The sequence below is a fragment of the Akkermansia sp. GGCC_0220 genome, assembly GCF_017566105.1.
Classification (GTDB): domain Bacteria; phylum Verrucomicrobiota; class Verrucomicrobiia; order Verrucomicrobiales; family Akkermansiaceae; genus Akkermansia; species Akkermansia massiliensis.
This window is the reverse complement of the sequence record NZ_JABFCI010000006.1, coordinates 115344-171838: the sequence shown is the minus strand read 5'-3', so window position 1 is coordinate 171838 and position 56495 is coordinate 115344. Positions and strand designations below refer to the sequence as shown.

Sequence of the window (56495 nt, the reverse complement as noted above, 5' to 3'; positions counted from 1 at the left end):
AAGTATCTGCCCCTGTAATGCGGGTTGGCAAAGAGGACGTACCGGGAAGTGTTTTCCACCAGGTTCCAGCCTTTGGTTTCCGGGAGCTGCTGGCGCGGGTTGACGAGAAGGTGGGAAATGCCTGCCTTGGCGGCGGCTTCCGGATGGGTCAGGATGTCCTGAAGGGCATGGAGACGTTTGGGCCTGACGGTTTCATAGCCTTCCGCCTGTTTGATGCCGAAGCTGGAAAGGTGGTTGTCGTGGAAATAGTCCTTATCCCTGTGTGAAGTGTAGCACAGGACGGAACCGTCCCCCACCTGCTGTTTCAGGCGCGGCAGCCATTCGGGTTCCCTGTACAGGCCTGCGGATTCGGGCTTGTCCGCATAGTGGACCCAGGTGGCCTGAACGAGAAGCTGTTCCCCCAGGGAGCACAGAATGACCGCGGAGGCCAGCAGCAGCTTGTGCCGTGCGCGGACATGGATGCGGGAGGCGGCCCACAGGCCTCCCCACAGCAGTGCAAGCAGGGCCAGCGTGCGGGGATACCAGATGCACGTTTGTTCCAGCAGGCGTTCCGTCCTCAGCATGTACCAGGCTTCCCTGCCCGTTTCAGCGGGTGAGAGGCGGGAAACAAGGTTTCTCTGGAGGGTGGAGAGAATGTCCTGGTGGAAGATTTGAATCAGGATGGAGCACAGAAGCCATCCCAGCGTTAGGATGCCCAGCGCGATGAAGATTTTCTTCCAGACCGTTCTTGCGGGTTCCTGAGTAAAGGCATGGAGCTGCCACGCGGCCAGCCAGGAGGCGCCCAGGGCATAGACCGTGGTGGAACGGGAATAAAAATAGGTGATGAGGGGGGTGAAAGCCAGAATCAGGCTGATGACCATCAGGAATTTTGCCGTCAGGGGGGCTTTTCTGTTAAAGAGGCCCAGCACGGCAAGGACGAAGATGACGCCTCCGGTGAATTTCAGGTCAAACAGGTCCTGGCCCATGAGTTTGAACAGGTCAATCGTTTCCGGAACGCCCAGGAGCGTGGGGAACAGGACGGTGACCAGGGAGGGAAGATGAGTGATTCCGGTCAGGAAGGGAATGGGCCTGCAACCTTCCATCAGGGGTGGAATGGTCTGGGCCAGCACGTCTATGGAGAGAAGGCCCCCGGCGATGCCGGACACCAGGTAGGGCAGGGAGACGCGCCAGAGGGTTTTAAACTTCCAGCGTGAGGGGGACGTCCACCAGTCCGCCAGCCAAACGCACCCCGTGAGCAGTACGATGAACAGGCACGCCTGAAGGTGGCCGCCCCGGAACCCGAGGGCGATGAAGAGGATGGAAGGAAGGTCGATGATTCTTTTTTCCCTGTTGCGCATCAGCGCCCATAATATCCACGGGGCCCAGCACATGGTTCCCAGCACCCACCGGTGGTAAATCCACAGGACGAATTGGGAGTAGAAGCCGTAGCCTATCGCCCCCAGCAGGCAGTAGGGAGCCGGAACCTGGCGGCTCCGCAGGAAGACGATCATGCCCAGACCCGCAAGGAAGAATTGCAGGATGATGCCCGTGTCCCAGGCCGTCCAGAAGGGCAGGAAGAAGTAGAGGACGTGGTGCCAGTCACCGGGGCACAGCATCGTGTTTTCCGCAATGGCCGTTCCGTTGTGGGTGTACGGATTCCAGCCCATGTAACCGTCCTGCCGGAAGCTTTGCGCTACGGAGTAGTTGTAGGGCAGGTATTGGGAGATGGCGTCCACGGTAAAGTGGTTGTGGACGTTTTCCATGGGCTGCGTGGCATACGGGGAGATGAGGCAGTCCATGATGTCCATGGGCGCCAGCACTTTGCCCCCGAAGATGGCCGGGGCAAAGCAGGCCCCAACGAGGACGGCCCAGAGGAGGCAGCAGAGCCAGAAAGAGCGCCGGGAGAGGGAGTCAGTGTTTTTCATGCTTAAGATTGCGTTCCTCCCAATGCATGAGGGAGAGGACATGGTCGTACCGCTGGGCGGACCGGAGGCCGTGAAGTATGAAGGCGATGGTCAGCGCGAGGGCCGATACGGTGAAAAGGCCCATAGACAGGACGGCCAGCGGAAGGTGGAAGACATAGTCGTACCGGAAGTAGTCCAGAACGGCAGGGATGCCGGCCAGAATGGCGAGGATGAGCAGAACCGCGCTGATGATAGAGAAGAAGAACAGGGGGCGGTGGTTCATCAGGACGGCGAAGATGGTTTTGATGACCTTCACCCCGTCAGATACGGTAGAGAGCTTGGATACGGAGCCTTCCGGGCGGTCCATGTAATTAGTGGGGATTTCCACGACGGAATAGCCGTTGTCCAGGGCGTGGATGCTGATTTCCGTTTCCAGTTCAAAGCCCGTGGAGAGAATGGGGAAGTTTTTGACGAACCGCTTGGAAAAGACGCGGTAGCCCGTCAGGATGTCATGCAGGTTGCCCTGGAACAGTTTGTTGATGAGCATGCGGACGGCCTTGTTTCCCGTATTATGCATGGGGCGCTTGTTTTCCCGGCTGTAAATGCCGGCGTCATGGCGGTCTCCGCATACCATGTCCGCATCTCCCTGGAGAACCGGTTCCAGCAGGCGGGGGAGGTCGGCGGCGGGATAGGTCAGGTCTGCATCCACCATTACGTAAACGTCCGCATCTATTTCCCGGAACGCCTTTTTAATGGCCATGGCCTTACCCTTCCGTTTTTCTTGAAGCAGCGTGCCGGAACAGCCTAATTCTTCATAAGTTTTCCTGGCTATTTCCGCAGTTTTATCGGAAGAATTATTATCAACTACATAAATGGCCGCTTCCGGGCAGTGGGAATGAAAATCCTGCATCACTTCCCGAATGGTCAATTCTTCATTGTAGGCGGGGATAATGATGGCGATGGAAATCATGTGATGACCTTTTGAAAATTGAGTATCTTGCCAGAGATTACGGATTGCGAATTCGAAGTCAACATGTTTTTCTGAAACCGAATTAGTTAATAGAAAAGACCGGTTGTTGGAAAAGAAATTTTTCTTTAATTTGAAGGTGTGGATTCCTGATAAAATTCTGCCTTGCAAAAGATTTCAGGTTTGCATCAACCGCCGTTCTTTTGGCCGGATTCGCAATCCGCTGGTTTTTCCATTATGAATGAAGATGGTCCCTGTCAATCGCGGGACCGTTTCTCCGGGAGAATGCCTCCCGGCAAATAAAACCGTGCTTCATTCCGGAGGCTTTTATCAAGGAAGCGAAAGGAGGAGGAAAGGGCAAGCCGCATTTTTCTCCGTTTTCCCTCCGCAGGCGAAGGAAAAGGAAAGGGACACGGTTTCCCCCGGATGAAGAACGGTTCAGGAGAGGACGATTTCCTCTACAGCGGCGCGGAGGGTTTCATCACTGAATTGGTCCAGCGCATGTTTCAGAAAGCCCTGGGCGATCATCCTGCGCGCCGTGTGCTCCGGAATGCCGCGTGAAAGCAGGTAGAAAATTTCTTCCGGAGAGATGGAAGAGGTGGCGGAACCGTGCGAGCACTGCACCCTGTCCGCCAGGATTTCCAGGCCGGGAATGGAGTTTGCTTCCGCCCGGGGGCTGAGGCTGAGGTTGCGGTTGCTCTGGTAGGCGCTGGTATCGTGAGCACCTTCCGCCACCAGGATCATGCCGCTGAAAATGCTGCTGGCCTCGTCATCCAGCACATTGACGTAAAGCAGGTTGCTGGAGGCTCCGCGATAGAGGTGCTTCTGGTAGGTTCTCTGGTCCAGCTCCTTGTTTTCCTTCAGGTGGCTGGCGGAAAGCAGGCGTACGTTGGCGCTGTCTCCGTTCAGGAGGCAGACCGTCTCCTGTCTGGCCCATGCCGCGCCGGGATGGCTGACGAGGTGCTCCATTTCCGCGGAATCGTCCGCCATAATGTGGCAGAGCTCCACGGCCCGGGAACGGCTGTTGAGCTCCTGGACCAAAGCGTATTTGACGGAGGAAGCGGAGGAAAGATGGTGCTGCTGGAGCGCTCCGCAGAATTGGCTGCCGTGGTCCGCGCTGACGTGGCGTTCCAGGATGTGCAGGCGGCTTCCGGTCTCCGCAATGACCAGCGTGGCGGGGAAGACGGCCACGTTGTCCCCGGAGATGAAGTGGAAGATTTCCAGGGGGCAGGAGATTTCCCGGTCCGCCATGATGACCAGACCGTTGTGCTGGAGAGCCGTGTTCAGGGCGGCCAGTTTTTCGGAACCGAGCGTTTCCGGCGCTGTTTCCAGGTGTTTCCGGGCCGCGTCCGGGTATTGGAGCACAAAGTCTTCCAGATCCATCACGGCGAGGCCTTCCGGCAGTTCTTCCGGGATGGAGACGGGGAGGCCGTTGGCGTAAACGATGCGGATGGCGTCCGGCATGGAGGCATGCTCCCTGATGATGGAGGCCAGGGCTTCCGGTGCCACGGGAGGGGCGGCTTCAAAGTTTTCCAGGGATTCGTTGCCGGGAGTTCCGAAACGCCAGGATTCCATGCGGCGGGAGGGTTCCGGAAGCTGGCCCGCCTGTTCCAGGGCCTGGCGGTGCCTGGCTTCAAACCATGCGGGAAGGAAGCCTGCGGGGAATTGTTCTTCGTTGAGCAAGTGGTTCATCATTTCCCTCCTTATCCGATGCTGTCTTCCATTTCCAGGTCAATGAGCCTGCGCAGTTCCACGGAATATTCCATGGGGAATTCCTGAACGAGGTCGTTAATGAATCCGTTGACGGCCAGGGACATGGCCGCCGCCTTCGGGATGCCCCGCTGCTGCATGTAAAAGAGCATTTCTTCAGAGACCTGGGAGACGGAAGCTTCATGCTGCACCGTGTTCCTGTCCCCCTTCACCGTGATGGCGGGGTAGGTGTCCGTGCGGCTGTTGGCCGCCAGCAGGAGGGCGTCGCATTCCGTGTTGTTCTTGCAGCCCTTGAGGCCTTTGCCCATGACCACCTGGCCCCGGTAGCTGGCGCGCCCTTCACCGATGCTGATGGATTTGGAAACGATGTTGGACGTGGTGTCGTCCGCCGCGTGGATCATTTTGGCACCCGTGTCCTGGTGCTGGCCCGTATTCGCCAGGGCGATGGAGATGACTTCCCCGCGTGCACGCCTGCCCTTGAGCACCACAGCCGGGTATTTCATGGTGAGTCCGGAGCCTATGTTGCAGTCTATCCAGCGGATTTCCGCGTCTTCCATGGCCAGTCCGCGCTTGGTGACCATGTTGAAGACGTTGGAGGACCAGTTCTGCACAGTGACGTACTGGATTTTCGCTCCTTTGAGGGCCACCAGCTCCACGACGGCGGAGTGGAGGGTGGTGGTTTCAAACTGGGGGGCCGTGCACCCTTCCATGTACATGAGCTCCGCCCCTTCATCCGCAATGATGAGGGTGCGTTCAAACTGCCCGAAGTTTTCCGAATTGATGCGGAAGTACGCCTGGAGCGGGTGCTTGAGCTTCACGCCCTTGGGCACGTAAATGAAGGAACCGCCGGAAAATACCGCGCTGTTCAGGGCGGAGAATTTGTTGTCTCCCGTGGGGATGACTTTGCCGAACCAGGGGCGGAAGACGTCTTCATGGTATTTCAGGCCTTCCGTGGAGTTGACGAAGATGACGCCCTGGCTGCGGAGTTCCTCCTTCATGTTGGAGTAGGCGGACTCGGAGTCATACTGGGCTTCCACGCCCGCCAGGAACTGGCGTTCCTGTTCAGGGACGCCCAGGCGTTCAAAGGTGCGCTTTACGTCTTCCGGCACGTCGTCCCAGCTTCGCTTGGGCCGTTCGCCGTCGGAAAGATAGTAGCGGATCTGGGAAAAGTCTATTTTTTCAATGTCCGGGGACGCCCAGTGGGTGGGCATGGGCTTGCTTTCAAAGACGGCAAGCGCATTTTTGCGGAACTGGCGCACCCATTCCGGATCGTCCTTGACGTCGCAGATGTAGTCGATGGTGGCCTCCGTCAGGCCGTAGCCGGCGTTGAATTTATGGCGTTCCGGGAAGGAGAAGTTCCCCTTGCTCCGGTCGAAGTCAAACAGGTTCTGTTTGTTCCCGTCCTCTGACATGTCAGGTGTGTCGCTCATGATTGACTGCCGGATTGGCGGCGTTACGCCTTTTCCGCTCCTTCCGCCTCTTTCAGGAATTCATATCCCCTGCTTTCCAGTTCGTCCACCAGCTCTCCGCCGCCGGTACGGACAATCCGTCCGTCGGCCAGCACGTGGACCACGTCCGGCTTGATGTAATCCAGCAGGCGCTTGTAGTGGGTGATGACGAGGAAGCTGCGGAAGGGAGAGCGCATGGAGTTGACTCCTTCCGAAACGATGCGGAGGGCGTCTATGTCCAGGCCGGAGTCCGTTTCGTCCAGAATGGCGTAAAGGGGATCCAGAAGAAGCATCTGCAGCACTTCATTGCGCTTCTTTTCACCGCCGGAAAAGCCTTCGTTGACGGCGCGGGAGGTGAATTTGCGGGACATGCCGAGCTGGTCCATTTTTGCATACAGCGTCTTGTAGAAGGTAACCGCATCCAGTTCCTCCCCCTGGGGCATGCGGGCCTGCATGGCGGCGCGCAGGAAGTTGGCGTTGGACACGCCGGGAACTTCCATGGGATACTGGAACGCCAGGAAGAGGCCCGCGCGGCTGCGCTCGTCAATGCTCATGTCCAGCAGGTTCTGTCCGTCCAGCCAGACCTCCCCTTCCGTCACCTCATAGTCCGGGTGGCCGCAGAGGACTTTGGAGAGGGTGCTTTTTCCGGAACCGTTGGGTCCCATGATCGCATGCACTTCTCCCTTGGGAATTTCAAGATTGATGCCTTTAAGTATTTCCGTGCCTTGCACTTTGGCGTGCAAATTTTTAATGACCAGACTCATGATGATGAAAGGGATTTAGCCCTGCGGCGTGATGATGGAGCCCCTGAGGGTGATCTGGGCTTCTTCTATGCACACGTCGTCGGGCAGGTTGATGAATTCCTTCAGATCCACGCCCTCCTTGATGGTGATGTCGTAAATGCAGCCGGTCCGGGTGTCCTGGAAGTGCCCATGATCAACGAGATTGGGACAGAAGCGGGAAGAGCTGCGTTCAAAGTTGACCTGATTGACCAGACCGTGATTCACCAGGGCTTCCAGGCAGTTGTAAACGGTGGCCAGGGAGATGCTGGGGAGCTTTTTGCGCACCCGCTGGTAAACTTCATTCGCGGTGGGATGGTCTCTCTGTTCCAGGAGAACCTGGTAGACTTCCTGTCGCTGCTTGGTGAGTCTCAAACCGGAAATAACCGGGAGGGTAGAGGCGGTGCGGGCGGCTTGTTTGGAATCTGTTTTGGGATTCATATCTTATTTTTCATGCTCTGCGTGGATAGTGGGGGAGGGTCAATTGTTTTGCAAGAACAATTCCTGTTATTTATTCGGGCGCGGGGAGGGGTAAAAAAGGGGCGGTCATCCCTGTGGATGGCCGCCCCTGCAGGGAGATAGAGTTATCTGTAATTTAGTTGGCAGCCTCGGAGCTTTCCGGGGCCACATTGACGCGGCGGCCTTCGCGGTCAAAGAACACGCGGCCGTCCACGAGGGAGAAAATGGTGTAGTCACGGCCCATGCCCACGCCCTTGCCGGGGTGCCACTTGGTGCCGCGCTGGCGGATGATGATGTTGCCCGCGATCACTTCCTGCCCGCCGAATTTTTTAACGCCGAGGCGCTTGCTGCGGGAGTCGCGACCGTTCTTGACAGAACCTTGACCTTTCTTGTGAGCCATAAGATTAGGATAAAATTAAGGGTTGAAATTAGGCGTTGATACCGGTGATTTCCAGCTTCGTCATGGCGCGGCGGGAACCTTTTTTCTTGTGGAAGCCCTTGCGGCGCTTGAATTTGAAGGCGATGATCTTCTTGTCGCGGAACTGGCTGACGACCTTGGCGGAGACCGTAGCTCCTGCCACCGTCGGGGTGCCGAGGGTCACGTTTCCGTCATTTTCCACCATAAGCACCTGATCGAAGCTTGCTTCAGCACCCTCTTCAAGGGTATTGATGCACTCAACGTCGATCACGTCGCCCGCCTGAACGCGGTACTGCTTGCCACCTGTTTTGAAAATTGCGTATGCCATTGCTATCACTGTTAAGGTTCACCCGCGGATGCGGGAGCCGCAATAAACCATATCACCTTCTTTTAGACAAGCAAAATTTCATGAAAAAATGAGCGAATGGTATAAAATTTTTAAAAACGGCCCCGTTTTAACTCATTCTCCGGAGGAAATGAGGGAGCTGGGACGGCAAATAGGTAAAATTTTAATGCCCGGTGAAGTGTTGGGCGTGGTGGGGGAGCTGGGCGCCGGAAAGACGCACCTGACTCAAGGGATTATGGAAGGGCTGGGGAGTTCCGATGCGGCGGCCAGCCCGACGTTTTCCCTGGTGCACGAGCATGCGGACGGGCGCCTGCGGGCGTGCCATTTTGATTTTTACCGGCTGAAGGATGAGTCCGAATTGCTCGGCATAGGCTGGGACGAGTATCTGGACGGGGACGCGGTGCTCATTGTGGAATGGGCCAACCTGTTTCCGGACGCGCTGCCGGAGGGAACTTCCTGGCTGCTGCTGGAGCACGAGGGGGAATGCCTGCGCCGGGTGTCTCTGGCCCCTGTGGAATGAAGCGGCTCAGTAGCTGATGCTCCTGGAGAACGCCTTGTCAAAGCCGGGGCTGAGCCAGATGGTGTTATGCATGGCGCCGGGGAATTCCTGGTAGTTGACCGGCGTGGAGAAGCAGTCCCGGAGCCGCTTGGCGTGGTCAGGCGGGATGACTTCGTCCGATCCTGCCGCCAGGATGCTGACGGGGCAGCCTACTTTGGGCGCTGCCAGGTCTGACCGGAAGTGGTCCGGCAGGAGAAGCTTGACGGGAAGGTAGGGGAAGAGGCCGCGGGCGGTTTCCAGAAGACTGTCAAAGGGAACCAGCAGGACCAGCTTTTTCACGTTCCTGACGGAGGCTATCTGCGTGGCGACTCCGGAGCCGAGGCTTTGCCCGACCAGGATGACGTCGTCCGGCGTTCTTCCGGTTTCCTTCAGCACGGAGTCGAGAATCGCCAGGGAATCCCCCATGATGTTCTGCTCCGTGGGCGTGCCGGTGCTGAGACCGTATCCCCGGTAGTTGACCAGGAGCTTGGCATGGGGGAACCGGTCCAGGTAGGGAAGCATCATGGAGATGTCCATGGCATTCCCTCCATAATACACCAGCAGGGGCTGTCCCTTCTTTTCAATAAGCCAGCCGCTGAGCTGGGCCCCGTTATGGTGGAAAGTGCGCCGGTGGGGCTCCCAGGCGGCGCGTTTTTCCAGATACACGGTTTTGTCCTTGGGCTGGGGCGGCAGGTACACCAGGGAACGGACGGAACACTGGACGCACGCCAGGGCCAGCGCTCCGGCCAGCAGGGCGCTCGGGATTTTCCATTTTCCCGGTTTCAGCATCCGCATGAGGTTCATTGTCCAGAATTTTCCGTGGTCATGGTCCCGGCCGTGCCGGTGCGGGGTAGGGCTGTCCCCCGTTCCTGGCAGCTCCAGCCGGTCAGGGAGGACGTTTTGCCTTCCGCGTCCAGGCGGCACACCCCGCTGAGGAGTATTTCCCGGGAGGAGGTCTTAAAGTGCAGGACGGCGGGTGATGTTCCCTGCCGGTACGTAACCGTTGCCGTTTCCGGAAGCGCTCCGTTGACTCCCAGGGCGCCTCTGCCGTCACCCAGGGAGTTGTATAAGAGAGTCATGCCGGAGTTTGCGCGCTGGATTTCCCGTGCTGGGGCAGGTTCCGTTTCACCATCCAGGACAATGGCCGTGCGGCTCCCGTTGGGGAACCATTCCGCCTGGACGTTATCCGTTTCAAGCGTGGCGCCGCCGCGCCCGCAGGCGCAAAGCGTCAGCAGCATGCCGGGCAGGAGGAGGAAAGCTGGTCGCATGGAAAGAGTGTCCCCGAATTTGAGGAGGAAGGCAATCTCTCTTTTCTCTCCATGGGCGGCTTTTGCAGGAATTGGAATTTTTCTGATAGAAGAAAACCGGGGAAAAGGTATAATAAAGGATATGTTTAACCGGATGTTTTCATGGAGTTTTGTGGCCGCAGCGTGCGTTGCGGGATCATTCCCGGCACTATCCCGGGGGCAGGAAGGCGCGGCGCAATCCGGTTCCGCAGCCGTGAAAGTGCCTGCCGCCAGTCTGCTGATGGCCCGCCAGGAGGTGGGGGAAACGCGGTTGGACCGGTCTTTCAAGAATGGTGAATTGAGCATCGGGGGTAAAAAATACGCTGCGGGCATCGGCACTCACGCCACATCCATGATTCCGCTCCCCGTGCCGGAGGGCAGCGGCTCAAGAGTGTGGAAGCTGGAAGGGGCCTGCGGCATTGACGACGGTACGGACGGCGACGGCAGCGTGGAATTCCGTGTAATGAGCGGTTCCGAAGTTTTATGGAGTTCCGGCGTGATGAAGAGGGGAATGCCTGCGAAAAAGTTTTCCGTTCCAGTAGCGGAAAACGGCATACGGCATCTTTACCTGATGGCTGACCGGGTGGAAAATAATTCCTATGACCACGCAGACTGGGTGGACCTGGTCTGGAAAACGGGCGGTGAGCCGCAGGGCATGAAGGGAGCCGTGGTGAATGCCGCCAAATTCGGCATGGTTCCCGGCGTCAGGAAAGATCAGGGTCCGGCCCTGCGGTCCGCGATTTCCGCTCTGCGGAAGCAGGGAGGGGGCGTGCTGAACATCCCCAGGGGAGTCTATCATTTTTATCCGGAGGGAGCCTTGAACATGAGCTTCAATATCTCCAACCATGACCAGCCCCTGGTTCATCCGGTGTGCGTGACCCTGACCGATTTGCGGAATGTCCGCGTGGAGGGCAATGGCTCCCTGTTCCTGTTTCACGGCAAGGTGGTTCCCCTGCTGGTCATGGACAGCGAAAACGTCAGCATCAACCGTCTGTCCGTGGATTATGAACGGTCCTATTGTACGGAAGCGCGCGTCTTGAATGCGGACGACAGGTCCACGGAGGTGGAAATAGACAAAAAAGCCTACCCCTATGAAATCAGGAACAACAGGTTCGTTTTCCTGGGTGAAGGCTGGGAGGAAGGAATGGGGAGCTGCATGGCCTTTGAGAAGGGGACCGGGCACATCATTGCCAATACGTCGGACATGGGCTGGAACGGCCGGGTGGAACCCCTCGGAGGGAACCGCCTCCGGCTGGACTGGAACCTCAAGCAGAAGGGAATCAAGCCGGGGGATACGCTGGTGCTGCGGAATTATAACCGCCCCCATCCGGGATGCGTGGTTTACCGGGCGCGGAAGACGGTCCTGAATGATGTGGCTCTGCACCAGAGCACGGGCATGGCTTTGCTGGTCCAGCGGTCGGAGGATTTCCACATGAAGGGTGGCGGCGTCATGGTCAGGAAAGGGACGGGGCGCGTGCACACCGCCGGGGCGGACGCCACCCATTTTTCCAACACCCGGGGCGAGATCGTGGTGGAGAAAGCCTTGTTCGAGGGAATGATGGATGACGCCATCAACGTTCATTCCACCTGCCTGGGCGTGACGGAGGTAGTGGACGGCCATACGCTGAAATGCAAGTACATGCACCGCCAGGCGGTGGGGTTTGAAGTGTTCCTGCCCGGTGAAAAAATCCGTTTTATCAACGGGCCTACGCTTGAACCGGGAAGCACCGCTACCGTAAAAACCGCCGTGAAGAAGAGTTCTACGGAACTGGTGATCACGCTGGAAGAACCGCTGCCTCCGTCCGTCAAGGCCGGGGACGCCGTGGAAAATGCGGATTTTTACCCTTCCGTAGTATTCCGCAACAACATCGTCCGCAACAACCGCGCCCGCGGTTCTCTTTTCACGACGCCTGAGAAGGTTCTGGTGGAGGGCAATTTGTTTGACCATTCCTCCGGCGCGGCCATTCTGCTGGCCGGGGACGCCCAGGGCTGGTATGAAAGCGGCGCCTGCCATGAAGTGGTGATCCGCAGGAATACCTTCATCAACAACCTGACCTCCCGCTACCAGTTCACGAACGCCATCATTTCCATTTACCCGGAAGTCAAGCAGTTGAACAAGCAGAAGGATTATTATCACCGCAATGTCCTGATAGAAAACAATGTGTTCAAGACGTTCGACGTGCCGCTGCTGTTTGCCATTTCCACGGATAACCTTAAATTCGTCAACAACAAAATCATTTACAACAATGATTTCAGGGGCTGGGGGCAGAAGCCCTTCCAGTTCAGGAGGTGCGCCAACATCCTGATTAAAAATAACAAGGTTCAGCCTCCCCGCACATGGTCCATTGAGGACTGCAAGCTGGAAAATACTCCCGCGGACCAGGTGCGCATAGAGAATTGACGTTTCCCTGCGCCATTCCGCCTTTGCTGCGGAAAGCCGGCTTTTGCGGATTTTTCATGCTGCAGGGGCCGGACGGCCGTCCGGGAGGAAGGCGGAGTTTTTTACGGTTATTTCAACGTCTTGACGCAGAACGGTGTCATTACCGGAATGATAGATATTCCTTCCCGTCTGGTCAAACGCTGCAAAAAGTTCATTGAGCCGTACCGGGTGACGGACGGCAAGGGGTTCAAGTTATCCCACTATGATCCGGGCGATCTGGGCAAGCTGGACAAGGACAGCAAGAAGGAAGCCGTGGACAAGCTGGAGAAGGGCATTGAGCTGCTGGAACAGCTTCAGGAGGTGCTTTATGCCAGCGAATCCTATGCGCTGCTGGTGGTGCTGCAGGCGATGGACAGTGCGGGCAAGGACGGCATTGTGAAGCATGTGATGGGCGGAGTCAATCCGCAGGGGTGCGTGGTCAGCAGCTTCAAGCCGCCCTCCACGCTGGAACGGAGCCATGATTTCCTGTGGCGGTGCGTGGCCCGTCTTCCCCGGCGGGGAATGATCGGCATTTTCAACCGTTCCTACTATGAAGAAGTGCTGAGCGTGCGCGTGCATCCGGAATTTCTGGCGGGGGAGGGGTTTGATCCCGCCCATGCCAAGGGAGCCTTCTGGAAGGAGAGGTACAGATCCATCAATAATCTGGAACGCCATCTGCTCGCCAACAAGACGCGCATCGTGAAGATATTCCTTAACCTTTCCAGTGAGGAACAGAGAAAGCGCCTTCTGGCGCGGCTGGACACCCCGCACAAGAACTGGAAGTTTTCAGAGGGGGACATCCACGAACGCGAGTTCTGGGACCAGTACCAGAAGGCGTATGAGGAAATGATACGTCATACTTCTTCCCGGGACGCGCCGTGGTATGTGGTGCCGGCGGACAACAAGTGGTATTCCAGGCTTGTCTGCATGTGCGCCATTGTGGAGGCACTGGCGGAAATGAAACTGGAATACCCTAAGGTGTCCGGGGAATTGAAGGCGTTCTTCCCTGAATTCCGGGAGGAACTGGAACGCCCCCTGTCCGGGGACAGGGATTGAACGAAGAGTCCGGGAACGGAAGGGAAAGAAAAAAGGCCGCGAAAGAATGGCAAAAAGAAAAACGGCGCATCATGCGGAAGCTTCCCTCCGTCTGCTGCGCCGCCGCATTCCATCCCGTGCGGGCCTGCCGGTTCTTTAATCAGCGCCTGCGTTCCCAGGATTTCACCTTGCCGTTGATGAACAGCACGTAGCCGGTATCCACCGGGACGTAGGTGACGTCATTGTAATACGGGTAATAGGGACGGTAGAACCCCGGTCCCCAATAGGGGCCTCCCCAGTAGGGCCCGGCCCAGAAGGAGGGCGGCGGGGTGTAAACCGGCTGGAGGGAAGAGTAAATCCAGCGGGTGGCGGATTTTCCGTTAAGGTTGCCTTCCGCGACGGCGGAGGGGTCTCCCCAGGCCAGGAAGACGGCGGGCGGCGACATGCCTTCCGCAATCTGTCCGGCTTCCACCAGCGTTTTCTGGCTGGGCGGAAGGGAATTGAAAAGGGCTGGATTTTTCTGGATGCGGGATGCCGGGGTGGACACGCAGGAAGCAAGGCTCAGAGCGGCGGCCAGGGTAGTGAAAAGTAACTTCCAGTTCATGATGTACATACGGATAACACTCACTTTGACTCTTGCCAAGGGTGTTTTGTTGAGTAAAATGTACGAACACGTTATGAAAGCGCTCCGCAATCTGGCTTTAACACTGATGGTCCCCGTTCTGGTTTCTTCCCTGTCCGCAGCAGAAAAGCCGGAAATAATCGATGAATATCTCCCGGTCGGCAAAATGGCGGAAGCTTCCGCCGTCAGCGTTGTGCTTGATGAAAGCCTTCAGCCATTCATGGAAAAGATTGACGGCGTTTTTGCCTCCCTGCCCGACAAGGACAAGAAGGAACTCGTCAGCCAGATCGTTCCCGGTCAGCCCGTTCCGTATGACGAACGTCTGGGCTGGACCAAGGATGAGTATGCCAAGTATCTGGAATGCTGGAAGCTGAAGCAGGTGCAGGAAGTGGCCCCCGTAGCTGTGGGCATTTTCGCCTCCGGGGAACGCGGCATCTGGACTCTGGCCGCGGTGGCCCAGCAGGGACCGCTGCCGATGAGCACCCTGAAGTATGACTCCAATACCAAATCCTGGATTTCCCCCAACGGCGCCCTGGCCCTGAAAGGGGACGTTTCCTATGACGATCTGAACGTGTACGGCGCATGGAGCGGCAAGGAATGGACCATGGAAAAGAAGACCATTCTTTCCACCCTGACGGAGACCATTATCGCGGGCAAGACCAAGGACGGCAAATATACCTATTTCGTTTACAACATGTCCGAGAAGAATCCGGATAATATTGCCATTGCCAACCAGTCCATCGTGCTGCGCATCCCCATCACCCGCATTACGGGAGATCCCCTGCTGGAAAAGGCCAAGGCCAAGGCGCGCCAGTAGGGACAACAAGACGTTCCTTTCATTCCGGTAAAAACATGCGTATCATCAGCGGAAAGGCCGGCGGCATAGCACTGTCTGTTCCCAAAGGGGAAGTGCGGCCCACGACCGACCGGGTCAGGGAGGCCCTTTTTTCCATCCTGAACCCGCTGATTGGCCATGCCGACGTGCTGGATTTGTTCACCGGCTCCGGAGCCTTCGGCCTGGAAGCCCTCAGCCGCGGGGCAGGGAGCTCCCGCATGGTGGATTTTTCCCGGCTTTCCTGCGCGACGGCCAAGGCCAATCTTGCCAAAACCGGCCTGGAGGGCGGCGCCGTCATCCAGGGAGACGCCGTGCAGTTTGTGAAAAGGGAGCTGCTGGCCGGCAGGAAGTACGACATTGTTTTTGCAGATCCCCCCTACTGCAAGGGCCCGGCGGACCGGGATTTTATTGTGGAGCTGGCGGAGGCCGGAATTGCCGGACTGCTGAAGGACGGCGGCGTGTTTATTGCGGAAGTGCAGGAAGGCTGGGGAACCGGCATGGAAGGCGCCGCGGAGTTTGACGGCCTGGACCTGGTGGATACCCGCCGGTACGGGAAAAATATGCTGTTGTTCTATCGATTGCCTGAGAAGTAAGATGAAAGCCTTCCTGTTCTCTTTCTGTTACAATGTCCTGTACACCCTCGGGTGGCTGGTGACGCTGCCTTCCTACCTGCTCAAGCAGAAGAGGCGCGGCGGCTTCGGCACGGGGTTGATGGAGCGCTTCGGCCTGTACCGGGTTTCCTACAACCGGGAGCCGAAGGGGGTGCTGTACGTGCATGCCGTGAGTGTGGGTGAAGTGGTGCTGGCCCTCAAATTTCTCCGGGCGTGGCTCCGGGAGCGCGGCGGTTCCGCGGTGCTGGCCACCAGCACGGCTACGGGGCATGATACGGCGGTGAATGCCCAGGTGCCCGGCGTGCGCGTAATTTATGCCCCCTTTGACCTGCTGGGCCTGCCGGGGAGGTGCTTTGACCGTTTTGAACCGGAAGCCATTGTGCTGGTAGAGGCGGAATTATGGCCGAACTTTGCCCGCGCCGCCAAGGTGCGGGGCATTCCCATGGCGATGATCAATGCCCGCATGTCCGCCAGGTCCGAGAGCCGCTACCGCGCTTTTAAATGGGTGTCACGATATTATTTTTCCACGCTGGACGCCATGGGCGTGCAGGACAAGGGGGACGTCCGGAGGTTTGAATCCGTGGGGGTGCGCCCCTCCATCATTCATGTGACGGGCAGCATCAAGTTTGACCAGCAGATGGCGGAGCGCAAGGAAACCAATGCGGAGTTTGCCGCCATTCTGGACAAGCTGAAGCGCGGCAAGCCCGTGGTGCTGGCCGCCAGCACGCATGACGGGGAGGAAGTGCTGATTGCGGAGGCCGTGCGCAAGGCGGGAGGCTTCCCCTTGATAGTTCCCCGGCATGCGGAACGCCGCCATACGGTGGTGCGTGAGTTGGAGGCCCGCGGCTGGCAGTGCGTGCTGCGGACGGATGGCGAGCTTCCGGAAACCCTGAAGGACAATGTCTGCTACATTGCGGATACGACCGGAGAATTGAGGGATTGGACCGCGCTGGCGGATGTGGCCGTGATCGGCAAGAGCTTTCTGGCGGACGGCGGCCAGAATCCGGCGGAGGCCGTTGCCTGCGGCGTGCCCGTGCTGACGGGGCCGCACATGGAGAATTTCGATGCGCTGGTCCAGCTGCTTGAGGGCGTGGACGGCATTACCCGGTGCGATGAGGAGCGTCTGGCGGACGTGCTCAAGGAGATGCTGGACAATCCGCTGCTGGCCCATGCCCAGTCCTCCCGCGCGCAGGTGGCGTTGAAAGCCCATTTCGGCGCTACGGCCCGCACCATCCGCATGATCTGCATCATGCTCAAGATTCCCGTTTAACGGCGGGAGCCTTTTGTCCGCGGGCCTCCGGCTTGGAATGGAGCGGCAGGGCGAAGACTTCCCCCTGCGGCGCGTCAATGATGATGTCAAAGTGCTGGAGGGTGTCCACGCCTATCTGGCATCTGCCGCCTGTTCCCGTCACGGCGAAGGAAAGGCCGTCCATCTGGAAGTCCGGCCCCATGCGGAGGGTGGAGGGTATGCCCAGCTTCATGACGTTGCGGTCCCCGCTGTGTCCGTTGATGTCGGAGGCCTTGGCCGTGAGCTGGTTTCCATTTGGGTCCGCGGGCCACTGTTCCAGCGGGGCCAGGGAAAGGGAAGAACCGGAATCAAGGGCCAGCAGGAAGGCGTCTCCTCCCCGGGAGCAGCGGACATAGAAAATTCCGGATGGGTGGCGTTCCACTTCCAGCGGCTTCATGTTCTGGGAGGGAAAGCGGGAGCGTTCCAGAAATTGGAGGGAAGCATCCCTGACGGACAGCAGGAACGGGGAGAAGCCCAGGTAGTTGATTCCCAGAATGCCGTCCACCCTGACCTGCATATCTTTTTGAAGGGGGGTGAGGTCCATGGCGAGTCCGAAGAAGTTTTTAATGTGAAGCCCTCCGATGGAGAAGGTCTTCATGGCGAAAAGCTGGGGAACGGTGTTGACGTTGGAGCCGGGGGCGATCTGCGCGTTTTCAAGCGGCAGGCCGGGGAAATTCTTCTTGATGAATTTGATGTCAAACGTGGTGTGGGAGGCCGCCGTGTCCACAATGAGATTGCATGGAACGCCGTTAATGGTGCATTGCGCCACAAGAAGTTTGCTGTGGGCGTCTCTCGTCAGCCGGACGGGGTTCAGGTCCGTGATGGAAACGACGGGCCTGGCCTGGGCGGGGTCCGGCTGTTCCGCTGCGGAGAGAGGAAGCGCGCCCAATGCCAGAAGGGCCGCGGAAGCGCGAAAAAGGCTGCATGGGAAGAGCATCCCTTACTGGTAAGCGCGCCTCTGCGGTTTGACAAGCCAATTTGACGGAGAATCAGTCATGGCTGCGGTGGTTGGGCTTGTGGCGGCGTTCCAGTTCCACGCGGTCCTCATAATTCCGGGCCTGTACCTTCCGGTCTCTCTTCCCGGCCCGTTCCACGTTCATTTGCCTTTTTTTCTGACGTTTGGCAAGCCGGGCGATTTCATTTTCCAAATTCAGGAAATTCAAGTACCGCTCCCTGTCCAACGTTCCTTCCTCCACGGCTTTCCTGATGGCGCAGCCGGAATCCGTGCCGTGGCTGCAATCCGCAAATTTGCATTCCTGGGCCAGCTCCGTCAAATCCGCAAAGCTTTCCCGCAGGGTATGTTCATCCGTCCACATCTGGATTTCACGGATTCCGGGATTGTCAATCAGCAGGCCGCCGTGTTTGAGGAGCACCAGTTCGCGCGCCACGGTCGTATGGCGTCCCTTGCCGGTCACCTCATTCACTTCCCCCGTCCAGAGCCATTCGTCCCCCAGCAGGGTATTGACCAGCGTGGATTTTCCCACTCCGGAGGAACCGACGATGCAGATGGTTTTTCCCCTGGAAAGGCATTTGCGGAATTCCTTGATTCCCTTGTTGTGCAGGGCGCTGATGCCGATGATGGAGCATTCCGGGGAGAGTTCCCGCAGGGCCTGCACGGCTTCGTCCACTTCCTCCCTGGAGAAAAGGTCCGTTTTATTGAGCAGGATGAGAGGTGCGGCGCCGCTGCGGCGGATGAGCGTAAAGTAGCGCTCCATGCGCCTGGGGTTGAAGTCCGTTCCCGGCTCCGTCACCACGGCTACGGTGTCCACATTGGTTCCCAGAACCTGTTCCGCGCTGCTTTTTCCCGGAGCTTTGCGGGAAAAACAGGTCTGGCGGGGGAGAATGGCGCGTATGACGGCTTCGTCTCCCGCTTCCCCCGGGTCAATCGCCACCCAGTCTCCTACGGCGGGCAGTTCCGCATCCGTGGCGGCGTCATGCCAGAGCTTGCCGCTGACGACCGCGTCCACGTCTTCCCCGCCGTCCAGCAGGGCGGTGAAGTTGATTTTCGTTTCCCGGATGAGGCGTCCCGGAACCCAGCCGGGTTTGGCGACGGCGTTGAAAGCGCGTTGAAAGTGGTCGTTCCAGCCTAAATCCTGAAGAGTGACGGGCATGAAAATGGAAAATGTAGTTTTGGGAAAGGCCGCCGGCATTTACATGCCGACATCGGATCGTGGGGCAAACCTTCTTCCGGTTCAAGCGTGGAACGGGTCTGCCGTGCGCCATGACGGAGCTTTTCCCTGTGCGAGACGGCATGCGCGCTCAATGATTTGAAAGGCAATTTGCGTTTTAGGCGCTTTTTCCAAAAGCTCCGTCCGGTCCGGGTAAACGAGCAGCACTTCATTTTCAGAGGAGTTAAAACCAATGTCACTGCGGGAAACGTCGTTGGCCACAATCATGTCGCACCGCTTGCGTTCCAGTTTGCCGCGCGCGTAATTTTCCACGTCATGGGTTTCCGCCGCGAAGCCTACCAGAATGCCTCTGAAGCCGAATTCCGCGCGCATGGAGCCAAGAATATCCGCAGTACGTTCCAGTTCCAAAATCATGCGCTCCCCCGTTTTCTTGATTTTGCGGTCCGGAACGGAAACGGGGCGATAATCCGCTACGGCGGCGCTGAGGATGGCGGCGTCGGCGTAGGGAGCCTGGTTTTTGACAGCATCATACATTTCCCGTGCACATTCAACCGGCAGGAAGTCCACGCCGTGCGGGATGTCCAGGGAAGTGGGGCCGGAGATGAGAAGGACGCTGTGGCCTTCGTGAACAGCCGCTTCCGCCAGGCAATACCCCATTTTTCCGGAGGAGTGGTTGGTGAGGTATCTGACGGGGTCAATAGCTTCTCTGGTGGGGCCTGCCGTGATAAGAAAACGCATGAGAGGCATTATGCGGAATCACGGGTAAAAGTGAAGAGTGATCTTGTGCAGCTGCGCATTATGTTCCGGCTTGACTCCTTCCCGCGATTGGGGGAGTTATGAAGGCGTGATTTATTGGGATAATAACGCTACCACACCGCTGGCCCCGGAGGTTTACGAGGCCATGGAGCCGTTTTTAAAAGAACGGTTTTTCAACCCGTCCGCCGGTTACGGCTGCGCCAGGAGCGTGCGCGAGGCGGTGGAGGAAGCCCGTGCGGCCGTTGCCGCCCTGTTGGGCGCATTTCCTTCGGAAATTGTATTTACTTCCGGCGGAACGGAGGCGTCTAATATGGCTTTCCGCCAGATGGCCGGGGAGCGGGAGGGAGGGATAGGCGTTTTGTCCACGGACCATGACGCCTCCTTGAAGACGGCCCTGGCCCTGGGCAGCGGCTGTGTCTGCCCCGTGGACAGGGAAGGGCGAGCGGTTCCGGAAAAATGGGAGTCCATGTGCGCAGGGGGCGTGTCCGGCGTTTCTTTTGCCTGGGCCAATAATGAGACAGGCGCATTGCAGGATGCGGCGGTTTTGTGTTCCTCCGCCGGGAAACATGGAGTTCCCGTGCATTTGGATATAGTGCAGTGCGCCGGAAAAATTCCCGTGGATTTGCATGGAATGGAAGTGGATTATGCTTCCGTATCCGCACACAAATTCCATGGCCCCAAAGGGATTGGATGTCTGTACAGGAGAGCGGGGGCTCCTTTTTCCCCTTTGCTGTTCGGGGGGGGGCAGGAGTACGGTTTGAGGTCCGGCACGGAGAATGTTCCGGGAATCATTGGTTTTGGTGCGGCGGCGCGGGCGGCATTGAGGCACTTGGAGGAGGACGCCGGACGGCTGTCCCGGATGCGGGATTCTTTTGAGTCTCTCCTGCGGGCACAGGTGGGCGGCGTGACGGTGCATTCCGGCGGAACGGAACGTATTCCCAATACTTCCAATCTGGCGTTTGACGGATGTACGGCGGAAGCGCTGATGCTGTTGCTGGAACCTGCCGGCCTGCTGTGTTCGGCTGGGTCTGCCTGCCATACGCTGCAGCCGATGCCTTCCCACGTGCTGACGGCCATGGGATTGTCTGATGAGGCGGTACGTTCCTCCCTGCGTTTTTCCCTGTCTTTCATGACGACGCAGGAGGAGGTGGAACAGGCTGCCGCCCTGGTGGGCTCCGCCGTTCGGAAGGTGCGCGGCGTTCAGTCTTCGCGTACCGGCCCGGTGCTCGTGTACAGGCCAGAATGGAAGGGCTGAGAGGCTGGGGCGCTTTTACAGAAAGCCGTTTGTGTTCCATGACACCGGAGCTCAGTAACAGCGGCTCCCTCCCTATCAATGCTTTTACAGATGTTTATGAGGCGATTCTATTGCGGCAGAAATATATTGCAGATTTTTTGCTCATTCGCGAATCGACTTAAAATTTAAACGTGACGCCCATATTGACGTTGTGGCGCACTTTGTCCGAAACGTCCGCGGCATAGTCGGCATAGACGCTCCACTGTTCCGTGATGCTGTATCCGATGCCTGCGCCGAATACGCCAGCGTCCCTGTCCATTTTCCAGCCCCTTACCCTTATGAAGGAAGAGCCGAGCATGGCATTTACTCCGTAGCGGTCGTCGCAAAATTCGTGCGTGTAGAACATTCTGCCCGTAAAGTAGAAGCCGTTTGAAAACGCGTAAGTGCCCTCAATTCCCACAAGCGACTTCACGCTTGTATAGTTTTCTGATTCCGCGCTCATGCGTTCTTCCCCGCTTTTTTCCGTGAACGACGGGTTCATCAGGAAGTCCGCGTTTACGCCGATTGTGGGTTTCAGGTAAAATCCGGTGTCGGCAAAAGGCTTCCACGCGTATCGAACGCCCGTGAAGACACCGATGAGGTTTGAATTCCAATCGGCTTTGCTTTTGTTCAGGATGTTCATCCTTTCGGCTTTGTTCATGCCGAAAGCATAGGTTGCACCGAAGTACCAGTCAAAGTTGCCGAAGAACCGCCAGTCGGTGTAGGCGTTGACCGCAAGGCTTTGGGTTTCCGCCTTGCCGCAGTTGCCCTTGCCTGACGATTTTGCCTGAAAACCGCCGAAGCCGAAGCCCGCAAGAAACGTGTTACCCGCCGTGTATTCAAAATTCACCAAGCCGCCCGAAATATAGTCGCTCGACCCATCCATGTTTTCATCGCCGCCGTAGGTGGCAAACCTGTTTATGTTGCGGACGGTAATGCCTGAAAAACGCCCCCCCGAAACTTCCGTGCCGCTGCTTTTTGCGCCGAGGCCGTCGATTGCCGCGCTCGTGCGGTTGAGCGTGTCGAGGTGGATTATGTCGGCAAGATCCATGTTCATGCGCACGCTGTGCACTACCGACTGCGGAAGTATCGCACCCAGTGTGCCGCTTTTTACCATTGCGGCGAAATTACGTTTTTTGGTAACTGCCGCCTCGTTCGCCGCGTCGTCGCCGTCGATGTATTCAAGATCGTCGTAGGTTTTTGCCAACGCCTTTTCGAATTCGTTTGTCGCAACTGCTTCGGCAAGATAGGTGTTCTTCTTGATTTCGTAGCCGACATTGCTGCCGACGTTGACGTACTTCACGGTGATGTAGGTGTTTTCAAAAGGATCCAAGTCGCCGTCGATCATGCCCGAAATGTTGTTCGAGACGACGTCGTGCGTGCCTTTCAAGGCGGTTGCGGCGGTGAGGCTTCCCGAAGAGTCGTCGGTTGCGGAGAAACCGAAGATGTTGTCGTAGTGGTTGTTGATGGTGCCGCGCAAGCCCGCGCCCCCGAGTGTCCCCGCGCTGATTACGGTCGCGGCTGAAGAGTTTATGCCGAAGACACTGTTTATCGTAAGTCTGTTCCCGCCCGCCGAAACTGAACCCGTGAGTGTTGCCGAACCTTCGTTTGACAGTATGAGGTCTGTCGTCGAAACGATGTCGCCGCTCACAGTTTTGCCGTCAAGCACATTGACATTCGTACCGCTTACGCGGATGTTGCCGACATCGCCGACGTTCAGTCCGTTAGTGACATTTGTTGCTGAGATGTCGCCAACGGCGTTGTTTACCGTCGCCGAATTAACCGAGTTGAACGAGACGTTGCCGTTTGCGTTTTCGATTGTCACCAAAACGGCGTTTGAAATGTTTGCTGATGTCTCGACTGTGTTGACTTTAATATACCCCGAATCCTCGCCCGACGTACCGATTTCGAGCGAACCCACTGATGCGGTAATGTTCAGGCCGGCAACCGAGTCGAATTTCATTTTGCCTGAAACCGTGCCGATTGTTGATTCTGCGGCAAGATGTTTACCCTCGATATTGCCGTTGACGACTACATTGCCTCCGTTGTTTAGCTCCATGCCGGCGTCCGCCATGAGGTCGCCATTTATCGTCGCGCTGCCGTCGAATGTCAGATAGAGGTTTTTCGAGCGGATTGCCTGGGCGCTGGAGTTTTCGTTTGCAGCGATTGCCGAGATTTCCGAACCATCGAGCATTTTTAAGAAAAGGTCGTTTTCCGTCCAAATTCCGTAGGCGTTGGAGTTTTCGCTTGAGGATAGGATTTTGCCGCCGAGGGTGATGTCAGCGTTGTCGGCGAAAATACCGTTTGCCAATCCGTTTTCAGACGAAACCGTAATGTTGCCTATGATGTTTTCATTTTGGCCCGATTTTGTAATGGAGTTTGCAAAGATACCCGTGGCATCTGCGCCGCCTGAAACCTCCAAATTATCTATCCTGATGTTTTCGAGGTTTCCGGCTGTGGAAACAGGGTTATCTCTGCCTGGCGCGGCGATTATGCCTGCTGCGTTGCCGCTGATTCCCGCGCTTACTTGCATATCGGATATGGTGAGGTTGCGGCCGCCTTCCGTCAGATGGATACCGGTTGCATTGGTGTACCCCTTTACTGTGATTGCATTTGCTGTCAAATCGCGCTTGACGCTTTTTGCGTATATACCCGTTGCTTCACCCTGCGTGCTGCCCGAAGTGATTGTGCTTTCGATGTCGAGTTCGCCCACGGAAAGCGAGTAGATGTCGCCCGCAGCAGAGGGGTCCTTGGCCGCGTTTTTACCAACTTTTACACCGAAGGCGTCTTTTGCTGTCACGTAAATTTGGCCCGAATAGTTATTTTTGAGCGAAACGTCGTCGCTGCCGAGCTGGTTGGCCAGTATACCTATCCCCGTGCCTTGTTTTGCATTGATTGTAAGTGAACCCGAAATCGTCATCGCCTGCCCGTCAGAACTGCTCGACGTGTTCACACCCACGATGTAGGAGTCGTCGTCGATTGTTTTTGCGGAATTCCCGTCCACAGTGTAAATTCCCGAAATTTCGAGGTCTGTAATTTGACCGCTGGTCTTGATGAGTCCGAAATCTTTATTAGTCTCGATAGAGGAAACGTTCCCGAAGCTATAATATCCACTTCCGCCCAGAACGCCTGAAGAACCTGTGGTTGTCTTGTTGTCCCACAAATACGAGCTTGCACTTACAGTGCCGTTTGTGCATCTTATGTTGCCTTGGTTTTCGATTCTGATTGTGTTGGTGAGCCGGTTCCCGTATAGTTCAAGACTGGATTGGGAATCCAAAATAAGGATTAACCCCGTGCCGCCTTTATCAAAGTCCCCCGATGCGCCCAAACGCGAATTTTCTAATTTCAGCGTCGTGTTGTTTCCCTCAGAAGTCGGCTCCACATATTTAATGCGGATCGAATCGGGAGATGTCCAAACGTCTTTTAAGATAATTTCTTTTGTGTCTCCGAATATTTCCGAAGTCCCAGGGACTGTGCTCCCGGGGGTTATTGGTCCTTCCAGAGTAATGCGGTCGGCAACCGTATTGCCCTTGCCTGTTATCACAAGCGTTTCAGAGGAGGAATCGTAGTTGTATGTTTGGGCGCAGGCAATACCAGCTGTCGCCAACAGGGAAGCAGCAATCTTTTCCATGTTTATTGCAGAAAATCTATGGTGTTTTTCGTTTATTTATACAATTCTGAAACAAGCCTACCTTTACTCATTTCCAAATACTAAATAAGCGATTTTTCTTTTCAGATAAATTCAGGGGATGGTCAAGTATAAACTGTTATCAGCTCAAAAATGGTGTGACCGGCCATAAATCACGGTAAGGGTGCATCCCTAAGTAATCGTAAGGGTCATGGATGTGCAGGGACGGCGGCCGTGTTGTCGGGTTTGCCTGCCTGGTGGGGGAAGGGGAAGAAGCCGCTCTGTTTGTGGCGCCGGAGCGTCAGTGCGAGGGAATAGGCACGGCTCTGCTGGACTGGGTGAAGGAGCACAGCAAGGGGATGCTGACGGTGGGCGTTTACGAGGAGAACGCCCGTGCCCGCGCGTTCTACAGGCGTGGAGGATTTGAGGAGATCGGCTCCAGGGATGACGAGCTGACAGGAAGCCGGGAGTACTGGACGGAATGGAAAGGAGAGAGTATATGATCATCATAAAAAAGGCGGAAGTTCCGAAGAACTTCCGCCCCCTGTAAAGCAGGCCGGCGTCAGGCGAGCTCCACCTTGACGCCGCTCTTTTCAATCTGGTCAGCCATTTCAGGAGAAAGGGCTTCATCAGTGATGAGCATGGAGATCTGTGAGGGCGCAACGGTATAGAATGCCGGGTTGTTCGCTACGCTGGTGGAAGGCATGGCGATGATCACCTTGGCATCCGGGGGAATGACGCTCTTGATGAATTCGGATTGAAGCATGTTCTTGTATCCGGCGCCATGCTTGGGGGAGTAGCAGTCCGGCGTCAGTACAACCATGTCAATGCTCAGGGAACCTGCGGCCTTGGCGGCTTCCTGTCCCACATAGACCAGGGCTTCGCGGTCGAAGCGTCCGCCCGTGCAGTAGAAGCTCAGGTTCGGAATGCCTTCAAGCCGGGTCAGCAGCGTGGGGTTGTTGGAAACCACGTGCGTATCCCTGGAATTAATGTGGTTGCAGATCTGGTAGCCCATGGTGCTGCTGTCAATGAACATGACCACGGAAGCGGGGATGTTCTGGACGGCTTTTTTTGCAATCCTTATGGAAACATCGTCTTGAGTGACAATGTCTTCATGGAGGGATTTATGGGTAAGGGCCAGAGCGCCGCCATGGACGCGCTTGAGAAAGCCGCGTTTCTCAAGGTTAATCAAATCATTACGGACCGTTTCATCCGTGACCTTCATCTGTTTGGCCAGAGCAATGGTTCTTGCGGCTCCATGTTCGGCCAGCGTTTTCAGAATGAACTCTTTACGTTGGGATGCTAAATACATTGGGTTCTGTTTTTCTATATAGAATGTTTACACGTTCTAGGTGTTAAGTTGTTTTCTAACAATTTTTCACTGTCCCAGTCAAGCGTTAGAAATTCTAAGTTTTGATTGTTATTGTGAATAATGCAGATTTTGTAATAATGGGACAATTGAATACCGAGAAATGTACAAAAATAATTTTATGATGCACAAACTAGTTATCGGTATGACAGAGTTTATCAATCTGGAATGATAATGGACGCCGGATCGAAGTTGGGAGTGGGGAACGTGAGCTGGAGATGGCGCAGTTTTTCCACCATCAGGCGGGCGACGACGAGGTTCCTGTACCATTTCCGGTCTGCCGGAATGATGTACCAGGGAGCATCCGGAGTGGACGTTTTTTCAATGAGATCCTGATAGGCCGTCTGGAATTCGTCCCAGCGGTTCCGGTCATCCAGGTCGTCCATGCAGAACTTCCAAAGTTTGTCCGGATCCTGGAGCCTGGATTCCAGCCGTCTTTTCTGTTCCGCCTTGGAAATATTCAGGAACAGCTTGATGATGACGGTGCCTTCTTCCGCAAGCATGGATTCAAAATCCAGAACGTGCTTGTAACGTCGCTTCCAGACGGGGTCCGGGAAGATTTTTTTCACGCGGACGGCGATGATGTCCTCGTAATGGGAACGGTTGAAGATGGCGATCTGCCCCTTGGCGGGCACTTCCTTGTGTACGCGCCACAGGAAGTCGTGGTCCAGTTCTTCAATAGTAGGTTTTTTAAAGGGAACCACGTGCAGCCCCTGCGGGTCCACCCGGGAAAAGACGTGCTTGACGCATCCGTCCTTGCCGCCTGCGTCCATGGCCTGCAGAATGACGAGAACCCTGTGCTTGTGCTGGGCGAAGAGTTTTTTCTGCAGTTCCTGCAGTTCTTCCCTCAGCTTGTCGAATTCAACCAGGGATTCTTCCTTGGTTCCGGAGAAGAGAGATTTGTCATCCGGAGAGTAATCCTTTAAACGCAGTTTTTTGCCCGGAGGCACCAGGTAACGGTTCATTGTATGCGAAGTTAACGTTGAAGAAGCGGGAGAGGAGGTGGAAGAGGTTTTCATGGCGGCGGGTTTGGCCGGAAAATCCGGCCCGAAGAATTGCTGAAGGGCGTCCTTGATGACTTTCCTTTTGAATTTGGGGAACATCTCCAGCTTGAGGTCCTGGAGGGGTATCCATTTCGTTTTTGAGAATTCAGGGCTGCGGTGCAGGTCCGTCTTGGGGCGCCTGGCCTTGCAGCGCACCAGGAAGTAGGTTTGCTCCTGGCCTATCCAGCGCGTGACTTTGCGGTTGCCGGAGGGGTATTTGTACCGCAGGCCGGGGAGGCGGCTGACAATGGTGTATTCCGTGGGACGCAGGCCCACTTCCTCCCATACCTCCCGCGCGAGCGCCCGTTCAATGCTTTCATTTTTAATGACGCCCCCCTGCGGGAAGTGCCAGTACGGGTTGCGGCCGTTGTCCTTGCCCAGCAGCACGTAGCCGTCGGCGTCCATGATGACGGCTGCTGCGTTGAGTCTCCAGTTTTTGGCTGTAGATGGAGTGTCCATGACGGGAGGGGGCGGCTTAACTGGCGGTTTGAGCCGGCGTTTCCGGCTTTCCGGTTTCCGGAGCGGCATTTTCCGGTTCATCCTGCCAGATGAAGTGTTCCAGCTGGATGCGGCGCGCGTAGGCCGCCGCTTCCCTGGCTCTGGGACCGGAGGTCTGCGCCAGTTTTTTAGCCAGAGCCAGGGCGCCGTCCCAGTCCTGGAGCTGGCCCAGCAGGCGGATGGAGGCGAAACCGGCATTGTAGAACCAGTGCCAGTCCCGGCGCTTGTTGGCGGAACTGCCGCTGGGCGTATGGGCCAGGATGGAGGCGTAGTCATCCAGCGCCTTTTTCTGGTCGTTCATCCGTTCGTAGAATTGGGCCCGCTGGGTGAGGGCCTTGAATTTCCAGGCCAGGCCCAGGTTGGGGGTGTCCAGAATTTCCGTGCACAGGTTGATGGCCTTGCGGAGGGTGTCCGAATGGGTGTCTTCCTTCGTCACCCAGGCGTCCGCCTGGATGGAGAGGGCCAGCAGGCGCATGTAGCGCGGAAGGGGGGAGGAAAGCAGGTTTTCCAGAGCGGCGATGCATTGGTCCGCTTCTCCCATGCGCAGCAGGACGGAGGCTTCTTCTATCCTGGCGGGCTGCGCAAAGGGGGTGTCCCCCGCGCCCAGGGTTTTGAAGATGTTCAGGGCGGCTTTCAGCGTATTGCCGGTGTTGCTTTGCTGGGCGGCTTTTCCGGCCAGGAAGAGGGCCGCCGCCTGGAGGGGGCTGCCAGGGTATTTGGAGGGGAAGGGCTGGAGGACAAGCTGCGCTTCATGGAAATCCCCGTTCTTGTACAGGAGTTCCCCCAGCTTGAGATAGAGCATGTCCGCCTGTTTGCCTTCCGAATCCAGGGCGATGGCCTGGCGGCAGGCTTGGATGGCGCTGGGCCATTCCTGCCGGCTTTCCGCCTCCAGGATGTTCAGCCGCGCAAGCTGCATGGTCTGTTCCGGAGTCAGCTGTTCTTTTTCCAGCGGCGGAAGAATGGCCTGCACGGTTTCAAGGTCCGGCGGGTTGAGGTTCAGGGCCACTTCCGCCTGGTCCAGCCGGGCCTGGGTTTTCAGGGCCGGGTCTGTCGCCAGTGCCACGAAGGACGCCAGCAGTTCGGGAGCCTGGGGGTTCATTCTTTTGGCGGCGTAATGGGCCTGTTCAAAGAGGATGTGTTCCCGGAGCTGGGCAGAGCCGGCGGCTTCCTTGACCAGGGCGGCGGCTCCAGCGGCGTCATTGGCGTTCAGCGCAGCCAGATTTTCATTGAACAGGGCGCTTTCCGCCGTTTTTTCAGAGGCGCGCCGGGCTGCTTCCCGGAAGAGGCTCTGCGCCAGAGGGTAGTCTCCCTTGCGGAAGGCCAGGGCTCCCTGCTGGAAGACGAGGCCGGGGGACGTTCCGGGATATTTGGAGATAAGGCGTTCCGCGTCTTCCACGCGGTTTTTGTCCAGCAGAGTGGTGATGGTATTCAGGGAAAGGGTCTGGACGGGAAGGCTCTGAGGATATTTGGAGAGGCCGTCCTCCGCCATTTTGACAGCTCCCGCCAGGTCGTCCTTTGCCAGAAGCAGGCTTCCCATGGCATACATGGCTGCCGGCTGGCGGCCCGCATCCCTGGCATTCACCCAGCCGGTGAGTTTTTCCAGCGCCTGGGGATTGGTGCGGAAGATGTCCTCCTCCAGCAGGATGTTGAAGGCGTCCATCAGCAGGGAGGATTCCGATTTGCCGCCAATGAACGCCAGCAGGCGTTCTTCCGCCGTTCCGGCAGTGTGTGGGGCTTCCTCTTCCTGAGGCTGGGCGCGCGTTTCCTCTTCCGCCTGTTCCGGGTTGTTTTTCTCCCGGACGATTTCCGCCCTGGCGAGGGCCAGACGGCCCAGATCCCGGATTTTCCCCGGATAGGCCTTGTTGTCCATGACGGCGGCGAAGATTTTTATGGCCTGGTCCAGGTTCCCCTGTTTGTCGGCCAGTTTGCCTTCCACGAGTTCGGCATAAGAGCGCATGGGCAGGTCCCTGGCCGTGCCGTCGTCCATTCCCGTCTTGAATTGTTCAAGAATGGCGGCGGCCTCCGCATAGCGCCCCAGGTTCACCAGAACGTCCGCCAGAAGGACGTGCGCGGTCCGGGAGATGGCGGGGGATTCCGCCTGCCCCAGCCTGGTGAGGGCGTCCAGTAAAAGCTGCCGGTCCTGAAGCTGGCGCGCGAGCTGGGCTTTCAGCTGGAAGCCGTAGAGGGAGAGCGGGTCCGTTTCAGGAATGGAGGAGAGTTTTTCCAGGGCCCTGGTAAAGGAGCCTTTGTTAAAGAGACCAGCCGCCATCCAGTATGATTTCATGGAGGAGTCCGGAAGTTGTTCCCAGGCAGTCAGTCCTTCTTCCGTTTTTCTGGCGCGGATCAGGGCTTCCGCCAGGAAGGGGCGGATGATGGCTTTCTGGGATTCCGGAAGATTTTTGGAGTTCAGGCATTCCTGAAAATGCTTGCTGGCTTCCAGGGGCAGGCGGTCTTCCAGGGCTTTCAGACCCTGCTGGTATTTTTTATTTTTCAGGAGGGCCTGCCTGTCCTGCGAGAGGGGAGCCTCCGGAGGAGGTGTTGCCGCGGCTGCAGGGGGAGTGCCCCCCATGGTGAGCAGAAAAGCCGCGCAGGACGTAAGAACGGCAAGGGAAAAACGGGGACTGAAGAAGGTGTGCATCATCGTAGGATTATGATTCAGGCCCCATGAAGATGAGCCGGATGTAGCGTTTGCCGGAGGCGGTCAGCTTCGGATCCTTGCTGGAGCCGGAAACGCGGTTGCAGGTCCTGTACAGTTGGGAGAAGGGATGGGGAACAGCCCGGATGACGGAGGGTTCCGTGCAGGGCTGGTCGGAGGGAGTCACGGAAACGGGAACTCCCGTTCCCGTAAAGCTGATTTCCCAGGACTTGGGATTGGCCGGTCCCGGTTTCAGCAGGAAGGGGTAGCGTTTGACAAGATTGGGCAGGCTTCCGGTAGATGGAGCGCGTACGACGTACTGAACGGGCAGGGAGGAGATATGGCGGGAGAGGGAGAATTCCGCGCCGTCCTTGCACTGCATGAGGGCGGGAGCCGGGTCAAAACCGGCCAGGTTCAGGCCGTTGTAGGCGCCATGGCGGTTGGGGGTACCCAGTTTCAGGCTGGAATACCAGTTTTCAAAGTCGTCCTGGAGCTTGAGGCAAAGTTCCAGATGCACATGGGCGCGTGTTTTGTTCAGGCCCACTCCGGAGTAGCCCAGTTTTCCGATGACGTTTCCGGTGCCTACCCGGTCCCCCTCCTTGCAGGAGACGGAAGCCAGATGGGCGTACAGGCTGTAAAGCGGGCCGTCCGCCAATTGGTGTTCGATGACCACATAGCGGCCGTAGTTGCTGTGGGTGGGGTTGGCGGAAGCGTGGACCACGGTGCCTCCGGCTACGGGATGCACGTCGTCCAGCGGAGTGCCGGAGGCGTCGCGCCTGAGCGGCTTGATATCGATTCCTTCATGGAATTTGACGGCTACGGGGCCTGCCTGGGTTCTGACGAGGGTCCGGGTAAAGCCGTAGGCTCCCGCCTCCCAGGGCTGGGATTTCTTCCCTTCAAAGTTCCGGTCCACGTACATGTAGAAGTCCTGCGGACGGTTGTCCAGCAGGGCCGTGTTTTCCGTGGGGAAGCGCACGACAATATCCGCCATCAGGAATGGCATGCTCCAGAAGAACAAGAGGATGCCGATCAGGGAAGGGAAGAACTTGCCGTGCATGCTCATACAAGGGGTGCTGGATCAGATCCGCCCCCGGCGGGTGCTGACCACGGTGCGGTCCTTATGTTCTTCGGGCTCCTTGGCTTCCTTCTTTTCCTGGGTGGGGTCCTTGATGGGAAGAAGGGGCTTGGTGACGGCGGCCAGCTTGTTGATGGGCTCTTCCCTCTTGGGGTCCGCCGGAGGAATGAATTCCGCCATGGCGGCAAGGTCCGCCGGGGAGAAGCCGCCCATGACGGCCAGTTTGCCGGAGGTAACGGGTTTGTTGTAAAGGCGCAGAGGCTGCATGGCATGACCGTTGACGACCGGCAGTATCTGCTTGCCGAGGTTGGCGGCGGTTACTCCTTCCACCCGGCTGTCCAGGCCTTTTCTGACATTGACTACAATGCCGTAGGTATTGTCCTCTGCCGGGAAGGAGTAGTAGGATTCAATGTCCTTCTGGGAAATGAAGGGAGCCTTGCTGTAGTAATGCCCGTCCCGCTCAAAGGCGAATTTTTTGCTGTCCGTCGCTCCCGTCTCCATGTGGAAGCTGACGGGATACTTGTCCGGGCCGCAGGAGCAGAGCATGAGGGAGCCAAGGAAGAACAGGAGCATTTTCATAATGTCCATGATAAAAGATTTAGTTCTCCCTGGGCAAACCAATAAACAGGCATGGAGTAATTTTATGCCGCCGTTACGGCAGGAGGGAGAGCGTTTTTTGAACAATCAGGTCCACAGGCATCAGTTTTCCCGCTCCTTCCGCTCCGCAGGCCAGCACGCCGGATTCACAGGGCCCCAGAATGCAGTGGCCCTTTCTTTGTTTCAGGACGGCCGCATTTTGCTGCGTGGCCGTGTGTTCCCACATGTGGACGTTCATGGCCGGACAGATGAGCACCGGGGCCTGGCAGGCCAGATAGAGGGAGCTGAGCATGTCCGGGGCGAAGCCGTGGGCGAAGTTGGCCATGGTGTTGGCCGTGGCGGGGGCCACGAGCAGAAGATCCGCCCGCTGGGCCAGTTGGATGTGCGGGGGAACCCAGTCCGCCTTTTCATCCTCAAAGGAGGAAAAGACGGGATTGCGGGAGATCGTGTGCAGGGTGAGGGCTGTAACGAATTCCAGGGCCTTGGCCGTGCAGACGCAGTGCACCTCATGCCCGCTTTTGACGAGGGCGGAAGCGATGTCCGCCGCCTTGTACGCGGCAATGGAGCCGGTGATGCCCAGAATGATGCAGGCCATGGGTGGGGAGGGGTCAGGCTTTGGAGGCTTTTTTGCCTTCGTCAATGAGTTTCCAGAAGTGTTTGGACTGGCTCAGGATTTCATCTTCCCCTGCGGTCGGGGAGATGTTGGTGCGGAACAGAAAGTCGTTCAGGCTGTTGGCGTGCAGAACGCGATGGACGACCACCTTGCCTTCAATGACTTCAAAGTAGATGCGGTAGTCCCTGGCTACGTAGCGGTAAAGAATTTTGCCATCCTTTTCCATCTTGCCGAAGCGGGCGTCATCAAGGGTTTGGAGGGTGGATTCAGAGACCTGGAAGTCCCCGAGCAGGTCCAGTTGTTCCAGGGTGGGGATGCTGGATACTTCCGCAGCGCTGATTTTATTGAAGACGATTTGAAGCACGCCCTTTTTTAAGTGCGCCGGCGGGTTAGTTCAAGCCTGAAACAAGGCACGGGCCGATTTTGAGAAGGACCGTTCCGAACCCCGGCATTCCCTTGGGAGCCGGGGTTCCTGATTAACGGGAGTCCTGCGTGGGGATGATGCCCCTGCTTTTTACCACCTGGGTGCCGCGAATGACTTCAACGGTCAGAGGCTTTTCCCCCGTGAGGTAATAGGTGGCATCCAGCATGTCCCCGTAGTTGTTAATGGTCGTGCCGTTGATGCTGATGAGGATGTCTCCTGTCTGGATGCCTCCCCGCGCGAGAGGGCCTCCGTTAATGAGGCCTTCAAGGACGGGAGTGGAGGCGTTGATATCCAGCAGGCATCCCAGGCGCACCCTCTTGGCTTCCGGATGGGCTGCCAGGAAGGAGATGGCCTGGGCGGGCAGCAGGTGGCAGGTTCCCTTGCGGGAAACTCCCAGCACGATGCCGACCAGACGGTTTTCAGCGTCATAGCACGGCTGGCCGATGGGCGGCGCAGCCAGTTTGGGGAATTGGGCGCGGACAAGACGCAGCGGGAAGCTGGTGTCTCCTATGGAGTGCTCCATGCCCACGTAAATTCCCAGGGTGGTTTCATTCCGGCTGCTGGCAAAGGCCAGCTTGTCGCCGCGCTTGAGAAGGCCGGAGGGCGTCACAACCGCCTGCCCGTCGTGTATGCGGGCAGCGTCCACCTTGAAAATCGTCAGGCCCGTGAGCTTTTCCTGGGCCCATACCTGAAGGGGAGGGGTGTCCTTGTCCCCAAGGTAGTAGGTCACACCGCCGTTTTTAAAGACCCGGTAGGGAATCAGGGAGGCGAGCATGTCTTTTCCGATCTGCGCCGCCATGGCCGTGTACGGCTCTCCTTCCGCCTGGTGGGGAATGGCTTCTACCTTAAAAGGGGCAGGCACGGCCGCCGCTTGATAAATCAAGCCTGCAACGGCTATGCCCGCCAATATCGGAGCCAGGTTCATCATGGATTGTTACATCTCGATGAGAACTCGGGATACCGGTTTTTTATCGGTATTGGAATCAGTTTTCAGCTGATTGTCGTTGGCCGATGTTTCATATGAAGGCGCTCCCGTGGTGAATTCGGGTTTTTCCGCAGGGGCGACTTCGGTTGAGGGTTGTTCAATAGTTTCCTTACTTACGGGAACCGCTTTTTCCTTCAGGAGAATCTCTTCCTTATCCTTGGTGGAGGATGCGTAAGAGTCGGAAGGATCATCCATGTTCCCGGATGCGATAATAACGCCTACCGCAGCCAATGTCACGATGGACATGGAAGCATAGACCCACTGCCAGCCACGAAAGTTCTGCAGATAGTTGTCCAGGCGTTCGAGTAACAATTTCCAAGCAGAGTGGGTAGCCGGATCGGTTTCCTTTCTAAGATGAAAATTGCGGAGGAAATCTTCTTCAAAGTTGTCATGGTAACAAGCTTCCTTACGGAAAGATGCCAGCATGGCAACCAGAGTTTCCTCGTTATGTTCTGTGGATTGTTTATCCATCGTCGTTGATGTTAAGTGTAATAAAGGTTAGGGTGTTTTAGTCCCGAATCTGGGACTATGCGTTTGACAGGGCGGAGGGAACCGATGTTCAATATTTTTTCCACCGTTAACTCAGATATTCCGCCAGCAGGCCTTGCAGCTCCTTGTGGGCATAATGCAGACGTGATCTGAGCGTTCCTTCAGAGATGCCCAGAAGGGCGGATATTTCCGTGTGGTTGAGTCCTTTTACATCATGAAGCACAACGACTTCCCTGTGCTTGGTGGATAGTTTTTTCAATGCTTCATTAATCTTGAGCTGAAGTTCGTTCAGATGGGTGCGTCGTTCAGGGTCCGCTCCGTCCGTTTCGTCAGCCATGTTCATGTCCTTTTCCGTATGGTCGCCGTACTCGTCGTCGTCCAGGCTGTAGGTCATCCTGCGGTTGCGTTTTTTCAGGAAGTTTCTGGCATGGTTGACGGCAATGGAGTGCAGCCATGTATAAAAGGCGCTTTGTCCGTTGAAGTAGCGCAAGGCCCGGTAGGCTTTGGAGAACGCTTCCTGGGCGATGTCATAGGCATCGTCGTAGTTGTCCGTCATCTGGTACAGGGTGGCATGGAGCTTGCGGCTGTGGCGAATGACAAGTTCGTCAAAAGCTCGCGAATCTCCCTCCCGCGCCCTGGCGACCAGTTCAGTGTCTTCCAAGGTCGTATATGCAATGGGTCCCGACATATTAGCAGCAGAATACCCAAAAATAGGGACCCGCTACAAGGGCAAATCGTATGCACGCCCCCCTTTACCCTCAAACCAGCGCATGTATGCCACATTAACTGTGGTATATCCGCCCGGAGTCGGGTAGTCTCCGGTGAAATACCAGTCGCCGCAGGGGCCTTCTATGGATTCGTGCAGGTTTTCGATGGTCTGGAAGATGACTTCCACGGGGCACGGGGCGTCGTGCGGAGTGACCAGGCGGGTGATTTCACGGGAGATTTCAGCGTCCGTCAAGCCTTCGTAAATGGCCTTGACGCAGTTGCGCCGTTCTTCCCTGGGCTTGGTCAGTTCCTCCTTGCATGCCTTGTATACTTCTTCCAGCAACCGGGCCTGCCCGTGCTGCTTGATCAGGGAGACTGCCGCCTGGAAGGCGATGAAGTTCCCCAGTTCGGACATGTCAATGCCGTAGCAGTCCGGATACCGGATTTGCGGAGCGGTGGAGGCGACGACGATTTTCCGCGGATTGGTGCGGCCCAGGATGCGGAGGATGGACCTTCTCAGCGTGGTGCCGCGGACGATGGAGTCGTCAATGGCGACGAGCACGTCTTCCGGTCCCACGGCCCCGTAGGTGAGGTCATATACATGGGAGACAAGCTGCGCGCGGCTCTTTTCCTGCGTGATGAAGGTGCGCATCTTGATGTCCTTGTGGGCGATTTTTTCACCGCGCGGCCACCGTTTCAGGATGGCGCTGTCCAGCATGTTTTCATCCAGGGTCCCGTTTCTCAGGGCTTCCAGTAGCTGGGCGTGCACGCGCTTGCGGCGGTAGACGCGCAGGCCTTCCAGCAGGCCGTAGTAGGCGGTTTCCGCCGTGTTGGGAATGTAGGTGATGGCAGATTTGTCAAAGCGGTCTTCCAGGGAGTCCACGATCTGCGGGGTCAGCGCCGCGCCCAGGGCCTTGCGTTCCCGGTACACGATGGGGTCGTTCCCGCGGGAGAAGTATATCTTTTCAAAGGAACACGGCGTGGGTTTCAGGGGCGTGGTGAATTCCGTGATGACGTGCGTGCCGTCCGCCTTGATGGAAAGCATGTTGGCCGGCGGCAGTTCCTGCACCTGTTCGCTTTCCACTTCAAAGACGGTCATCAGCGGGACGCGTTCAGAGGCCACGGCAATGAATTCATCCGTAATCAGGTAGTGGCAGGGGCGGATGCCGTGCGGGTCCCGCAGGCAGAAGTAGTCCCCGTTGCCGATGGCGCCCATGATGGCGTAGCCGCCGTCCCACTGCCTGGCTGAGTTGTGAATGATTTCCTGGATGTTGAGCCGGGAGGAGATGGCATGGGGGATTTCCGGGCCGGGCATGCCGCTGTCCCGCAGGGCGCGGTAAAGGTCCGTATGGGCTTCATCCAGATGGTAGCCGATTTCTTCAAGGACGGTCTGCGTGTCCGTGCCGAAGACGGGATGCTGGCCGCGCTCAATCATGCGCTGGTTCAGTTCCGGCGTGTTGGTCATGTTGAAGTTGCCCAGCACCATCAGGGTGCGCGTCGGCCAGTTGGTGCGGCGCAGGTAGGGATGGCAGGAGCCTTCGTCAAAGAGGCCGGAGGTGCCGTAGCGGAGGTGCCCCATCAGGATTTCCCCGCCGTAGTCAAAGTTGTTTTTAATGTCTTCAGCGTCTTTCAGGTTGACCTGGCCGCGGCGGACTTTTTTGTTAAGCTTCTTGATTTGCCCGTTGAAGATGGTGGTGAGGGCGTCCTTGCTGGCGTCCCGGGTGCGGAACAGGTAGGGCTGGCCGAGGGGCATGTTCAGTTTCACGCAGCCGATGCCCGCTCCATCCTGGCCGCGGTTGTACTGCTTTTCCATCAGGATGAGCAGCTTGTTGAACGCCCAGAGGGTGGAGCCGTATTTATCCTGAAAATAAGAGAGAGGCTTAAGCAGACGAATGGCGGCTACGCCGCACTCGTGTTTAAGAAAATCGCTCATGGGATTGTGATGAAAAGATTGTCCTGTAAGTGTGGTGTATCCGCTGCAAGGAGATGGTGCCTTCTCTATTCGCCCTGTACCTTGACATGAATGCCGCGGCCTTCTCTCAACGTGCCGATGACCGTGCCGCCGGGGCCTGCCTTCAGCGCGGCTTCCACGTCCTCCGGCTTCACGATGGCTACCCAGCCGATGCCCATGTTAAAGGTGTTGAAGCGGTCCTGCGGGTCCACATGCTTCAGGATTTTCTGGGCTGCGGTGTTGTCCCAGCAGGGAATGGTGAGGTCCGCGCCGTAGTCGCCCAGGAAGCGTTCCAGGTTTTCCGGAAGGCCGCCCCCCGTGATGTGGGCGTATGCCTTCGGGATGACATTGAAGCGGCGCATGTCCGCCACCACGTCATGGTACAGGCGGGTGGGCTGCAGCAGGGAACGGAGTTCCTCTTCATCAACCACGTCCGGGTTTTCCTCCAGAATGCGGCGGATGAGGCTCCAGCCGTTGGCATGGAAGCTGTCGGATTTGTAGCCGATGAATACGTCTCCGGGGCGAACGGTCTTGGGGTCGATCAGCTTGCTTTTTTCACAGCATCCGATGCAGAAGCCGGAGAGTTCCACGATGGATTCCGGAACCACGCCGGGCATTTCCGCCGTTTCTCCGCCGGCCAGGATGCAGTTGCAGGATTCCAGATAGTCGCACATGCCGGCCACCAGGCGGGTGATGCGGGTACGTTCCTGTTCCAGATTGGAGATGCCCAGGTAGTCCAGGAAAAGAAGAGGGTCTCCGCCCGTGGTAAGGATGTCGTTGACGTTCATGGCCACCAGGTCCTTGCCGGCGGTTTCCACCATGTCCAGTTCGAAAAGGATTTCCGTCTTGGTGCCTACGCCGTCGCATCCGGTGACGATGACCGGTTCCTTGTAGGAGCTCAGGTCATAGGCGGCGGCAAAAAGACCGAAGGCCTGGTGCAGGGATCTCTGCTTTTGCGTTCTTTTAACGTGAGAGCTGATGTCGGATACGAAAGCGGCTGCTTCTTTGGTATCGACCCCCGATTGCTTGTAGGTTAGTTTGCCGGACATTGAACGGATGGACTGGGTGTGCCAGCATCCTAAAGGAAGGCTCCTGCCGCGGCGAGTGAAAAAAGAAGTATTTTTGCCATAGGCCGCGCAGGAGGAAGCCTTTTTATTCCACTTCTATCTTGCAGTCGCGCCAGAGCCACCAGGCATCCAGCGAGAATTTGCCCGGTCCCGTGTAGAAGAGGGTCAGGTAAATCAGCAGATAGATGGCGGCGAGCTCCTGTGCGCCCCAGCCGGAGAGGCCCAGGACGAGGAAGAGAGCCACGCACATGTTGATGATCAGGAGAAGGGAGGCCAGGCGGGTGAAGAGCCCCAGGAAGATGAGGATGGAACATCCGAATTCCGCGCCTACGCACAGCAGCAGGGACAGGAAGTTGCCGATTCCCAGCGGGTCCTGGAAAGCCGCCCAGTTTCCGCTGATGAGCATTCCCAGCTTGGGGATGCCGTGCACAAGCATCATCGCGCCTACGCCCAGGCGCAGCAATAGGACGCCGAAGTCCATGCTGGTGTTGGTGGAGAAAGAGCCCAGCAGGCAGCACGCGGATGATTTGCATTTATTCTGTTCCATGCACTGTAGACCGTTCGTGCGGCAGAAATGCTCAAATAAAATAGGATGAAATGAAATATCCGGAACCAGGAGGAAGCGGCCTGCTGCGCGGACGTTCCGTTTGAGGAGAAGCCGGGCACTTTCCGCAGTTTCCGGCCTGCCAGCAGATACTGCCGCGCGCGCGGGTGGAGAAGGAGATAATGTTTCTTATTGAAGAGGCTGGCAGACAGCCTCTTCAATAGGTTTTTCAAGGGGTGTTCAATGCTTTTTTGCGGGAATCAGGCGGAAGGCGGAGGGGGATTTGGCGGATTTGATTTCCAGGGGCTTGGTCGGGTCCTTTTGAGTTTCCGCGCCTATGGTGATGATAAGCCTGTCTTTGGGGTGGATGACGGTGGCGTTTTCAAAGACGAGCGTATTGGAGCCGTCCGTCAGCTTCCAGCCGTCCAGCAGGATGCCGGAGTCTCCGGGATTGTTGATAATCACGTTGCCGGTGCCAGGTTCCAGCTTGGGGGCGGGCTGCTTGAGCTTCATGCTTTTTGCCAGCTTGGCGAAGGTGATTTCAGCAATGCGCCGCGCGCCCGGCTCCGTGGGGTGCAGGCCGTCCACATACCATTCCGGATGATCGGAAAGGGGGTGCAGCGCGTCAAAGAGGCCGACCTTGTGCTTGCGCGCCACGGAGGCGATCAGTTTTTCCGCTTCCGGACGGTTGGCCGCGGAGCCGTTGTCTGAGCCTGCGTATTTGCGCACGTCCGGATAGCAGTTGCCGGGGAACGCCTTTTTGTTGAGCGGGCCGCGGTAGTCCGGACCCAGCAGGCCCCAGGCGAAGAATCTGGCCTTGGGATTGGCGGATTTCCAGGCATTGAACAAGTCGTCATAACCCTTGGCGAACAGCTTGGGGTCCCACCAGCGGCCCGTATCGTTGATGCCCAGGTTGCAGATGTAAACGTCCGCCTTGAATTCCAGGGATTGCTTGTGTTCCTTGGTGCTGCCGTACCAGCGGCCCACTTGGCCCGGATAGTCGCCCGCCGTTTTTCCGGGGTTGCCGAATCCCCGGACGTCAAAGTCCGGACCCATCAGCGTGCCGAGCACCTGCGGATACCGGGCATCTCCGGGTTTGAGGCCGGAGCCGAAGGTGATGCTGTCCCCCACGCAGGCTACTTTGGTGGGGACGGCCTGTGCCGCGGTGCCCAGGGAAAGGGCCGCGGCCAGGGAAGCGAAGAGAAGATGAAGGTTCATGGTATGGTGGAGTGAGAAGGGTTATTTTTTAGGAGTGGGCGCATCCGTGCGGAAGGGGCGGGCGGGGAGCTGGTCGTCGTTGACCAGGTTGGGGGTCACGAAGCGGTTCCAGCAGTACCGTGCGTGTTTGGGGGATTTGACCTCCGGGGAGGTGAGGCGGATGACAGCGGTGCTGCCTTTCCTGTTCGTGATTTCCGCCGTGGCGGGATGGTAAGCGCCGTCCGCCCCGGCAATTTCAAACTGGGCCGGTTCCTTGCCGTCCGTCGTGGTCAGGTCTTTGGCGTGTTCCAGTTGGATCAGAAGGGCGCTGCCGGAGGGTTTGAAGGCTTTGAAGGAGGGGCCTTCACAGGGAACCTTTTTGCCATAAACCTTGTTGAGTGCCGTGTTCCCCGCGCGTTCTCCCACGGGACGCTTGAAGGGGGGGTGGACATCGGCGTTGGTGGAACCCAGGTCAATGGTGTTGATGCTGTAGACCTGCGGGACGGTTTTGGCTACCGTGTCCTGCATTTCCCGGAATTCCGGCCAGCCGGCACGGATTTTTGACGGATCGTTGATGCGGGGGAGCTGAATCATGACGAAGGGCATTTCCGGATTGCGGAAGGCTTTCCTCCAGGAGGAGATCATGGTTTTCAGCAGCATGCCGTTCTGTTCGTTGTCAATGATTTCAGCGTCGGATTCGCCCTGGTACCAGATGACGCCCGTGATGGGGAGGGCTGTCATCCACGCGATGCCGGATTCATAAAGGAACGCCGGTTTGTAGGGATGGTCCGGAGACCCTTGGTCCAGACGCGGGGAGATGTTTTTTCTGGCGCGTCCCCTTACCCAGTCGGAGATGAGGGGGGAGTCCAGCCAGTGGTTGCCGCGCAGGGTGCGGAAGCTGTTGTTGGCATTGATGACCTGCCGGGGAATCCACGCCGCTATTTCCGAGCCGCCCAGGGAGGAATGGATGATGCCTACCGGAATGCCGAGCCCTTCACGGAGTTTTTTGCCGAAGTAGTAGCCGACGGCCGCCATCGGGCCCGAGGCGGCGGGGGAACTGACGGCCCACTGCCCCTTATAGAATTTGTCCGTAGTGACGGCGTCAAAATCCTTGTCGGAATAGGGGGCGTTGTTCGTGTGGGCCTGTGGGACGTTGTTGAACAAGCGGAGCTGCTCGTCCGCGGAGGCGGCTATGTCTTCCTTGGCCGTGGAGGTCTGGTTCAGGCGGAACAGCATGTTGGACTGCCCGGAGGCCAGCCACACTTCTCCCACCAGCACGTCGTCCAGCTTGGAAGAGTCTCCGTTCTGGGTGGCCGTCAGCGTTTGTCCCTCTGCGCTGGGTTTCATGGGGGGCAGGGTGACGCTCCATTTTCCCTTGGAATCCGCCTTTGTTTTCAGGGAGGAGCTTCCGAAGGTGACGGTTACTTCCTTGTTGGGATCAGCCGTGCCGGAGACGGGCACGTTTTTCCCGTGGGGAAGGACCATGTGGGAACCGAATACCCGGTCGAATTGGGGAGCGGCCGCCCAAGCCGCATTCAGGGCGATGGCGGCAGCCAGGATGCATGGAGTATGGAGATGCATGATTTAACAGGTTATTTGAGAAGGAGTTCGTCCCGTGTGAGGCCGGTCAGCCGTCCGAGCCGTTTGATCAGGCGCGTCATGATGAAGACGAGGGCGACCAGGATGGGCACCCCGATGATCAGGAAGCCCCACCAGGTGATGCTGCCGATGGCCACGTTGTAGGCCACCTGCTGTTCCGCCTCAGGCTGGCGCATGACGGAGGACATGAAAGAGAGGCTCAGGAAGAAGTTGCCGATGGAGGAGGCAACCAGCGTGCCCGCCAGAATCCAGGACGAGTTTGCCAGCAGGCGCTGGTAGGCCTGTTCCTCGCCGTTGGCGGCCACCGCCTGTTCTATCCTGCGCACGTCAAACAGCTCCGGCGTGTAAATGAACATGTTGAGAAGGGGGGAGCCGGTGGAGCGGGAGACGACGACCGCCGCCGCCAGGATGAGGGGAATCAGGGCCTCCTTTCCGGCAAACAGCCAGGGAGTGGCGCTGTGGATGCGCCCCTCCGGCCCGATGACGAAGATGCTGATGACGCCCGTCAGCAGCACGCCGGCCATGCCTACGCCGGACATCAGGTCAAATTTCCTGGTGACGACCAGGGAACGGATTCCATAGACCAGGGGAAGGGAAAGGGCGAAAACGAGCGCCCATACCGGGCCGATGTGCCAGAAGCTTTCCCCTGCCGGACGTTCCAGGGGATTGGCGGGGCCCGCGCTGCAGTAGTCCAGAATCAATACCGGGAGCAGGATGTTGATGAAAATTCCCAGCAGGGAGGAACGTGAGTTGTTTTGCGTTTTATCCATGAATTCGGAGGCAGGTACTTGTATCATACGCAGATGCGTCCCCGCAAGTTGCAACCCCGTGTGTGAATGTAAAGACCAGAAGCGGGGGGAGGCGGTTTTTTCCTCCGCAGGCGCCCCCGCGAAAATCGTGGCATCTGACGGCATCTTCCGTTCTTTTGGCTGGACACAGGTGTGAATAATGTTCAGCTTCTCCCGTGACTCTGACAGATCATTTTTCCCCCATGACTCAAACATCTTCTTTTTCGACGCTTGGCATTTCGCCGGAGATTCTGGAAGCCATTGAAGTGCTCGGCTTCGATACTCCTTCCGCCATTCAGGAGCAGGCGATTCCCGCTGCGATCGGAGGGTCCGATATCGTGGGGCTGTCCCATACGGGTTCCGGAAAGACGCTTGCCTTTGCCATTCCGGCCCTGGAGTGCATTGATCCCGAGGAGCGGAATGTCCAGGTGCTGGCCCTTTGCCCCACGCGGGAACTGGCCGTCCAGATTTGCCGGGAGGTGGACAAGCTGGCCCTGTTCATGGACGGCGTTTCCGCCGTTCCCATTTATGGCGGTTCCTCCTTCCGCCCGCAATTGGACGCCCTGCGGCGCGGGGTCCAGTTCGTGGTGGGAACGCCCGGCCGCGTCATGGACCTGATGGAGTCCGGTGCGCTGAAGCTGGACAATCTCCGCATGCTGATTCTGGATGAAGCGGACGAGATGCTGGACATGGGCTTTTTGGAAGATATTGAACGTATTGCGGAGTTCATGCCGGAAACGAAGCAGACCCTGTTTTTCTCCGCCACCATGTCTCCGGAAATCAACCGGCTGGTGAACCGGTTCATGAAGGACCCCGTCCAGATCACCATTGAGCGGCCCACGCTGACGGTGCCCACCATTGAACAGTCTTATTATGAGGTGGTGTTTTCTTCCCGGATTGAGGTGCTCAGCCGCCTGCTGGACACAGGGAAGATCAAGATGGGCCTGGTTTTTGCCAATACCAAGAAAGTGGTGGACGACATCGTGGACGGCCTGACGGCCCGGGGTTATCCCGTGGACCGCCTCCACGGGGACATGCCCCAGATCATGCGGGAGCGCGTGATGGATTCCTTCCGCAAGGGGAGCCTGCGTCTGCTGGTGGCTACGGATATTGCCGCCCGCGGCCTGGATGTGGACGATGTGGATGCCGTGGTGAATTTTGAACTGCCGCGTGATCCGGAGGATTACGTGCACCGCATCGGCCGCACGGCGCGCGCCGGGCGCAAGGGGAAGGCCATCACTTTTATGGGGCGCCGTGATTTTTCCCTGATGAGCCGCATTGAACGCTTCATCGGCGTCAAGCTGACTCCGGAACCCGTGCTGACCGCCGTTCAGGTGGACCAGCTCCGGACGGAATCCCTGGTGGATGACATTCTGGAACGCCTCAAGCCGGATGCCGTTCTGCCGGAGGAATTGAAGGAAGTGGAAGCCGCTCCGGAAGCCATGGCCGCCGCCCTGTTTGATTTGCTCCGGGAGCGCACGCACCGGGAAGTACAGCCCATTCCGGAGGACAAGCCCGCCCGCAGGACGCGCCATGTATCCCAGCCCGGAGAAGAGGCGGAGAGCCCGCAAAAGGGAGATTCCTGGCAGCACAAGGGGGATACGGTCACGCTGTTCATGAACGGCGGCAAGATGATCGGCCTGCGGCCCAAGGACATCGCCGGATTGTTTTACAATACGGTGGAAATGGAGAAGGGCGCCGTGGGCGATATCCGGATTTTCCCCAAGCATTCCCTGATTGAGGTGGACGCTTCCGTAGCTCCCCAGCTCCTGGACGCCCTGGCTACGGCCACCGTCTGCGGGTATGAGGTCAACGTCCGCGAGGACAAGGGCACGCCGGAATATTCCGACGGGCCGCGTCCGCCCCGCCGCAGCGGAGGTTTCCGCGGCGGCTACCGCGGAGACCGGGACCGGAGCGACCGCGGCGGATTCAGGGGAAACCGCGGAGGCTTCCGCAGTGACCGTGGTGAACGCTGGGGCGACCGCCCCCGCAGGGACGACAGGAAGAAGCGGTTCTGACGCTTCCGCGGTTCCGGACACGTTACTTGCGTCCTTCCGGAAACGGTTTTTTCCACGGGAGCGGCTGCTTTACTGGAGTTTCAGTTCCATGGGCACGGGGTCCGGATTCAGGAGGATGCCTTTCCGGTAGGCGGTCCCCGCCTCCTCGGCGCCGTTTTTGTACTGCTTCCACAGCCTATGCAGCGTATCCCGGTTGCCTGGGATGCGCAGGAAATCGGTGTGGGCCTTGTTGGCGTGTTTGCTCCATGGAGCCATGCCCCTGGCGGATTTCAGCATTTCCAGTCCGGCAGACAGTTCCCTTTTTTTAAATGGCGCCCTGCCATGCAGATTTGGAAGAGCTGCCGTTCCGGCACGCCGTATGCCTCCGGATTCCAGGCGCCCCCCCTGTAAACGATGAACAGGTCCTTATTCTCTTTTTCGGCTTGTGCGGCGGCTTTTTCCAGGTCAGCCATTCACACGTCCAGCCCGCAGAGCGTACCGGAGGGAAGCAGAAGGGCGGATGCAATCAATAGAGTATGGGGCAGTTTCATAGTTTTTTCACTATAGGCCTGATACAGCAATCATCAATTCCCTTTCCGTTTAATTATCTTGAGAGATGGGAGAATTCATGTAAGATCGCGCTCTGTTTTAACGTTTCCCCTAGAGTCTATTTTCATCTGAATCATGAAGCTGGTATCTTTCCTATCCGTTCTTCTGACTGCCCTGGTTCCGTGCATGAGCGCTTCCGGGCAGGCTGCGAAGCCCGCCGCCCGGGCCGTCAAGAATTCAAAACCCAATGTTATTTTTATTCTGGTAGACGATATGGGCTGGGGCGATCTGGATTCCAACTGGAGCCAGCAGAAGCTGAACGGGCGGACGGTGGACAGGAAGAACGAGTTCAAGACCCCGGCTTTGTCCGCGCTGGCCCGGGAGGGAATTCAACTGCGCCGGCATTATTCCGCCGCTCCGGTCTGCGCTCCGGCGCGCGCCTCCCTGCTGCTGGGGGTGCACCAGGGGAATTCCCGCGTGGTGAGGAACAACCGCTTTGACCATCCCATTGAAGATTCCCATACGCTGGGCACCGTGATGCGTGACGCCGGTTATGATACCGCCGCCATCGGCAAGTGGGGCGTGGGCGGCGGCGGCGAAAGCCATGGTCCGGTGACGGGCGGTCCCCACCAGCGCGGCTTCAATTATTTTTACGGCATCCTGGACCATCTGGCCGGGCATTTCCATTATCCTTCCGAGTCCCGCGACATTTTCGAGTACAACGGTTACGCCTCCAATCCCGAATGGAAGAATATCAAGGACAAGGTTCCCCAGACCGCCTATTCCACGGATTTGTTTGCCGCCCGCGCCAAGCAATGGATTGTGGACCAGCGCAAGTCCGCCCGCAAGACCGGCAAGCCGTTTTTCCTGTACCTGGCTTTTCCGGCCCCTCACGGCAACCTGGTGGTTCCCGGAACGCCCTATCCTTCCGGCGGCGGTTTGAAAGGCGGCCTGCAGTGGGTGAAGAAGAACGGCACGGAATCCGTAAATACGGCTTTTGACGCCAAGGCGGAAAAAGACAAGGACACGTACATTTATCCGGACAATGCCCGCTTCCCGAATGAGGTGGCCAAACGGCATTCCACGATGATCCGCCGCGTGGATGATGCCGTGGCGGATTTGATTCATCTGCTGAAGGATTTGAAGATCGACAACGATACGATGATTGTCTTTACCTCCGACAATGGCCCCCACAATGAAGGCGGCGCCGACCCCAAGCATAGGCATGGGGCGCAGAATCCGCAGTTTTTCAAGAGTTACGGCATGATGGACGGCATCAAGCGCGACTGCTGGGAAGGCGGAATGCGCGTTCCCACGCTGGTACGCTGGCCCGCCCGCATTCCCAAGGGCCAGATCAGCCTCCAGCCCGGACAGTTCCATGACTGGCTGGCTACGCTGGCGGATGCCGCCGGAGTGCCGGTTCCCGCCCGCAGCGACGGCGTTTCCCTGCTGCCGACGCTGACAGGCCATGCGGACCAGCAGAAGCCCGGCATTATTTATTCCGAATATAACGTCGGCGGCAAGACGCCCGGCTACAAGGATTTCCTGGGCGAACACAAGGGAGCGGAACGGGGCCAGCAGCAGATCGTCTTTGTGGACGGCCTGAAAGGCCTGCGCATGGGGGTGAAGGACGCGGACAAGGATTTCATGATTTTCGATACCCTGAATGATCCGCAGGAAAGCAAGGACCTTGCTTCCTCCAAGCCGGAGCTTCAGGCCCGCATGAAGGCCGCTGCCCTGTCCAATCGGCGTGCCTCCCTTCCTTCCAAGACGGTGTTTGATACGGCGCTGGTCCCGGCAGTGGAGACAAAAGGGGCTGCCTCCCCCGGCTTGAAGTGGTCCCTCTATGAAGGGGAGTTTCCCTGGGTTCCGGATTTCCGTCAGCTCAAGAAGCAGGCTGCCGCGCACGGCGTGGCTCCGTCGCCGTCCGTCAAGATGAACGGTCCCCGGAAGCGCGGGGTGGAATTGACGGGGTTTGTGAAGGTGCCCGCTGACGGGGAGTATACGTTTTACCTGTCCACGGACGCGAACAAGGGGAGCAAGGCCTTTGTCCGCCTGCACGGCATGGAGTTGATTGACGCGGATAAGACTTACGAACCGGGCTCCGAAGTTTCCTCCGATTTGGGCGACCGGAAGAATCCCGTTTATTTAAAGGCCGGGTTGCATCCCATCCGCATCGGCTATGTGGGCAATGCCGGTCCCGCCTCCAAGCTGGTCTTGAAGTGGGAAGGCCCCGGCTTGTCCAAGCAGGAGATTCCCGCGTCCGCGTTCAGCCATGACGGCGGGGCCGAATAAGAACCTCCGATGAGCGACCTTTACGAGTACCAGGCGATTGACGGTTCCTCCAAGGGACCCATCTCCCTGGTGCTTCTGATTCAAGCCCGCAACCATGGGCGGCTGTCCAACCGTACCCTGGTGAGGAAGCTTCCCGACGGGGGCTGGCAGCCGCTGTCTTCCTTCATTCCCTCCATGACCGTCATGGATGCCGATATGGAGGAATCAGCCGTGCCGGAGCCCGAAACCGGGGGAGAGCCCGCCATTCCCGCCTGGACGCGGAAGAAGTATTGGACGCGCATCATTAAGGGATGGTGCAGTTTTGAAGGACGTGCCGGAAAACAGGAGATGCGCGAGGTTTATTCCACCATGGGCATCGCGTGGCTGGTCGTGGCAGGGGTTCCGTTCATCATGAAAAGCGGTTTTTTTTCCGTGTCCCCCCTGTTGGAGCTGCTTTTTCCCCTGGCTTACGTGGTGCTTCCCGTGTTGTTTCTCCCCCTGGCGGCTACGATGGTGCGGCGCCTGCATGATGTGGGGAAAAGCGGCCTTTTCCTGATATGGCTGGCCGTGCCCGTAGTGGGCTGGCTGCTGTTGATGTATTTGTGTTATGGGGAGAGCCTGCCGGGAGAGAACAAGTACGGTGATCCGCCCTGGAGTTGAAGAATGAAGCCGGAAGCTGGACGCATTGAAGGAGAACAGGCCGGGATGGAACGTCCGGTTAGGGGAATTTCTGCATGATTGCGGCATTGAAAATGAACAGGTTTTTTGTTATACTGATTATTCTGGTTCAAAGCGCTGCTCATGGCTTCTCCCAGACGGAATTCACCATTGGCCTTTTTGATGGCGGCAGGAGCAGAGTGGTTCCGGTAACCGTTTATCAGCCGGAGAAGGAAAGCTCCGAGACAAAGGTAATCATTTTCAATCATGGCTATGAAGGAAACAGGAACGTCAAATCCAGCCAGACATATTCCTATTTGAACCGTTTTCTTGCAGGAAAGGGGTATTATGTAATCAGCATACAGCATGAATTGCCCCAGGATCCGCTTCTGGCAATGGAAGGGAATTTGATGGAGGCCCGCATGCCGAATTGGGAAAGGGGAGTGGAAAATATCCTGTTTGCCATTCAGGAGTTCAGGAAGCTGAAACCGGGATTGGATTGGGGAAAGCTTATTCTCATAGGGCACTCAAACGGAGGGGACATGGTCATGCTTTTTGCGGCCAGGCATCCCCTTTTGGCCGATAAGGCCATTTCCCTAGATCACCGCAGGATGAAGATGCCGAGAATCCGGAAACCGCGGCTGTATACCTTGAGGGGATGTGATTATGAGGCGGACGAGGGAGTGCTGCCCGGTATAAAGGAGCAGGAGGAGTTTCATATGAGGGTGGTGAAGCTGGAGGGAGTTACGCATAGCGGCATGGGAGGGGGCGGAACGGAGAAACAGCACGAGCTGGTCAATCGGTTTGTACTTGAGTTTATCAAGTGAGGTCCGGGTTGCCCGTTGGTGGCGCGATGCCCAGGAAAGAGATTTTCCTCGAAGGCGCGGTCTTGTTCTGCGGAAATAGAAAGGGCCGTCCCCAATAAATGGAACAGCCCCTTCCAGGTTAAAAGTTATATTTGGCGTTACGCTTCCACGGCTTTGGAGAATTCCTCCACCGTGTCACAGGTGCAGACCAGATTCCGGTCCCCGTAGACGTTGTCCACCCGGCCCACGTACGGCCAGAATTTGTGGATGCGCAGGCCGGCTACCGGATAGGCCGCCTCACTGCGGGAGTAGGGGTGCCGCCATTCGTCGGCGGAGACCATTTCCGCGGTATGGGGGGAGTTTTTCAGGACGTTGTCTTCCTTGTCCGCCGTGCCGTTGATGACGGCCATGATTTCTGCATGGATGCGCTCCATGGCTTCAATGAAGCGGTCCAGCTCCTCCTTGGGTTCAGATTCCGTGGGTTCCACCATCAGGGTTCCCGGAACAGGGAAGGACATGGTGGGGCCGTGGAAGCCGTAGTCCATGAGACGCTTGGCGATGTCATCCACGGTGAGTCCGGCGTCATGGGTGAGCTGGCGCGGATCCAGGATGCATTCATGGGCCACCAGTCCCTTGTTTCCGGAGTAGAGGACCGGGAAGAGGGGTCCGAGCTTTCTGGCGATGTAGTTGGCGTTCAGGATGGCCATTTCCGTGGCTTCCTTGAGGCCTTCCGGTCCCATCATGGACAGGTACATCCAGCAGATGGCGGCAATGGAGGCGCTTCCCCATGCTGCGGAGGCCACAGCTCCTTCCTCATGGCCCAGCGTGAGGTGGCCGGGCAGGAAGGGAACGAGGTGTTCCGCCACGCCGATGGGTCCGATGCCGGGACCGCCGCCGCCGTGCGGCATCGCGAAGGTTTTATGCAGGTTCAGGTGGCAGACGTCCGCGCCGATGCAACCGGGGCAGGTCAGCCCCACCTGGGCGTTCATGTTGGCGCCGTCCATGTACACCTGGCCGCCGTTGGCGTGGACGATGTCGCAGAGTTCCCTGATGGTCTGTTCATACACCCCGTGCGTGGAGGGGTAGGTGACCATGATGCAGGAGAGGTTGTCCCGGTGGGTTTCCGCCTGGGCTTTCAGGTCCTCCATGTCGATGTTGCCGCCTTCGTCGCATTTGACGGGCACCACCTTGAGGCCCGCCATGGCGGAGGAAGCGGGGTTCGTTCCATGGGCGGAGGTCGGGATGAGGCAGACGTCGCGGTGGCCTTCCCCGGCGTGCTTCTGGTAGCGGCGGATGGCCAGCAGGCCGGCGTATTCCCCCGCCGCGCCCGCGTTGGGCTGGAGGGAGACGGCGGCAAAGCCCGTGATTTTCGCCAGGCGGTCGGACAGGATGGAGAGCATTTCCCGGATGCCTTCCGACTGGTCCGCCGGAACAAAGGGATGCAGGGAGCTGGTTTCCGGCCACGTGATGGGGATCATCTCGGAAGCGGCGTTCAGCTTCATCGTGCAGGAGCCCAGAGGGATCATGGCTTCGTTCAGGGCCAGGTCCCGTGATTCCAGACGGCGGATGTAGCGCATCATTTCCGTTTCGGAATGGTAGGAGTTGAAGGCCGTTTCCGTGCAGAAGGGCGTCTGGCGCGTATGGACTGGGGCCCAGGCGGGAGTCTCGCAGCAGCAGGGGGCGGAGGTTTCCGCGCCCGCAAGGGCGGAGGCCAGCGCCTCTACGTCTGCGCAGGTAGCGGTTTCATCCAGGGAAATGGTGACGTGGCCGGCATCCACCTTGCGGATGTTGTAACCCGCTTCCAGGGCTTTCCGGACCATGGCGTCCGCCTGGCCGGGAACGGTCAGCAGCAGGGTATCAAAGAAGTCCTTGTTTTCAATGGTGATGCCGGCGTTCGTGAGCGCCTTGTACAGGCTTTTGGTTTTCCGGTGGATTTCCGTGCCGATGCGCTTGAGGCCTTCCTGCCCGTGGTATACGGCGTAGAAAGCGGCCAGCACGGCCAGAAGCACCTGGGCGGTGCAGATGTTGGAGGTGGCCTTGTCACGGCGGATGTGCTGTTCCCGCGTTTGCAGGGCCAGGCGGTAGGCCGGGCGGCCCTGGGTGTCTATGGACATGCCGATGAGGCGGCCGGGCATGCGGCGCTTCAGGGCGTCCGTGCAGGACATGTAGGCGGCGTGGGGGCCGCCAAAGCCCATCGGAACGCCGAAACGCTGCGTGTTGCCAATGCAGATGTCAGCCCCGAAGGCGCCGGGTTCCCGGATGACGGTGAGGGACATCAGGTCCGCCGCCACGACGCAGAGCGCGCCCGTGGCATGCACGCGGGAGAAGAAGTCCGTGTAGTCGCAGATGCGGCCGAGCGTGTCCGGATACTGGACGAGCGCCCCGGCCAGGTCCGCGCCGACGGAGGCGGGGTCAAAGGAGGTCCAGTCCCCCACCAGGATGTTGACGCCCTGGAAGGCGGCGCGGGTGCGGATGACGCTGATGGTCTGGGGGTGGCAGGTGTCCGCCACAAAGAAGGTGTTTGCCTTGGGGCGCGCGTTCCGGCACATGGTGACGGCTTCCGCGGCGGCGGTGCCTTCATCCAGCAGGGAGGCGTTCGCCACCGGCAGGCCCGTCAGGGAGGAGACCATGGTCTGGAAGTTCATGAGCATTTCCAGGCGTCCCTGGGCGATTTCCGGCTGATAGGGCGTGTAGGCCGTATACCAGCCGGGATTTTCCAGTACGTTGCGCAGGATGACGGAGGGCGTGATGGTGCCGTAGTAGCCCTGGCCGATGAAGGTTTTCAGAAGCTTGTTTTTCCGGAGGATGGAACGGAGTTCCTCCAGGGCTTCCGTTTCCGATTTGGCTGCGGGCAGGTCCAGGGAATCCTGCATCCGGATGTCTGCGGGAACGATGTCCGCAATGAGTTCATCAAGAGTTTGGTAGCCGAGGCTGTCAAGCATCTCCCGGCGTTCTTCCCCCTGGGGGCCGATGTGCCGTCTGGCAAAGTCTGAGTGGGTATTCATGTGGTATCTGGCAGGTAATGGAGCCCGGCCGCGGGGGCCGGGTTAAATTCAAAATGCCCCGGGATGGAATCACCGGGGCGGGGGAGGGAAGAACGGGTCAGGAACAGTATTCCTCGTAGTCCGTGGCGTTCATCATGTCTTCCGTTTCCGTGGGAACGTCCAGGCGGATTTTGTACAGCCAGCCTGCTCCGTAAGGATCGGAGTTGATGAGGGAGGGATCATTGGAAAGTTCTTCATTCACTTCCAGGATTTCACCGGAAACCGGGGTGTACACGTCACTGGCGGCCTTGACGGATTCCACGACGGCGACGGGGTCGCCGGCGGCAACGGTGGCGCCTACTTCGGGAAGGTCTACAAAGACTACATCGGAGAGTTCGGCCTGTGCATGGTCTGAGATGCCGATGGTGCCGATGTCCCCGTCAATTTCAATCCATTCGTGATCCTTGGAATACAGCAGATTTTCTGGTACGTCGTGCATAAGATGTAATTGTTTGAGGTGAGAGTGTAGTAAAATGCAGTGTTTGTCAGTTTATTTTTGCGCCGTAGTGTCAACCTTTCTTATAAAAGGGTTTTTTAACTACCACGGCAGGGAATTTCCTTCCCCTTACGTCAATTTCCAGCTCGGTGCCGACCTTGGCATGGGCGACAGGCAGGTAGGCCAGGGCAATGCCCTTCATCAGTGAAGGAGAGAGCACGCCGCTGGTAAGTTCTCCGATGGCTTCTCCTCCGGGAACGTGAACGGCATAGTGGGAGCGGGGAGGAGCTCCCTTGCCGGTGTATTCAATAGCCACCAGGCGCTGGGTGAGGCCATTGGCTTTCTGTTCACGAAGAATGTCGGCGCCGGTGAAGTCCGTATCCAGCGCGCAGAAGAAGCCGAGCCCGGCTTCCAGAGGCGTTTTGTCCGGAGCGAGGTCGGAACCGTTCAGAGGATAGCACATTTCCAGGCGCAGGCTGTCGCGCGCGCCCAGGCCGCAGGGCTTGGCGCCTGCGTCAAGGAAGGCTTCAAACCATTTGACGCCTTCCCGGGCCGGACAGAAGAATTCAAAGCCGTCTTCCCCGGTATAGCCGGTGCGGCAGACGAGGAGGTCCGTTCCGTCCACCGTGATGCGGGAGATGCCGTTGCGGGGGGGGAGCTCCACGCCGGGAATGACGCGGGCGAAGATTTCTCCGCATTTGGGGCCCTGGACGGCCAGGCCCACATATTCGTCGGAATGGTTTTCCAGGACCACGTCCGCGGGCTTGTGGGCGGAGAGCCACGCGAAGTCTTCGTCAATCTTGGAGGCGTTCACCACCACGAAGAAGGTTTCCGGCTCCATCCGGTACAGGATGAGGTCATCAATGACTCCGGCCCGGTCATTGAGCATGATGGAGTATTGCCCCTGGCCGATGTCCAGTTTATTGATGTCATTGGTCAGCATGGAGTTCAGCCATGCAGCCGCTGCGGCGCCGGCCACCGTGAACTGGCCCATGTGGGAGATGTCAAAGATGCCGCAGGCTTCGCGCACGGCTTTGTGTTCGTCCAGGATGCCGGTGTACTGCACCGGCATGTTCCAGCCGGCGAAGGGAACCATTCTGGCTCCCAGTTCAACGTGCTTGGCTGCCAAAGGGGTGGATTTGACGTCGGGATCAGTCATGAGGCGATGTGAAGGTTATGAGCAATCTGCTCTCTGCATCAGGAAAAGTCAATGGAATTCCGGTAAAGCTTTGGGCTAAACATTGAAGCGGAATTCGACCACGTCTCCGTCCTTGACGACATATTCCTTTCCTTCAATGCGCAGCTTGCCGTGCTCCCGCGCTCCGGCCTTGCCGCCGCAGGATACCAGGTCGTCGTAATGCACCACTTCCGCAGCGATGAAGCCGCGTTCAAAATCCGTGTGGATGACGCCCGCCGCCTGGGGGGCCTTGGCCCCGGCCGGAATGGTCCAGGCCCGCGTTTCCTTGACTCCTGTGGTGAGGTAGGTGCGCAGGCCCAGAAGGTGGTACACGGCGCGGATGAGGTCGGAAACGCCGGAATCCTGCACGCCCAGGGATTCCAGGAATTCGCGGGCTTCTTCATCCGAAACGTCGATGAGTTCTTCTTCAATCCGGGCGGAGATGACAATGGCCTCCGCGTTGTGGTGTTCCGCCACGTATTTTTTCACCTGGGAGACGTAGGGGTGCGTGTCCGGATTGTTGATGGCGTCCGCCAGTTCGTCTTCATTGACGTTGCAGGCAAAGATGCTTTTTTTGTCCGAAAGGAGCTGGAAGGAATGGAGCAGCTTGCGTTCGTCGTCATCCAGTTGCGATTCAAAGGTGAGGGCCGGATTGCCCTCATTCAGGTGGGGCAGCAGCTTGGTGATGAGGGCCACCTCCGCCTTGGCTTCCTTGTCTCCGCTGCGGGCCTTGCGCTCCCGGGAGGAAAGCCTTTTGTCCATGGTGGCGATGTCCGCCAGAATGAGCTCCGAATTGATGATTTCAATGTCGCGCAGGGGGTCCACGGAACCAAGCTCGTGGATGATGTCGTCATTGTCAAAGCAGCGCACCACCTGCACGATGGCGTCCACTTCACGGATATTCGCCAGGAACTGGTTGCCCAGTCCGGCTCCTTCCGAGGCGCCCTTGACCAAGCCGGCAATGTCCACGAATTCAATGAGCGTGGGGATGATTTTTTCAGAGCCGGACATGTCGGAAAGCACTTGCAGGCGGGAGTCCGGCACCGTGACCATGCCCACGTTCGGATCAATGGTGCAGAAGGGATAATTGGCCGCCTGGGCCTTGCGGGTTCTGGTGACCGCGTTGAAGAGGGTGGACTTGCCGACGTTGGGGAGACCTACAATACCTGCCTGTAACATAGGCAGGACTGATAGCGGCTCACGCCGTGAAAGTCAAATACCAATTGCCGCCGTGCATTTATGCGGCGTCACCCAGGGCCCATTTGAGCAGGTTTTCAGATTCCGCCCAGATGCGGGACGGATGGCAGCCGAGAACGACGACGATGACATGGCGGCCGTTGAAGCCGGCGGAGGAAACCAGGCAGCGGCCGGCGGCGTTCGTGTAGCCGGTTTTCATGCCGGTGACCCACGGGTGCTGGGTGAGCAGCTTGTTGGTGTTTCTCAGCAGAAGCGTCTTGCCGTTGGCGCGGGTGAAGGCGTACTGGCGTTTGCAGATGATGTTGCGCAGTTCCGGATTGCGGTAGACGTAATAGGCGCAGCGGGCCATGTCAATGGCAGTGGAGTACTGGTCCGCGGGGAGACCGTTGGGGTTGACGAAGCGGGAGTTGTACATGCCCATCTGGCGCGCCTTGGCGTTCATCAACTGGGCGAAACGGGGAACGGACCCCGCCGTGTCGCGGGCCAGGGCCACGGCTACGTCATTGAAGCTGCGGATCATCAGGGCATTGAGCAGTTCCCGGCGGGAATAGACTTCTCCGGCGCGGAAGCCCAGCTTGGTGGGATCCGCCTTGGTGTCGGAAGGCTGGATAACCACCTTCCTGTCCAGGCTGCCGTGTTCAAGGACGACCATGGCCGTCACGAGTTTCTGCGTGCTGGCTACCTGGCGGTGCTGGAGTCCGTTGTGGGAGAAAAGCACTTTTCCGGTGAGGGCGTCCATGACGCAGGCGCTGGCACAGCGGGGCGTGCGGGGGGCGCTCGGCGGAATGGCTACCGGACGCGTGGGAAAGTTGGCGGGGCGGGGAAGGGCGTTGGCTACCGGCTGGGAAAGCTGCGGGGGAACAGGCGTTGCCAGGGGGATGTAATCACTTGAATCCCCATACGATTGGCAGCTCGTGGAGCTCAGGCAAAGGGTGAATCCTGCGAGAAGGGCGAACAAACGCATGTCTTGTTGCTACAGTAAGAAGTTTCATTCATCAAGCCCAAACTCCGCATTTGAAAGGGAGTTGGACAAAAAAAGGCCGCGGGTTGTTTGATCCGCGGCCTTTTCTCTCTATTAACTACCTATGGAACCAAAAACCACCCTGGACGGATTTTGAGTTACTTTTCCCACCCGTCGGATAGATCTTGTGAAGGGTGAGACTTTATCCCGCAAAAAGATGTTCAAAATATGTCCGTAAACGGTTATTTTTTTAAGAAATATTTCTGCATGTTTTTATGTTTGCATTAATATAAACACGTTATGGGGTTTTGGCCCTGCATGTACTGTCTGTTGCAGGCATGAGAGTTCTTCCGCAGGCCTTGAAGCGCGAGGGATCTTCCCTTGTTGACATATTTAATTTCTGGAATAATAACTGTTAGGAGGTAGCTTGACGGCTGTTTTAGATGTTTGAGGGTATTTGTTTTGCATCATGAGAAGAAAGTTTTTTTTGCCGGAAGCAGCCCGGAAGCAAAGAAAAAAGTCATTGCGGAGCATAGACGATTATGGTTCCTTACCATAAATTTGAATCATCATGAAAGTTTCCGTCCTGTTTTTGTCACTGGTAGCCTCCTGCATGGCCTGCGCCGAAGTTCTTCCGTTCAAGACGCCCTCTTTTGATACCAAGAGATGCGCTGACAGCGCCAAGTCCTCCGTGTCCATGGAGCAGAAGGAAACGTGCGTTGAAGTGAAGCTGCTGGACGGGGAGAACAGCATGGAGGCAATGATTCCCTTCCGGGACAAGAACGATTACAGTAACCTGGCCGTTTTTGAAAAGGCATTTGCCAAGGAGAATATTTCAAAGAAGCTTGATATTTTGAAGAAGGTGGAACCGAGGCTGGTCAAGACCATTATCCGGGGCAAGGAGGTGAAATGCCCGGTGGTGCCGCTCGTTTCTCCGATCAAGGGAGAGGACGGCTTGATGCTGGCGCTTTTCCTGGCGTCCTATGAAAAGATAGATTTCAAGGCCCAGCAGGAAGGCCGCTTTCAGAAGAAAAGAAACCCGGACGACATCAAGTTTGTATATGGAGTGATTTTTGAAGTTTCCGATCCCGTGTCCAAGAAGAAGCTGGCCGCCCCAGTCAAGTGGGAGCAGGCGGAGACGATTTCCGCCTGGATTGATGCCGTGCGCAAGGAGGTTAAGCAGTAGGAGCTTTTTCTGTTCCTTTAACCGGGCTGACGCGGGCTGCCGCCGTCCGGGGGCGCCCTGCCTGCTGTTGAGACATTTCCGGAAAGGGAGGAGAACTGTCTAGTGTCCCTTGTGGTTGATGGAAAAGTATCCGCCTGCATCCGGCGTGATTTGCCCTGCAATTTGCATTCTGGACAGAAGCGGCGTAATGGCGCATGCC

51 protein-coding genes (2 of these 51 cut by a window edge) are annotated in these 56495 nt (G+C 57.7%); 13 read left to right on the top strand and 38 right to left on the bottom strand.

Annotation, left to right across the window (positions count from 1 at the left end; genetic code table 11):
* The 8 genes from HJW02_RS06480 to rplU form a co-directional block, all read right to left on the bottom strand.
* Positions 1-1904: the 5' portion of a hypothetical protein gene (locus HJW02_RS06480; protein ID WP_102722636.1), read on the bottom strand. It extends 352 nt beyond the left edge of the window; the window shows 1904 of its 2256 coding nt (coding positions 1-1904); the start codon lies at positions 1902-1904; its stop codon lies beyond the left edge, outside the window.
* Positions 1891-2853 (bottom strand): glycosyltransferase family 2 protein, encoded by a 963-nt coding sequence (locus HJW02_RS06475; RefSeq protein WP_022396455.1) that lies wholly within the window; start codon positions 2851-2853, stop codon positions 1891-1893. The genes HJW02_RS06480 and HJW02_RS06475 overlap by 14 nt, the downstream gene beginning before the upstream one ends.
* Before the next feature lie 435 nt (positions 2854-3288).
* On the bottom strand, positions 3289-4545 hold the full coding sequence (locus HJW02_RS06470; protein ID WP_102722638.1) for a SufD family Fe-S cluster assembly protein: 1257 nt from the start codon (positions 4543-4545) through the stop codon (positions 3289-3291).
* Positions 4546-4553: 8 nt separating this feature from the next.
* Positions 4554-5990 (bottom strand): Fe-S cluster assembly protein SufB, encoded by a 1437-nt coding sequence (gene sufB / locus HJW02_RS06465; protein ID WP_022396457.1) that lies wholly within the window; start codon positions 5988-5990, stop codon positions 4554-4556.
* 23 nt (positions 5991-6013) lie between these two features.
* Positions 6014-6772 (bottom strand): Fe-S cluster assembly ATPase SufC, encoded by a 759-nt coding sequence (gene sufC, locus HJW02_RS06460; protein ID WP_102722639.1) that lies wholly within the window; start codon positions 6770-6772, stop codon positions 6014-6016.
* Between the two features lie 15 nt (positions 6773-6787).
* Positions 6788-7228: a transcriptional repressor gene (locus tag HJW02_RS06455; RefSeq protein ID WP_022396459.1), complete on the bottom strand. Its 441-nt coding sequence runs from the start codon at positions 7226-7228 to the stop codon at positions 6788-6790.
* Positions 7229-7382: 154 nt separating this feature from the next.
* Positions 7383-7646 carry a 50S ribosomal protein L27 gene (gene rpmA, locus HJW02_RS06450; protein WP_022396460.1) on the bottom strand — a complete coding sequence of 88 codons (264 nt, stop codon included), beginning with the start codon at positions 7644-7646 and terminating at the stop codon, positions 7383-7385.
* Positions 7647-7674: 28 nt separating this feature from the next.
* Positions 7675-7992 (bottom strand): 50S ribosomal protein L21, encoded by a 318-nt coding sequence (rplU, locus tag HJW02_RS06445; RefSeq protein WP_022396461.1) that lies wholly within the window; start codon positions 7990-7992, stop codon positions 7675-7677.
* A gap of 88 nt (positions 7993-8080) precedes the next feature.
* Here rplU and tsaE point away from each other — a divergent pair, with 88 nt between their 5' ends.
* On the top strand, positions 8081-8530 hold the full coding sequence (gene tsaE / locus HJW02_RS06440) for a tRNA (adenosine(37)-N6)-threonylcarbamoyltransferase complex ATPase subunit type 1 TsaE (RefSeq protein WP_102722640.1): 450 nt from the start codon (positions 8081-8083) through the stop codon (positions 8528-8530).
* A gap of 6 nt (positions 8531-8536) precedes the next feature.
* On the opposite strand, the gene HJW02_RS06435 is transcribed toward tsaE, so the two are convergent.
* Together HJW02_RS06435 and HJW02_RS06430 are read right to left on the bottom strand one after the other, a co-directional pair.
* The gene (locus tag HJW02_RS06435) at positions 8537-9352 is read right to left on the bottom strand and encodes an alpha/beta fold hydrolase (protein WP_180971047.1); all 816 of its coding nucleotides are present in this window, start codon (positions 9350-9352) and stop codon (positions 8537-8539) included.
* Complete coding sequence (locus tag HJW02_RS06430) at positions 9349-9816, bottom strand: hypothetical protein (RefSeq protein WP_180971046.1); 468 nt, start codon at positions 9814-9816, stop codon at positions 9349-9351. Before HJW02_RS06430 ends, HJW02_RS06435 begins: the two co-directional genes overlap by 4 nt.
* Before the next feature lie 232 nt (positions 9817-10048).
* Between HJW02_RS06430 and HJW02_RS06425 the strand changes: the two genes are divergently transcribed.
* A complete protein-coding gene (locus HJW02_RS06425; RefSeq protein WP_180971045.1) occupies positions 10049-12235 on the top strand; it encodes an NPCBM/NEW2 domain-containing protein in 2187 nt (728 codons plus the stop codon).
* 147 nt (positions 12236-12382) lie between these two features.
* Entirely contained in the window at positions 12383-13309 is a 927-nt protein-coding gene (locus HJW02_RS06420; protein ID WP_102722674.1) for a polyphosphate kinase 2 family protein, read from the top strand.
* 139 nt (positions 13310-13448) lie between these two features.
* Here the strand turns inward: HJW02_RS06420 and HJW02_RS06415 are convergent, their stop codons facing one another.
* Positions 13449-13892 carry a hypothetical protein gene (locus HJW02_RS06415; protein WP_146017859.1) on the bottom strand — a complete coding sequence of 148 codons (444 nt, stop codon included), beginning with the start codon at positions 13890-13892 and terminating at the stop codon, positions 13449-13451.
* Positions 13893-13965: 73 nt separating this feature from the next.
* On the opposite strand from HJW02_RS06415, the gene HJW02_RS06410 reads away from it, so the two are divergent.
* Genes HJW02_RS06410 through HJW02_RS06400 form a run of 3 tightly spaced genes read left to right on the top strand, consistent with a single transcriptional unit; the run spans position 13966 to position 16626 of the window.
* Positions 13966-14727, top strand: a complete 762-nt coding sequence (locus HJW02_RS06410) for a hypothetical protein (RefSeq protein WP_146017860.1) — start codon at positions 13966-13968, stop codon at positions 14725-14727.
* 35 nt (positions 14728-14762) lie between these two features.
* Positions 14763-15338, top strand: a complete 576-nt coding sequence (locus HJW02_RS06405) for an RsmD family RNA methyltransferase (RefSeq protein ID WP_102722644.1) — start codon at positions 14763-14765, stop codon at positions 15336-15338.
* A 1-nt stretch (position 15339) separates the two neighbouring features.
* Complete coding sequence (locus tag HJW02_RS06400; protein ID WP_102722645.1) at positions 15340-16626, top strand: glycosyltransferase N-terminal domain-containing protein; 1287 nt, start codon at positions 15340-15342, stop codon at positions 16624-16626.
* Here the strand turns inward: HJW02_RS06400 and HJW02_RS06395 are convergent.
* From HJW02_RS06395 to HJW02_RS06385, 3 genes are all read right to left on the bottom strand, one after another.
* Entirely contained in the window at positions 16610-17581 is a 972-nt protein-coding gene (locus tag HJW02_RS06395; protein WP_022396471.1) for a retropepsin-like aspartic protease, read from the bottom strand. The genes HJW02_RS06400 and HJW02_RS06395 overlap by 17 nt on opposite strands.
* Before the next feature lie 52 nt (positions 17582-17633).
* Positions 17634-18755 (bottom strand): ribosome small subunit-dependent GTPase A, encoded by a 1122-nt coding sequence (gene rsgA / locus HJW02_RS06390; RefSeq protein WP_022396472.1) that lies wholly within the window; start codon positions 18753-18755, stop codon positions 17634-17636.
* A gap of 81 nt (positions 18756-18836) precedes the next feature.
* Positions 18837-19511 (bottom strand): phosphopantothenoylcysteine decarboxylase, encoded by a 675-nt coding sequence (locus tag HJW02_RS06385; protein ID WP_022396473.1) that lies wholly within the window; start codon positions 19509-19511, stop codon positions 18837-18839.
* Positions 19512-19581: 70 nt separating this feature from the next.
* On the opposite strand from HJW02_RS06385, the gene HJW02_RS06380 reads away from it, so the two are divergent.
* Complete coding sequence (locus HJW02_RS06380) at positions 19582-20784, top strand: cysteine desulfurase family protein (RefSeq protein WP_180972886.1); 1203 nt, start codon at positions 19582-19584, stop codon at positions 20782-20784.
* A gap of 157 nt (positions 20785-20941) precedes the next feature.
* On the opposite strand, the gene HJW02_RS06375 is transcribed toward HJW02_RS06380, so the two are convergent.
* The gene (locus HJW02_RS06375; protein ID WP_102726651.1) at positions 20942-24433 is read right to left on the bottom strand and encodes an autotransporter outer membrane beta-barrel domain-containing protein; all 3492 of its coding nucleotides are present in this window, start codon (positions 24431-24433) and stop codon (positions 20942-20944) included.
* A gap of 212 nt (positions 24434-24645) precedes the next feature.
* On the opposite strand from HJW02_RS06375, the gene HJW02_RS06370 reads away from it, so the two are divergent.
* Positions 24646-24933, top strand: coding sequence for a GNAT family N-acetyltransferase (locus HJW02_RS06370; protein ID WP_022396476.1), 288 nt, complete (start codon positions 24646-24648; stop codon positions 24931-24933).
* Positions 24934-24992: 59 nt separating this feature from the next.
* On the opposite strand, the gene HJW02_RS06365 is transcribed toward HJW02_RS06370, so the two are convergent.
* The 16 genes from HJW02_RS06365 to HJW02_RS06290 all read right to left on the bottom strand — a co-directional run bounded on the left by HJW02_RS06365 (position 24993) and on the right by HJW02_RS06290 (position 42021).
* The gene (locus HJW02_RS06365; RefSeq protein ID WP_022396477.1) at positions 24993-25742 is read right to left on the bottom strand and encodes a DeoR/GlpR family DNA-binding transcription regulator; all 750 of its coding nucleotides are present in this window, start codon (positions 25740-25742) and stop codon (positions 24993-24995) included.
* 215 nt (positions 25743-25957) lie between these two features.
* A complete protein-coding gene (locus tag HJW02_RS06360) occupies positions 25958-27301 on the bottom strand; it encodes a PPK2 family polyphosphate kinase (RefSeq protein WP_180971043.1) in 1344 nt (447 codons plus the stop codon).
* Between the two features lie 16 nt (positions 27302-27317).
* A complete protein-coding gene (locus HJW02_RS06355; protein ID WP_146018209.1) occupies positions 27318-29981 on the bottom strand; it encodes a tetratricopeptide repeat protein in 2664 nt (887 codons plus the stop codon).
* 7 nt (positions 29982-29988) lie between these two features.
* The gene (locus HJW02_RS06350; RefSeq protein WP_180971602.1) at positions 29989-31032 is read right to left on the bottom strand and encodes a M23 family metallopeptidase; all 1044 of its coding nucleotides are present in this window, start codon (positions 31030-31032) and stop codon (positions 29989-29991) included.
* A 21-nt stretch (positions 31033-31053) separates the two neighbouring features.
* Positions 31054-31638 carry a hypothetical protein gene (locus tag HJW02_RS06345; RefSeq protein ID WP_022396481.1) on the bottom strand — a complete coding sequence of 195 codons (585 nt, stop codon included), beginning with the start codon at positions 31636-31638 and terminating at the stop codon, positions 31054-31056.
* Between the two features lie 64 nt (positions 31639-31702).
* Positions 31703-32242 (bottom strand): flavoprotein, encoded by a 540-nt coding sequence (locus tag HJW02_RS06340; protein ID WP_022396482.1) that lies wholly within the window; start codon positions 32240-32242, stop codon positions 31703-31705.
* Positions 32243-32255: 13 nt separating this feature from the next.
* Positions 32256-32624, bottom strand: a complete 369-nt coding sequence (locus HJW02_RS06335) for a hypothetical protein (protein ID WP_022396483.1) — start codon at positions 32622-32624, stop codon at positions 32256-32258.
* 112 nt (positions 32625-32736) lie between these two features.
* On the bottom strand, positions 32737-33546 hold the full coding sequence (locus tag HJW02_RS14090; protein WP_146018208.1) for a PDZ domain-containing protein: 810 nt from the start codon (positions 33544-33546) through the stop codon (positions 32737-32739).
* A 72-nt stretch (positions 33547-33618) separates the two neighbouring features.
* Positions 33619-34140, bottom strand: a complete 522-nt coding sequence (locus tag HJW02_RS06325; RefSeq protein WP_102722652.1) for a hypothetical protein — start codon at positions 34138-34140, stop codon at positions 33619-33621.
* 106 nt (positions 34141-34246) lie between these two features.
* Positions 34247-34819, bottom strand: a complete 573-nt coding sequence (locus tag HJW02_RS06320; protein WP_179218865.1) for a sigma-70 family RNA polymerase sigma factor — start codon at positions 34817-34819, stop codon at positions 34247-34249.
* A 60-nt stretch (positions 34820-34879) separates the two neighbouring features.
* On the bottom strand, positions 34880-36799 hold the full coding sequence (locus HJW02_RS06315) for a glutamine amidotransferase (protein WP_022396487.1): 1920 nt from the start codon (positions 36797-36799) through the stop codon (positions 34880-34882).
* Positions 36800-36864: 65 nt separating this feature from the next.
* A complete protein-coding gene (purM, locus tag HJW02_RS06310; RefSeq protein WP_022396488.1) occupies positions 36865-37866 on the bottom strand; it encodes a phosphoribosylformylglycinamidine cyclo-ligase in 1002 nt (333 codons plus the stop codon).
* 103 nt (positions 37867-37969) lie between these two features.
* Positions 37970-38431 (bottom strand): DoxX family protein, encoded by a 462-nt coding sequence (locus HJW02_RS06305; protein WP_022396489.1) that lies wholly within the window; start codon positions 38429-38431, stop codon positions 37970-37972.
* A 237-nt stretch (positions 38432-38668) separates the two neighbouring features.
* The gene (locus HJW02_RS06300) at positions 38669-39646 is read right to left on the bottom strand and encodes a GDSL-type esterase/lipase family protein (RefSeq protein ID WP_102722653.1); all 978 of its coding nucleotides are present in this window, start codon (positions 39644-39646) and stop codon (positions 38669-38671) included.
* A gap of 21 nt (positions 39647-39667) precedes the next feature.
* Positions 39668-41206 carry a sialate O-acetylesterase gene (locus HJW02_RS06295; RefSeq protein WP_102722654.1) on the bottom strand — a complete coding sequence of 513 codons (1539 nt, stop codon included), beginning with the start codon at positions 41204-41206 and terminating at the stop codon, positions 39668-39670.
* A gap of 11 nt (positions 41207-41217) precedes the next feature.
* Positions 41218-42021 carry a VC0807 family protein gene (locus tag HJW02_RS06290; protein ID WP_102722655.1) on the bottom strand — a complete coding sequence of 268 codons (804 nt, stop codon included), beginning with the start codon at positions 42019-42021 and terminating at the stop codon, positions 41218-41220.
* Positions 42022-42215: 194 nt separating this feature from the next.
* On the opposite strand from HJW02_RS06290, the gene HJW02_RS06285 reads away from it, so the two are divergent.
* The gene (locus HJW02_RS06285) at positions 42216-44030 is read left to right on the top strand and encodes a DEAD/DEAH box helicase (protein ID WP_102722656.1); all 1815 of its coding nucleotides are present in this window, start codon (positions 42216-42218) and stop codon (positions 44028-44030) included.
* 69 nt (positions 44031-44099) lie between these two features.
* Here the strand turns inward: HJW02_RS06285 and HJW02_RS06280 are convergent, their stop codons facing one another.
* The gene (locus tag HJW02_RS06280) at positions 44100-44306 is read right to left on the bottom strand and encodes a hypothetical protein (protein ID WP_102722657.1); all 207 of its coding nucleotides are present in this window, start codon (positions 44304-44306) and stop codon (positions 44100-44102) included.
* A gap of 387 nt (positions 44307-44693) precedes the next feature.
* On the opposite strand from HJW02_RS06280, the gene HJW02_RS06275 reads away from it, so the two are divergent.
* The 3 genes from HJW02_RS06275 (at position 44694) to HJW02_RS06265 (ending at position 48316) form a co-directional block, all read left to right on the top strand.
* A complete protein-coding gene (locus HJW02_RS06275; RefSeq protein WP_102722659.1) occupies positions 44694-46853 on the top strand; it encodes a sulfatase-like hydrolase/transferase in 2160 nt (719 codons plus the stop codon).
* Between the two features lie 9 nt (positions 46854-46862).
* Positions 46863-47492 carry a DUF805 domain-containing protein gene (locus HJW02_RS06270; protein ID WP_102722660.1) on the top strand — a complete coding sequence of 210 codons (630 nt, stop codon included), beginning with the start codon at positions 46863-46865 and terminating at the stop codon, positions 47490-47492.
* Between the two features lie 92 nt (positions 47493-47584).
* Positions 47585-48316 (top strand): alpha/beta hydrolase, encoded by a 732-nt coding sequence (locus HJW02_RS06265; RefSeq protein WP_102722675.1) that lies wholly within the window; start codon positions 47585-47587, stop codon positions 48314-48316.
* Positions 48317-48453: 137 nt separating this feature from the next.
* Here HJW02_RS06265 and gcvP read toward each other — a convergent pair whose 3' ends face one another.
* From gcvP to HJW02_RS06240, 5 genes are all read right to left on the bottom strand, one after another.
* Positions 48454-51300 (bottom strand): aminomethyl-transferring glycine dehydrogenase, encoded by a 2847-nt coding sequence (gene gcvP / locus HJW02_RS06260; RefSeq protein WP_102722661.1) that lies wholly within the window; start codon positions 51298-51300, stop codon positions 48454-48456.
* A gap of 97 nt (positions 51301-51397) precedes the next feature.
* Positions 51398-51778: a glycine cleavage system protein GcvH gene (gene gcvH / locus HJW02_RS06255; RefSeq protein WP_012419500.1), complete on the bottom strand. Its 381-nt coding sequence runs from the start codon at positions 51776-51778 to the stop codon at positions 51398-51400.
* A 70-nt stretch (positions 51779-51848) separates the two neighbouring features.
* On the bottom strand, positions 51849-52934 hold the full coding sequence (gene gcvT, locus HJW02_RS06250; protein WP_102722662.1) for a glycine cleavage system aminomethyltransferase GcvT: 1086 nt from the start codon (positions 52932-52934) through the stop codon (positions 51849-51851).
* A 75-nt stretch (positions 52935-53009) separates the two neighbouring features.
* The gene (gene ychF / locus HJW02_RS06245) at positions 53010-54131 is read right to left on the bottom strand and encodes a redox-regulated ATPase YchF (protein WP_102722663.1); all 1122 of its coding nucleotides are present in this window, start codon (positions 54129-54131) and stop codon (positions 53010-53012) included.
* Between the two features lie 58 nt (positions 54132-54189).
* Complete coding sequence (locus tag HJW02_RS06240) at positions 54190-55113, bottom strand: D-alanyl-D-alanine carboxypeptidase family protein (RefSeq protein WP_022396501.1); 924 nt, start codon at positions 55111-55113, stop codon at positions 54190-54192.
* 568 nt (positions 55114-55681) lie between these two features.
* On the opposite strand from HJW02_RS06240, the gene HJW02_RS06235 reads away from it, so the two are divergent.
* The gene (locus HJW02_RS06235) at positions 55682-56296 is read left to right on the top strand and encodes a hypothetical protein (protein ID WP_022396502.1); all 615 of its coding nucleotides are present in this window, start codon (positions 55682-55684) and stop codon (positions 56294-56296) included.
* Positions 56297-56395: 99 nt separating this feature from the next.
* Here HJW02_RS06235 and dprA read toward each other — a convergent pair whose 3' ends face one another.
* Positions 56396-56495, bottom strand: the end of a protein-coding gene (gene dprA, locus HJW02_RS06230) for a DNA-processing protein DprA (protein ID WP_022396503.1). Its footprint extends 1028 nt past the window's final position; only the last 100 of its 1128 coding nucleotides appear in the window; the start codon falls outside the window, past its right edge; it ends in the stop codon at positions 56396-56398.

What these genes read in the sequence shown, in the direction of transcription:
- HJW02_RS06475 (WP_022396455.1), bottom strand. Translation starts at nt 2,853, where the DNA reads ATGATTTCCATCGCCATCATTATCCCCGCCTACAATGAAGAATTGACC.
- HJW02_RS06470 (WP_102722638.1), bottom strand. Translation starts at nt 4,545, where the DNA reads ATGATGAACCACTTGCTCAACGAAGAACAATTCCCCGCAGGCTTCCTT.
- sufB (WP_022396457.1), bottom strand. Translation starts at nt 5,990, where the DNA reads ATGAGCGACACACCTGACATGTCAGAGGACGGGAACAAACAGAACCTG.
- sufC (WP_102722639.1), bottom strand. Translation starts at nt 6,772, where the DNA reads ATGAGTCTGGTCATTAAAAATTTGCACGCCAAAGTGCAAGGCACGGAA.
- HJW02_RS06455 (WP_022396459.1), bottom strand. Translation starts at nt 7,228, where the DNA reads ATGAATCCCAAAACAGATTCCAAACAAGCCGCCCGCACCGCCTCTACC.
- rpmA (WP_022396460.1), bottom strand. Translation starts at nt 7,646, where the DNA reads ATGGCTCACAAGAAAGGTCAAGGTTCTGTCAAGAACGGTCGCGACTCC.
- rplU (WP_022396461.1), bottom strand. Translation starts at nt 7,992, where the DNA reads ATGGCATACGCAATTTTCAAAACAGGTGGCAAGCAGTACCGCGTTCAG.
- tsaE (WP_102722640.1), top strand. Translation starts at nt 8,081, where the DNA reads ATGAGCGAATGGTATAAAATTTTTAAAAACGGCCCCGTTTTAACTCAT.
- HJW02_RS06435 (WP_180971047.1), bottom strand. Translation starts at nt 9,352, where the DNA reads ATGAACCTCATGCGGATGCTGAAACCGGGAAAATGGAAAATCCCGAGC.
- HJW02_RS06430 (WP_180971046.1), bottom strand. Translation starts at nt 9,816, where the DNA reads ATGCGACCAGCTTTCCTCCTCCTGCCCGGCATGCTGCTGACGCTTTGC.
- HJW02_RS06420 (WP_102722674.1), top strand. Translation starts at nt 12,383, where the DNA reads ATGATAGATATTCCTTCCCGTCTGGTCAAACGCTGCAAAAAGTTCATT.
- HJW02_RS06415 (WP_146017859.1), bottom strand. Translation starts at nt 13,892, where the DNA reads ATGAACTGGAAGTTACTTTTCACTACCCTGGCCGCCGCTCTGAGCCTT.
- HJW02_RS06410 (WP_146017860.1), top strand. Translation starts at nt 13,966, where the DNA reads ATGAAAGCGCTCCGCAATCTGGCTTTAACACTGATGGTCCCCGTTCTG.
- HJW02_RS06405 (WP_102722644.1), top strand. Translation starts at nt 14,763, where the DNA reads ATGCGTATCATCAGCGGAAAGGCCGGCGGCATAGCACTGTCTGTTCCC.
- HJW02_RS06400 (WP_102722645.1), top strand. Translation starts at nt 15,340, where the DNA reads ATGAAAGCCTTCCTGTTCTCTTTCTGTTACAATGTCCTGTACACCCTC.
- HJW02_RS06395 (WP_022396471.1), bottom strand. Translation starts at nt 17,581, where the DNA reads ATGCTCTTCCCATGCAGCCTTTTTCGCGCTTCCGCGGCCCTTCTGGCA.
- rsgA (WP_022396472.1), bottom strand. Translation starts at nt 18,755, where the DNA reads ATGCCCGTCACTCTTCAGGATTTAGGCTGGAACGACCACTTTCAACGC.
- HJW02_RS06385 (WP_022396473.1), bottom strand. Translation starts at nt 19,511, where the DNA reads ATGCGTTTTCTTATCACGGCAGGCCCCACCAGAGAAGCTATTGACCCC.
- HJW02_RS06375 (WP_102726651.1), bottom strand. Translation starts at nt 24,433, where the DNA reads ATGGAAAAGATTGCTGCTTCCCTGTTGGCGACAGCTGGTATTGCCTGC.
- HJW02_RS06370 (WP_022396476.1), top strand. Translation starts at nt 24,646, where the DNA reads ATGTGCAGGGACGGCGGCCGTGTTGTCGGGTTTGCCTGCCTGGTGGGG.
- HJW02_RS06365 (WP_022396477.1), bottom strand. Translation starts at nt 25,742, where the DNA reads ATGTATTTAGCATCCCAACGTAAAGAGTTCATTCTGAAAACGCTGGCC.
- HJW02_RS06360 (WP_180971043.1), bottom strand. Translation starts at nt 27,301, where the DNA reads ATGGACACTCCATCTACAGCCAAAAACTGGAGACTCAACGCAGCAGCC.
- HJW02_RS06355 (WP_146018209.1), bottom strand. Translation starts at nt 29,981, where the DNA reads ATGATGCACACCTTCTTCAGTCCCCGTTTTTCCCTTGCCGTTCTTACG.
- HJW02_RS06350 (WP_180971602.1), bottom strand. Translation starts at nt 31,032, where the DNA reads ATGCACGGCAAGTTCTTCCCTTCCCTGATCGGCATCCTCTTGTTCTTC.
- HJW02_RS06345 (WP_022396481.1), bottom strand. Translation starts at nt 31,638, where the DNA reads ATGGACATTATGAAAATGCTCCTGTTCTTCCTTGGCTCCCTCATGCTC.
- HJW02_RS06340 (WP_022396482.1), bottom strand. Translation starts at nt 32,242, where the DNA reads ATGGCCTGCATCATTCTGGGCATCACCGGCTCCATTGCCGCGTACAAG.
- HJW02_RS06325 (WP_102722652.1), bottom strand. Translation starts at nt 34,140, where the DNA reads ATGGATAAACAATCCACAGAACATAACGAGGAAACTCTGGTTGCCATG.
- HJW02_RS06315 (WP_022396487.1), bottom strand. Translation starts at nt 36,799, where the DNA reads ATGAGCGATTTTCTTAAACACGAGTGCGGCGTAGCCGCCATTCGTCTG.
- purM (WP_022396488.1), bottom strand. Translation starts at nt 37,866, where the DNA reads ATGTCCGGCAAACTAACCTACAAGCAATCGGGGGTCGATACCAAAGAA.
- HJW02_RS06305 (WP_022396489.1), bottom strand. Translation starts at nt 38,431, where the DNA reads ATGGAACAGAATAAATGCAAATCATCCGCGTGCTGCCTGCTGGGCTCT.
- HJW02_RS06300 (WP_102722653.1), bottom strand. Translation starts at nt 39,646, where the DNA reads ATGAACCTTCATCTTCTCTTCGCTTCCCTGGCCGCGGCCCTTTCCCTG.
- HJW02_RS06295 (WP_102722654.1), bottom strand. Translation starts at nt 41,206, where the DNA reads ATGCATCTCCATACTCCATGCATCCTGGCTGCCGCCATCGCCCTGAAT.
- HJW02_RS06290 (WP_102722655.1), bottom strand. Translation starts at nt 42,021, where the DNA reads ATGATACAAGTACCTGCCTCCGAATTCATGGATAAAACGCAAAACAAC.
- HJW02_RS06285 (WP_102722656.1), top strand. Translation starts at nt 42,216, where the DNA reads ATGACTCAAACATCTTCTTTTTCGACGCTTGGCATTTCGCCGGAGATT.
- HJW02_RS06280 (WP_102722657.1), bottom strand. Translation starts at nt 44,306, where the DNA reads ATGCTGAAATCCGCCAGGGGCATGGCTCCATGGAGCAAACACGCCAAC.
- HJW02_RS06275 (WP_102722659.1), top strand. Translation starts at nt 44,694, where the DNA reads ATGAAGCTGGTATCTTTCCTATCCGTTCTTCTGACTGCCCTGGTTCCG.
- HJW02_RS06270 (WP_102722660.1), top strand. Translation starts at nt 46,863, where the DNA reads ATGAGCGACCTTTACGAGTACCAGGCGATTGACGGTTCCTCCAAGGGA.
- HJW02_RS06265 (WP_102722675.1), top strand. Translation starts at nt 47,585, where the DNA reads ATGAACAGGTTTTTTGTTATACTGATTATTCTGGTTCAAAGCGCTGCT.
- gcvP (WP_102722661.1), bottom strand. Translation starts at nt 51,300, where the DNA reads ATGAATACCCACTCAGACTTTGCCAGACGGCACATCGGCCCCCAGGGG.
- gcvH (WP_012419500.1), bottom strand. Translation starts at nt 51,778, where the DNA reads ATGCACGACGTACCAGAAAATCTGCTGTATTCCAAGGATCACGAATGG.
- gcvT (WP_102722662.1), bottom strand. Translation starts at nt 52,934, where the DNA reads ATGACTGATCCCGACGTCAAATCCACCCCTTTGGCAGCCAAGCACGTT.
- ychF (WP_102722663.1), bottom strand. Translation starts at nt 54,131, where the DNA reads ATGTTACAGGCAGGTATTGTAGGTCTCCCCAACGTCGGCAAGTCCACC.
- HJW02_RS06240 (WP_022396501.1), bottom strand. Translation starts at nt 55,113, where the DNA reads ATGCGTTTGTTCGCCCTTCTCGCAGGATTCACCCTTTGCCTGAGCTCC.
- HJW02_RS06235 (WP_022396502.1), top strand. Translation starts at nt 55,682, where the DNA reads ATGAAAGTTTCCGTCCTGTTTTTGTCACTGGTAGCCTCCTGCATGGCC.